The following is a 55,633-nucleotide window of genomic DNA, read 5'->3' as shown; positions in this document are numbered from 1 at the left end:
ATTCACCGGTAGCGGGCGCAATCTCGCCGTCGGCGGGCTGTTCTTCTCCGCCGAGGTGACCGGGTTCGCACTGCTGCTCGCGCAGGGTTTCAGCATCGTGGTGCCGGACACCGAGGGGCAGCAGGCCAACTTCGCCGCGGGCCCGGAGTACGGGATGAACACCCTGGACTCGCTGCGCGCGGTCGCCCGGGTACCCGAGACCGGCATCGCGCCGGGCACCCGCACCGCGCTGATGGGCTACTCCGGTGGCGCGATCGCCAGCAACTGGGCCGCGATCCTCGCCCCGGAGTACGCGCCGGAGATCGCGGCGCAGCTCATCGGGGTCGCCCAGGGCGGGCTGCTCGCCGTGCCCGCGCACACCCTGCGCTACGCCTCGGGCAGCGTGGCCTGGGCCGGCGTGGTCGGCATGGCGCTGGTCGGCATCTCGCGCTCGTACGCCATCGATGTCGAGCAGTACCTGAGCGACTACGGCAGGCAGGTCTTCGCGCGGCTGCGGGACGCATCGATCATCAACGTCTTCCTGCAGTACCCCGGGCTCACCTGGCAGCAGATGGTGCTTCCGCAGTACGCCGACCCGAACTCCATCCCGGAGTTCACCGCGGTCGCGAACGCGATCAACATGGGGCTCGCGCCGATCCCGACCATCCCGATGCTCGTCCACCAGGGCACCGGCGGCATCTTCGAGGGAACGGCGCCCGGCGGGCCCGGCCTCGGCGATGGTGACGGCATCATGATCGCCGGCGACGTGCGCGCCCTGCTGAACCGCTACTGCGCGACCGGGTTGCCGGTCCGGTACCGGGAGCTGCCGCTGCTCAGCCACGGAGCCGTGGTGCCGATCTGGGCCCTGGAGACGCTCGCCTGGGTGAACGCCCGCTTCGCCGGGGAGCCCGCGCCGACCAGCTGCGGGCAGATCGCGCCGGGCAACAGCCTGGCGGCGGAGGTCGACAGCGGGGGGTAGGGCGCTGCCGTGCCGTCCCGCACCGCGGCACAGCGGGTTCCGGGACGGTGGCTCGGCCTGCGGCTGCGGAAACCGGCGCGGACGGCCCGGCACGCGGAGGCGGGGAAGCACCCGCATCGCCGAACCCGCTACCCACACCCGGCCCACGCTAGGTCGGCGGGCCGTCCGCCGCCGGGCGGCGGTCCAGAGTTGGTACCACCGCACAAAGGCACCCATCCGCTTTGTGCGCGGGCTCCAGTCTCATCCGGTCGGCAGCAGTTCGTCGCCGTAGGCTGCCAGCACCTCGAGCGCCAACTCCAGGTGCAGCCTGCGCTGGTCGATCGGGCGCCCGAGCTTCTGTTCGGCCTGCTGCAATCGGTAGCGCACGGTGTTGGTGTGCACCCCGAGTACCTCCGCGGCGGTCGTGACATTGCCACCGCCCGCGAGGAACTCGCGCACCGTCTCCCGCAGCCGGGCGGCCGGTTCACCGGGGCCCGCGATCCCGCCGAGCTCGCGCTCGACCAGCAGCCGGGCCGACTCCACGCTGCCGTCACCGGTGAGCAGGCACACCAGATCCACGTCCCGGTAGGCGATCACCGGCCCGGCAGCCGCACCGTCGGCGGCGAGCCGCTGCGCCGCCAGCGCCTCGCGATGGCTGCGCCGGAACCCGTGCACCCCCGGCCACGGGGTGCCCACCGCCATCCGGGTGCCCGGCACCGGCGGCGCCGGGATCAGCGCGACGTCCGCGGGCTCCGGGGTCGCCACCCAGGCCCACAGCCCGTGCGTGCCGCTCGGCAGCGTGAGCGGGGGCGGGCCGCCGAGCGCGGCGGCGGTGTCGGCGGCCAGCCGGGCCAGCACCCGAGCCGCCACCGGCGACGCCATGCTGTGCTCGGCCCAGAGCGTGAGCGCGGTCTGCTGGTACTCCACGATGTGCCCGAGCCGCTCCGGCGTCAGCTCGGCCGCGGTGGCGTCGCCGCGCAGCAGCGCATGCACGGTCGCGGCGCGCTGCTCCTCCGCGCTGCGGCTGCGCTGCTCGCGCTCCTCCAGGTAGGCGGTGACCACCGCGTCCAGGCAGCCGTCCAGCCACTGGCTGCTGCGCTCCCAGAACGTCACCAGCACCGCCCCGCGCAGCTCCGGATCGCGGATCTGCAGGTCGAGCACGCCGGTGATGTAGCGCCACAGCCCGCGCTGCCCGACCCGATAGGTCTTGAGCAGCACGTTCAGGTCGTATCCCCGGCGCGCCACCGTGCGCGCACCGTCGATCACCTCGATCGGCGGCCGGATATGGAACTGCGGCCGCCCGATCCCGACCAGCAGCCCGAGCCAGTGCGCCTTTCCGCTGGTACGCACCTCGCCGCGCAGCTCCGGGTCGGCGGCGAAGCGCGGGAACTCCTCGAGCATCGCCCGGTCCACGAACCGCAGCACCTGCTCGGTCTCGGCCTCGGAGCGCACGCGCTCGGCGAAATCCGCGAGCCAGGCATGAACGATCGCGCGATCGACGGCCACCATGTTCCCTTCCGAGCCACCCGGCCCCCGGCGGCGAGTACGACGCGGTGTTCGCCTGTCGCCGAACCGGACTCGGTGCGGCACCGGATGCGGGACGCCCCATCGCGTGACGGATAACGTCGTTACCCGCCAGACAGTACTACATGTTACTGTCCGGTAATCGGGGCCGTGGGCCGCATCGCGGTCGCGCACCGGTAGCGCCCGCCCTACCCGGCGATGCGGCCGTCCGGCTCCGGCTCGGCGGCATCGGCGCGCAACTGGTCCCGCTCGGCGGCGAGCGCGGCGTTGTCGTCCTCGAGGTCGAGGATGCGCCCGATCCCCGCGAGGTTGACCCCCTGCTTGCTCAGCTCGGAGATCCGCTCGAGCCGGGCCAGATCGGCGCCGCTGTAGCGGCGGGTGCCGCCCGCGCTGCGCGCCGGGGTGATCAACCCGTGCTGTTCGTAGAGCCGCAGCGTCTGGACCGCGATGCCGGCCAGTTCGGCCGCGACCGAGATCGCGTACACCGCGCGATCCGGTCCGTGCACCGGTCCGTCACCGCTCATGGTCTCCGTTCACCGTCCTTCCGGTCTGTTCCAGATTATCTTCTCATCACGCTTGCACTCATCTCAATAGAGTGCTAAAACAAATCTATGCCAGCGAACACAGATTACCTGGCACCACACACAGTGAGACAAGGAGTAGTGGAGGTGGCGACCATGCTGATGCGTACCGATCCGTTCCGGGATCTGGACCGATTCACGCAGCAGGTGTTCGGCACGGCGGCTCGTCCGGCGGTGATGCCGATGGATGCCTGGCGTGAGGGCGAGGAGTTCGTGGCGGAGTTCGATCTGCCCGGCATCGACCCGGATTCGCTGGATCTGGATGTCGAGCGCAACGTGGTGACGGTGCGCGCCGAGCGCGCGCAGCTGGACCAGGGGCGGTCGATGATCGCCTCGGAGCGCCCGCGCGGGGTGTTCTCCCGGCAGCTGTTCCTCGGGGAGGGGCTCGACACCGAGCGGATCCGCGCCGACTACCGGCACGGTGTGCTGCGGCTGACGATCCCGGTCGCGGAGAAGGCGAAGCCGCGCAAGATCGAGATCATCCGCGGCGAGAACGACGCCAAGGCACTGGCCGGCTCCTGACCGGTGGTGACACCCGCCGCGCGGAATCCCCGCCCGGAGCCTTGCGGGGATTCCGCGCACGGACGATTCGAGTGGAAGGCAGGTGATGCCCGGTACGCGACGAACGTTCGAATCAATCGTTTTCCGCGACTCTTCCCTTCCGGGGCGGGCCCGGCGGTCACGGGCCCGCCCCGCCCCCGCCCCGGCGCCCCGCGCGCACCGATTCCCCTGTCCAGGAAGGAGTGAGCCATGCTCTCGACCCCGGCGGGCAGCGACCTCGATCGCGCCGACCAGCACTTCCTCGCCCACCCCGACGACCACGACACCGGTCTCGACCCGGCCGCGCTCTCGCCGCCGACCGATCGCCTGCGCGCGGCGTTCGACAGCGCCGACCTCGCCGATCGAATCGACCAGGCCTGGATTCTGCCCGCCCAGGACGACCTCGACCTGCTCGCCTACTGAATTCCGCCCCGCGTCGCTGATCCGCTCGCCCGAGGCCTGCGCCGAGGCGGGCGGATCGGCGTTCTCACCCCCGCGGACCGCGAGCCGCCGCGACGGTATCGGCGGTGCGGAAGAGCTGATCGACGCCGAGCAGCCGCAGCGTGCGCCCGATGTCGGCGGGTACCGCGACCAGGGTGAGGGTCGCCCCCGCCGCTCCGGCGCGGTGGTGCGCGGCGATGAGCACGGTGATGCCGCGGGAATCGCAGAAGGTCACCGCCCGCAGATCCAGCACGAGCACTTCGCCCGCGTTCAGCGACAGGCCGGACAGGAGCGCGAGCACCTGCGGCGCTCCGGCGAAGTCGAGTTCGCCGGCGAGTTCCACGACGGGACCCTCGTCGTCGGTGCGGGTGTGCACGGCGAGGTGCGCGCTCACGGCTGCTCCGCACCGGCGCCGGGAAGGTGCAGCGCCAGCAGCGCGGTGTCGTCGGTGACACCGGACCCGAGGGTGTGCAGCAGATCGGCCAGCCCGGCCACCACGTCGGTCGCGGAGACCGGCGCGAGGGTCTCGGCCAGGCTCAGCAGCGCCTGTTCCCCGAAGAGACCGCCGGTGCCGGTGCGGGCCTCGGTGAGCCCGTCGGTGTAGAGCAGCACGGTGTCGCCGGGGCACAGCGTCACGGTGGTCGTGACGATCCCGACACCGGCAAGCACCCCGATCAGCTGCCCGCCCTCGGTCGGCAGGTACGCAGCGGAACCGTTGCCGCGCAACAGGATCGGCGCCGGATGGCCGCCGGAGGCAATCGTGATCTCGACCCCGTCGCCGGACAGCACGAGCTGCCCGTAGAGCACGGTGCAGAACCGGGGATCGCCGGGATTGTGCGCCTCGAGCAGCACCCCGTTCAGGTGCTCGAGCACCGCGGCGGGGTCGGGGGCGTAGACCGCGGCCGAGCGCAGCGTGTACCGCACCCGCGAGGTGATGGTCGCGGCGAGCGCGCCCTTGCCGCAGACGTCGCCGAGGAAGAAGCCCCACCGGCCGGCGGCCAGCGGGAACAGGTCGTAGAAGTCGCCGCCGACCTCGTCCAGCGAGGCGATGTGGTAGTGCGCGGCGGCATCGAGCCCGGGCACCGTCTCCAGCGCCGGGGGCAGCAGCGTGCTCTGCAGCAGGTGGTTGAGCCGGTGCAGCCGGTCCCGCTCGACCTCGGAGGCGCGGTGCGCGCGCAGCAGCTCGGTCTCGTAGGCCCTGCGGTCCTCCGCCGCGAGCACGGTGGTGCGGATCAGCGGGGGTGCGCCGTCGTGGCCGGTGCGCACCACCGAGGTGACCAGCACCGGCAGGCGCCGCCCGTCGGCGGTGCGCAGCTCCAGCGCGATCGCGTTCACCTCGCCCCGCAGCTGCAGCAGCGGCGCGAAGTGGGTTTCGTGGTAGAGCCTCCCGCCGACGGTGAGCAGATCACCGAACCGGCGGACCCCGACCAGCTCCGCGCGGGTGCGGCCGAGCCACTCGAGCAGGGTGGTGTTGATCCGGGCGATCGTGCCGTCCATCAGGGTGGAGAGGTAACCGCACGGCGCGTGCTCGTAGAGGTCCTCGGCGTCGCCCTCGAGCACAGCCGCGGCGGCGGCACGATCCTCGGGCCCGCGGCCGGGCGCGGCGCTCATCGTCCGGCCGCGGCTCGGCCCGGGGCGATCCGTCCCTCGGCGTCCACCCGTTCATCCTGGCAGAACCGGGCCGCGTCGCAGCGATCTTGCACCGAACCGACGGCGCGTGGCGCGTCGAGACCGGGCTGTCCCGTTCGAGACCGCACCTCCGGGGACGGCTCCCGGAGGTGTCCGGTCACCGTGCCCGGTCGCGTTCCGCCGCGCTGTCGGAATCGAGCGGCATACTCAGGGTCACCGTGGTCCCCGAGTCGAGCACGGTGACGCGGCTCTCGGGCACCAGGGCCCTGATCATCTGCAGACCGCGGCCGCGCAGGGATTCGGTGCGGCCGCGGTCGTCGTCCGGCGCGGCCGGGCGGGTGACCCAGTGCCCGTGGTCGGAGATGCCGACCAGGACCGCCCCGCGAGCCACGATCGCCTCGAGCCGGATCGGCCTGCGGTCGCCGGCGTGGCCGTGCTCGATCGCGTTCGCGCAGGCCTCCCCGGCGGCCAGCAGCAGGTCGTAGGCGCGCTGGGAATCATCGATCATCCCGGCCAGCCACCGGCGCAGCCGCCTGCGCACCCCGGGGAGCTGGTCGGGGTTTGCGGGGAACTCGATCCGTAACGGCTCGACCTCGATGCTCATGTCGTCTCCTTCGGCCGGGCCGTCTCCGGCTCTCACGAGCAGGGCTACCCCGCGGTCGCGACCTCCACACACCGGCCGGGGCGGTCGTCGACCGCCCCGGGGGTACGAGAGAGGGCTCGGCTGGGGCAAGATTCGGGCCGGACCGTTCGGGTAGGACGCGCGAGCGGTTCCGATGTGGAGGCAGGTGCGCGGGTGTCGGGTTCGACGGTGGCGATGGAGATCGAGGCGCGGCCCGAGCAGCTGGGGATCCTGCGCTCGATGACTCGATCGCTGGGATTGGGGCTGGGGCTGGCGATCGACGCCGCCGCCGACCTGGAGCTGGTCGCGCACGAGATAGCGACGGCGCTGATCCCGGTGGCCGGGCCGGGTGCGAGCCTGCGCTTCGAGTACCGGGTGGAGGCGATCGAGATCGAGGTGCTGATCAGCTCGCACACCGCTGTGCCGCCGGTGCTGAACGGGCTGGGCTGGCACATCGTGCGCACTCTGGTCACCGACTTCGCGCTGGGGTGCGGCTCCTACGACCCGGCCGGGGCAGGGCACCCGGTGACGGTCGGGTTCTCCTGGCCGCACCCGCTCGGGTAGCGCGTCGGGCGGTTCAGGTATCCGGGTCCTCGTCCTGGTCGTCGCCGGGACCGGGGCCCGCCAGGTTGCCCGGTGCCTCGGATCCGCCATCGACGATGCGATCTTCCCTGGTCTCGGCGTCGCCTGCACCGTCGTCGGAATCATGGGGCTGAGTCATGGGTGAGTTCTCCTCCGGGATGTGGGCGCTGCGCCTTCGCGAATGCGCCTACCCGCGGGCCGAAACGACAAACCAGGCCCTCAGCAGGGGTACCGGCGGCGGACCGGCCCCGGCTCGGCGCGAAAGCGCGCCTTTCGCGCCCGGCTAGAGTTCCCCGGATGGGAGCTCCCGAAGGCGCCGAGTCGGAGCGCGTGGCCGCACTGCTGGAGGCCGAGGCGAAGGCCGTCGCGCTCTTCGACGAGGTACTCGCACGCGACATCGTCACACCGGGAGCCACCGAGTCGGCGGTGAGCGACGCGGTGCGCGACCTGGCCGCCGAGCTCTTCGGCACCCGCCGCTTCTGGCACAGGCGCATGGTGCGCGCCGGGATCAACACCCTGGAGCCGTTCTCCGCCGACCCGCCGGACCGCACCATCGCCGCCGACGACATCTGCTACCTCGACTTCGGCCCCGTCTTCGCCGAGTGGGAAGCCGACTTCGGCCGCACCTACGTCCTCGGCGCCGACCCGGCCAAGCTCGCGCTGCGCGACGCCCTCGAGCCGCTGTGGCACGAGGGCCGCGCGCACTTCGAGCGCACGCAGGACATCACCGGCGACCAGCTCTACACCTGGATCACCGCGCGCGCCGCCGAACTCGGCTGGGAGTTCTCCGCCCCGATCGCCGGACATCTGGTCGGCGAGTTCCCGCACAAGAAGATCTCCGGCACCGAGGTCACCTCCTACATCGCCCCCGGCTCGCACACCCCCCTGCGCCGGCTCGACCCCACCGGCAAGCAGTGCCACTGGATTCTCGAGGTGCACCTCGCCGACCGCGACCGGGGGATCGGCGGGTTCTTCGAGCAACTGCTCGACCTGCGCCCGAGTTGATCGACGAGCGCCTCGACCACCGCCGCGGCCGAGGCGGCTGCCTCGGCCGACAGCGGTGGACAGGTCAGCGGCGAGGATCCGCACAGCTGCGGCACGACCGGATTCGTCCTGCGCCGATATCGAGTTCAGCGCCGATTCGGGAGCTCGACTTCCCGCCGATACGCGGTCAGCAGCAGGGGGCGCCGGCCTTCGCATCGCTGCCGCAGCAGGAACCCGCGGCCTCCGCCCCGGTCCCACAGCACGCCGCCTGCACGTCGGTGCCGAAGTGCTCGGTGTCGGCGAGCACGGTGTAGACCTCCCAGCGTTCGGTATCCGGGCCGGTCACCCAGACCTTGTCCTGGGTGGCGAAGCAGCAGGTCGCCGCGCGCTGCTCTTCGGTGAAGAGCCCCGCCCCGGAGAGCCGGGCGATCTCGGCATGCACCTGCTCCGAGGTCTCGACCTCGACGCCGAGGTGGTTGAGCCGCCCGCCGGAGCCGCGGTTCTCCAGGAGCACCAGTTTCAACGGCGGGTTCTCGATGGCGAAGTTGGCGTAGCCGGGCTTGCGCTTGGCCGGCCCGGTGCCGAACAGGGTGGAGTAGAAGTCGATCGCGGTGTCGAGGTCGTCGACGTCGAGGGCGAGCTGGATGCGGGACATGACCGCCACCTCCCAGAGGTTGTGTGATGTATGTCGAAGAACTTGCGAGCCCGAGTCTGCGCCGATACTTCGACATATGTCAAGAAGGTGGGTAGGATTCCATGCATGCCCAAGACGCTGCCGGTCATCGACATGACCGCCCCGGTGTGCTGCGCCCCGGTGGCGGCCGCGCCGGTCGACGCGGACACCGCGCTCGCCATCGCGCTGCGGTTGAAGGCGATCGCCGATCCGGTGCGGGTGCGGTTGCTGTCGATCCTGCTCAGCGATCCGGACGGGGAACGAAACAGCGGCGAGCTCGCGGCCGCGGTCGGGCTCGGGGAATCGACGGTCTCGCATCACCTCACCCAGCTGCGCAAGGCCGGGCTCATCGCCTCCGAGCGGCGCGGGATGAACACCGTGCACGCCGCGCGCCGGGAGGCACTGTCGGCGCTGTGCGTGGTGCTCGACCCGAACTGCTGCCGCTGATCCAGTCCTTCCCTGGCGGCGCGCTGATGGCCTCCGCTCCCCTGCTCGCGGTACTGATGCTGCGCGAACTCGGCCTCGCACCGTGGCAGTACGGGCTGGCGCTCGGGCTGCCGACGCTGGCCGGGCCGGCCGGCTCGCTGTGCGCGTTGCCCCTGGTGACGCGCTGGGGTCCGGCGCGGGTGCTGTTCGGTTTCGGCACGCTGCGCTGCTGCTGGCTCGGGCTGGTGCTGCTCGCCGAGCCCGGAGTCGACGGGCTGATCGTGGTGCTGGTCGCGGAGTCGGCGCTGCTGTTCTGCGCCGGTGTGTTCAATCCGGTTCTCGCCACCGTCCGGATGAACCACACCGACGACGATCACCTGGCCCGGGTCGGCACCGCGTGGTCGATCAGCGCGAAGACGGTGCAGCCGGTCTTCATCGCCGCGGGCGCGGTGCTGGCCGCGGCGACCAGCACGCGCACCGCCATCGCCACCGCCGCGATCGTCCTGCTCGCCGGCGCCCTGCTCCTGCCGTGGCGGCACGCGGGCCGGGTGGCCTGAATCCCGCGGCAGCCGACGAGGAGGCTCGGATCCGGTCCGCCGTCGAGGAACAGGGTCCGCGACACCCCGGCCCAGCGGAGCACGGACCGTGCCAGGGCCGCGGCGGCGGGGGTGGTACCAGTGTGGACGGCGACGGTCGAGGTGTCCCCGACTCCCCATCGCTCGAGCTCCGCCCGGAGGGCGGCGGCATCCGGCAGCGGCCGGCTACCCGGCTGCGGGCGCCACCGGCATCTGGGCCGCCGTCTTCCCGCTCGGCCTCGGCCGCAGGGCCTCGGTGCGGCGGACCAGGGCGCTGCCGCGCTCCCCGGTCGGCCGAGCGCGCGTCAACAGGCTTCGCACTCGCCCGGGTCGAGCGCGAAACTGTCGGCGACGGCGTCGATTCGTGCGCTGGCGGCGCGGAATCGCTCGGTCGGCGCCGCATCGGCACCGGAGTACCCGCCGAGCGCGAGCGCGCAGGCTTTGAAGGCGCGGGCGGCGGCGCTGGGATGGCAGTGCGCGCCGGCGAACCAGCGGTCGAACCCCGCGGGCAGCTCCTGATCCCACACGACGATGTCGAGCAGGTCGCGCTCCAGGCACTCCTGCACTCCGCTGCGCACCCGATCATCGGCGGTGAGCAGCTCCGGCGCGACGATCAGCAGCTCCGGCCAGGTGTGGTGCACCGGCACCGAGAGCGGCCCCTCCAGCTCCAGCACCGTCGCGCCCAGCAGCTGCAGCGGCGCGATGTCGCCGACGTCGGCCAGCACCACCGCCACCTCCCAGCCCGCCTGCGCCCGGTCGAAGAGCCAGCCGCCGGCATGGGTGACGACGTCCCGCGCGTCCGGGGCGAGGACCGCGAGGCGGTGCCGCAGCCGGAGCCCCTGCGAGTAACTCCACCAGTCCCGGATCGGGCTCCGATGCTCCACCGTGCTCACCCGCGCTCCCCTTCCACCTCGAGCGATCCGCTCGCCCGTCGCCGCACCCAGCCGAACTGTACGACCGAAGTTTACGCGCGTAACCCGGCCGGTGACCGCTTCGCGTTCCGGCGGGGGCACGCTCGATCCGTCCGGCGGAGCAGCCCGTTGAGCAGGAGCATTCCGAGTTCGGCGAAGGCAACGGCCCCGGCAGGGAGTCCGGATTTCCCTGCCGCCCTTGGCTCTTCCCGCCACAGAATCCTCTTCGTCGAAGAGATACTAGCTGGTATCTTGATGGACGATTGGTTACCGAAGTGTCGAGGAAAGGGTGCGCGCGATGAGCGGACCGGAGGACAAGGGCAAGGCCACCGTCACCGAACCCGCGGCGAAGACCGCCGCGCTCGGCGGCGAGCAGCCTGCCGCGGTCAAACCCGTGCAGATCTGGGCGGTGGTCGGCGCCGCGATCCTGCTGCTGCAGCTGTACGTGTGGATCCGCTGGGTCAGCGGCCCCTACTTCGAGCGCGTCCCGGCCGGGCCGACCGAGCCGCCCACCGCCATGAAGACGATCCTGACCGTCTACACGGCGGGCATCGTGGTCCTCTTCCCGGTCAGCATCTGGTGGTTCATCGTCCGGCCGTGGCGCCGCGAACGCCGGATCACCCTGGACGGCATGCTCATCGGCGCCATGGGGCTGATGTTCTTCCAGGACCCGCTGCTCAACTACTTCAACACCTGGTGCACCTACAACACCTGGATGTGGAACCGCGGCTCGTGGTCCTCGCACATCCCGGGCTGGGTCTCACCGGAGGAGCCGGGCCGCCAGGTCGCCGAGCCACTGCTGATGAACGCGCCCGGCTACGCCTACGGCGTGCTGCTCTGCACCATCGCGGGCTGCTGGGTGATGCGCAAGGTCAAAGCGCGCTGGCCGGGGATGAGCAATCTGCGGCTGATCGGGGTGACCGCGGTGATCGCCTTCGTCTTCGACTTCGTCATGGAGGGCCTCGTCCTCATGCCGATGGGGCTCTACAGCTTCCCCGGCTCCATCCAGGCACTCTCGATCAACGCGGGCACCTACTACCAGTGGCCGGTCTACGAGGGGCTGATGTGGGGCGGGGTGCAGACGGGGCTCTGCTGCCTGTACTACTTCACCGACGACCGGGGCCGCACCATCGCCGAGCGCGGGCTGGACCGGGTCGGCGGCGGCTTCGCCAAGCAGCAGGCCACCCGCTTCCTGGCGATCTTCGCCGCGGTCAGCGTGATCTTCTTCGCCTTCTACAACCTGCCCGCGCAGTGGTTCGGCATGCACGCCGACCCCTGGCCCGAGGACGTGCTCGAGCGCTCCTACTTCAACGGCGGCATCTGCGGCGCGGGCTCGGACATGCCCTGCCCGGACCCGGCCCTGCCGATGCCGCGCAAGGGCTCCGGCTACATCAACAACGAGGGCGAGCTCATCATGCCCGAAGGGGTGACGGTGCCCGAGCCGGTGCCGTTCAAGGACCGCTGAGCCGGGCGGCACGAGAGGACTCCACCATGAACCCCCAGCCCGCGACGGCCGCACCCCGGCCCACCCCCGACTACCACTTCGACCGGCACACCCCGCAGTACCGCGGCGAGTTCGAGACGATCACCAGGGAAATGCACGCCCGCTGCCCCCTGGCCTGGACCGAGACCCACGGCGGCCACTGGGTCGCCGCCGGCCACAGGGAGGTCTTCGAGCTGGCCCGCTGCCCGCACGTCTCCAGCGACCGCGACTACAAGAACGAGCGCCGCGGTTACCAGGGCATCACCATCCCCTCCGGCAAGACCTACCTGCCGATGCGCAACGGCATCATCGAGATGGACGACCCCGAGCACCGGGTGTTCCGCGCGGTGCTGAACCCGTATCTCTCGCCCAGTGCCGTGCGGCGCTGGCAGCCCTTCGTCGACGACCTGGTCCGCGCCTGCCTGGACGAGCGGATCGAGACCGGCCACATCGACTTCGTCGACGACCTGGCCAATATCGTGCCCGCCGTGCTCACCCTCGCCATGCTCGGTGTGCCGCTGCACAAGTGGGCCGTCTACAGCGAGCCCGCGCACGCCTCGGTCTACACCCCGCCGGACTCCCCCGACATCGACCGCGTTCAGGAGCTGAACATGGCGATGGGCATGGACCTGCTGGCCAACCTGCACGAGATCCGGGAGAACCCGCGCCCCGGCATCATCGACGCGCTCGCCCGGATGCGGATCGACGGCGAACCGCCCGAGGAGCTCGACCTGCTCGGGATCCTCGGGCTGCTCATCGGCGGCGGCTTCGACACCACGACGGCGCTGACCGCCCACTCCCTCGAGTGGCTGTCGGACAACCCCGGCCAGCGAACCGTCCTCAGCAGGGACCGCGACACGCTGCTCGACCCCGCCACCGAGGAGTTCCTGCGCTACTTCACCCCGGCGCCGGGCGACGGCCGCACCGTCTCCGCCGATCACGACGTGGCGGGCCGGACCCTGCGCGAAGGCGAACGGCTCTGGCTCTCCTGGGCCATGGCCAACCGCGACGCCGCGGTCTTCCCCGACCCCGACACCGTCGTCCTCGACCGGAAGGCGAACCGGCACCTGAGTTTCGGGCTCGGCATCCACCGCTGCATCGGCTCCAACGTCGCCCGCCTGATCTTCAAGCGGATGCTGCTCGCGGTGCTCGACCGGATGCCGGACTACGCCTGCGATCCCGCCGGGGCCGTGCACTACGAGACCATCGGAATCATCCAGGGCATGCGCAAACTGCCCGCCACCTTCACCCCCGGCCCCCGGCTCGGGCCGGGCCTCGCGGACACCCTCGAGCAGCTGCAGCGCGCGGTGCGCGAGCAGAACCTCGCGGCGCCGATCACCGGGAGCGGCGCATGACCGTGCCCGACATCGAACGCGCGGGCAGGCACCTGCGGCTCGCCGAGGAGGGGTTCCGCGATCGCGGCGGCACCTTCGGCGTGTACTCGCGGCAGCGCTGGCGCGCGCACCTGCGCGAGTCCAGCCTGCGCTACCGCCTGCTGGTGGCCGCCGGAACCGCCGCGGAGGCGATCCGGTACTCCGGTGGCCTGCTCTTCGACGCCTGTGCGGCGGGGTGGGAGGTGATCGTCGCGACCCCGGATCCGCGCGGGCTCCGCGGCCTCGAACTCCTCGGCGCGATCGTCATGAACCCCGGCTCCGACCCGGCCCCGCTGCTGCACGAGGTCAACCCGCACGTGCTCGTCCTCGCCGACGTCTGGCCCGCGATGGCGCTCAACGCGCCGCCGACGGTCCTGTGGACGACGAACCACACGGGACTGCACCGCGCGCAGCACCCCCTCAGCCTCGCGGGCACCGCCTTCAAGCAGCACGCCCTGCGAGCGGCGGCGCTGGACGAGCCCGCCTCGACCGCCGAGACGTTCTGGTCGAACCGGCGCGGGCGCCACCGCGGCCTCCCCCGCTCCCTCGGCCTCACCTTCACCGGGCCCGCACCCGGGTGATTTCGCGGTTCCCGAACCGGCGCCTCCCGTCGAACGTCACCGTGCCGATGACCACATCCCCGGTTCGGTAGCGCCGGTGAGACGTTCGGCATCGCACCCCTGACCGGCCCGCTCAGCACCCGCACCCACCCCCGGGCGACAGCCGCATCGCCGCCGCTCCGGGCCGGAATCCGGGCGAAATCGAGCCCACGGAAACGGCCGAATCGCCCAAACGTCGCAGCGCCCGCGATTCTCCTCACGCCGGAATTCGGAAATGGCCCGCAGGCCGACGCCGATTTTCCCAGTATGGAAAGTTTCCGACCAGCACCGGAGCGCGGGGTGACCCCCACCGCTCGCATCGAGGCGGACGGCGAGCGCACCGCGGCGGGATCACTGCGCGCGGGACGCTTCTCCTACCGCCCGGGCTCCCGGATGGTGTGGTGGTCCGCGCAGGCGGCAGCGCCGCTCGGCCTCCCCGCGGAGATCGAGCAGATGGCGGCGAACGCCGCGCTCGCCCGCGTGCACCCGGACGACCGGGAGCCGCTCACCCTGGCCCTCGCCGCGCCGGAGCGCTTCTGCCTGCGGCTGCGCGTTCTCGGCGCGAAGCGGGGCACGCGCACGCTGATCGTGATCGGCGAGCAGGCCCCCGACGGAGTCGACGGCTGCTACGCCGACCTCACCGCCGCCCTCCGCGCCGACGGCATGGCGACGGTCGACGAGTCGGTGACCCGATTCCGGGCCGACCGCGCCGTCGTCGAGCAGGCCGTCGGCATGCTGCTGCTCGTCTACGCCATCCCCGCGGACCGGGCGCGCGAGATCCTCGCCTGGCGGGCGGCCGAGACCGGCGTGCCGGTCGAGCAGCTCGCGGCCCGGCTCTGCGCCGCGGTCAGCGGGCGGAGCCCCGCCCCGACCGCCCTGCGATCCCGCTTCGACGACCTGCTGCTGACCGCGCGCGACGCCGGCCCCGGTTGAGCCGGATCAGCGACTCGTCGGGCGGGCGCACTCGACCGGCCGCGGGTTCCGGGATCCGCACCTACGGGCAGCCACCGGATCCGCGGTCATCGTCGCCGAGGGCGTCGGCGACGGCTCCGACCAGGAGCGCGCGCATCGTGTCCCACCGCAGGCCGAGCTCGGCAGGCTCGCCGGCGGCCATGGCCTCGGCCGCTCGTTCGATGAGCATGACCAGCAGCACGTCGGCCTCCGGGGGCCGAACCGTGCCGGGGCTGACCTGTTCGCGCAGCCGGGCCAGGGTGGCGACCTGGCGGCGCTGGAGTTCGCGGTAGGCCAGGGTGGCGTTCTCGTCGATTGACCGGTAGCCGACCAGCGCCTCGCGCAGTCCGCGCCAGCGTGCGTGCAGATCGATGCTGATGTCGATGATTCGTTCTGCGCGCTCGCGAGCGCTGCCCGGCGCGAGAATCGCCGCGCCGAGCGCCTCCCACTCCGCGACCACCCAGGCTTCGTAGGCGGCGAGCAGTGCGGCGCCCTTGTGCGGGAAGTGGCGGTAGAACGTCCCGGTGGCGTACCCCGCAGCGGCCACGATTCGCCGCACATCGGTACCGGCGTAGCCGTAGGTATCGAACGTCTCGGCCGCGGCGCGCACCAGACGGTCGCGGGTGTCGTCGGGATGTCCCCGACGGGGCCTGTCCACCGACTGTCGCGTCATAGTGAACATTCTGTCACTATGGGTCCGGCAGGGCTACGACAGGAGCGATCATGCAGATCACACCGGGCGACACGGCACTGGTCACGGGGGCATCGCGGGGAATCGGCCGGCACATCGCCTCAGCACTGGCCGAGCGCGAGGTGAACGTCGTACTGGCCGCCCGCGGCGCCGAGCAGCTGAACGAGGTGGCCCGTGCGATCCGGGCCAGGTCCCGAGCCCGGGTGACCACGCTGCCGGTGGACCTGAGCGATCGCGAGCAGGCCCGCGCGTTGATCGCGCGGGCGGAGGGCGCGGCCGGGCCGATCGATCTGCTGATCAACAACGCGGGCGTGGAGGCGACCGATCGGTTCGACCAGCGCGGCTACGACGACATCGCGGCCTTCACCGACGTCAACCTGCTGGCTCCGATGCTGCTGACGCGCGCGGTCCTGCCCGGCATGATCGAGCGCGACCGCGGCCACATCGTCAACATGGCCTCGATAGCCGGACTACTGCCCTCGGCGTACGAAGAGCCCTACAACGCGACGAAGTTCGGCTTGATCGGCTTCACCCGGTCGCTGCGATTGACCGCGCAGGACCGGGGGTGGGCGGTGAGCGCGTCGGCCATCTGCCCCGGATTCACCGCGGGCGCGGGAATGTACGAGGACATGCGCGCCGAATTCGGCATCCGCGCTCCCGCGTCCATGGGCACACTGCCCGTGGAGCGGGTCACCGAGGCGGTCCTGCGGGCCGTCGAGCAGGATCGCGCGGAAACCGTGGTGATGCGCGGAGCACCACGGCTGGTCGCGACCGCCGCGGCCGCGTCACCGCGGGTATTCGAGCGCATCGCTCGCGGCCTCGACCTGGCCGCACCGTTCCGTCTCATGGCCGACACACGCGGCCACACGGAACCGCCCGCCGCCTGACGACCGAGCGGCTCCGCCCACCGAGCCGCCTCAGAAGGTGCCGATACCGGCCGCCTCGTTGCGCTCCCGCCACTTCGACCGCGACATCCGCGTGACATCCACATCGGCGCTCGCCGCGCGCAGCGCCCCGACCGTCGCCTGCGCACGCGGCGTGTGCTCGAACGGATCCCAGTCGAAGAACCGGCAGGCGTTCTGCCAGGTGATCTTGTGGATCTCCTCGGCGGAGGTCACCCCCGCCTCCTGGAATTCGTTCCAGGCGTACTCCGGCGACTCCGGCCAGGTGGTGTCGGTGTGCGGGTAGTCGCACTCCCAGGCGATGATGTCGATGCCGATGCGGTCGCGCAGCAGCAGCCCGGACGGGTCGGTGATGTAGCAGGCCAGGATGTGCTCGCGGAACACCTCGCTGGGCAGTTTCCCGCCGAAGTCGTTGCCGTCGTGCAGCCACGACTGGTTGGTGAAGTGCCGGTCGATGCGGTCCAGGTAGAACGGGATCCAGCCGATCCCGCCCTCGGAGAGCGCGACCCGCAGCGTCGGGAACTTGCGCAGCGTCGGGCCGAAGAGCAGGTCCTGCGCGGTGATCGCGGAGATCTGGCAGGCCAGCACCATCAGGTGGTCGATCGGCGCCTCGGCGGGCCGCTTGATGACGTCGAAGCCGGCGCCGATGTGCAGCGAGAGCACCATGTTCTCCTCGCACAGCGCCTCCAGCATCGGGTCCCAGTGCCCGGAGAGGAAGCTCGGGAAGCCCTGCACGTGCGGGGTCTCCGGGAAGCTGATCGACCGGCAGCCCTTGCGCGCGAGGCGCCGCACCTCGGCCACCGCGAGCTGGACGTCCCACATGGGCACGATGCCGAGCGGGATGAACCGGCCCGGATAGGTGCCGCACCACTCGTCGACGGCCCAGTCGTTGTAGGCCTGCAGCATCACCAGCGCGAGTTCCTTGTCCCGCGCCTCGTGGAAGGTGCGGGCATTGAAGCCGGCCATGGTGGGGAAGCACATGGAGGCGAGCACGCCGTTGGCGTTCATGTCGCGCACCCGTTCGTGCACGTCGAAGCAGCCGGGCCGCAGCTCGCTGTAGGCGCCGGGGTTGAAGCCCCACTCCTCGCGCGGCCAGCCGACGGTCGCCGCCATCCCGAACGGGGTCGAGGTCGCCTCGTCCTGGAACACCCATTCGTCCACGCCGTTCGCGTTGCGGACGACCTTCGGCGCCTCGTCCTTCCACTTGGCCGGAACGTGGCCGGTGTACATGGTGGGGGGCTCGATCATGTGGTCGTCGATGCTGACCAGGATCATGTCGTTCAGATTCATCGCGGTACTCCTCGTTCGGTGGGGGCGATCATCGGTCGGTGCGGGTGCCGCGCGGTACCTCCCGGAAGGGGATGCCGTGGTCCGCGGAGGGTTCGCGGGGCATGCCGAGGACGCGTTCGCTGATGACGTTGCGTGCCATCTCGGTGGTGCCGCCGCCGATGCACGCCACCTGCCGCATCAGGAACGATTCGCTCGCCGCGGCCACGCTGCGCTCGTCGTCCGACCAGGCGGCGGTGCTCGATCCGGCGATCTCGAACTTGATCGCCTCGGTGCGGACCTGGCTCACTCCGCCGAACAGCCTGCCGACGGCGGCGGACTCGTCCGGCATGCGGCCGGAGCGGATTCCGGTGCCGAGCCGCTGCTGCAGGACCCGGCCGACCACCGCGAGGACGTGCGCCTCGCCGATCAGGTCGAGCACCCGCTGATCGTCGAGCACCCCCGCGTCGGCGGCGATCCGCAGCGGCGAGGTCTCGGCGGGGGTGTGCGAGGCGCCGGGCGCGTGGGTGACGTACGGCGAGTTGAACAGCATCCGCTCGTGGAACATCCAGCGGGTGCCGACGGTCCAGCCGTCGTCGACCGCGCCGACCCGATCGGTGTCCGGCACCCGGACATCGGTGAGGAACTCCTGGCAGAAATCCCCCGCCCCGTTGAGCAGCTCGATCCGGTGCACCTCGATACCCGGCTGGTGGATGGGCAGGACGAACACCGTCAGGCCGCGATGCTTCGGCACGTCCCAGTTGGTGCGGGCCAGGCACAGCGCCCAGTCCGACCACCACGCCCCGGTCGTCCAGATCTTGGTGCCGTTGAGCACCCACTCGTCGCCGTCGCGGACCGCGGTGGTCAGCGCCCCCGCGACGTCGGAGCCGCCGGACGGCTCGGAGAGGAACTGCATCCAGATCTCCTCGCCGCGCAGCATGGCCGGAATGTGGCGCCGCTTCTGCTCCTCGGTGCCGAAGTCGAGCAGGACCGCGGCGCAGGGCGACATGGTCGGCGCCTGGAACCGGGTCGGGTACTCGTACCCGGCCAGCTCCTGGTTGAACGCCTGCTGATGGGCGCCGGTCAGCCCCTGCCCGCCGTACTCGCGCGGAATCGCGATCCCGGCGAATCCGGCGTCGTGGAACCTCCGCTGGAGGCGGCGGTCGTGTGCGACGGCGGCCAGCTCCTGCTCGCGGGGCACCCGGTGCAGCCCGACCGCCACGTCCGGATCGAAGGGGCCGAGTTCGGCGCGGATCCAGCGGCGCGCCCTGGCCCGGAAGGCGGCGAGGTCTTCGATCTCGGTGCTCACAGCGCCGCCTCTCGGTCGATCAGCCGCGCCGCGATCCGCTGCCGGTGCTCGGCGGGGGTCCCGTAGCGGGCCCGGCCGACGGCGGCGCGGCGCAGGAACAGGTGCAGATCGTGCTCGAACGTCAGCCCGATGCCGCCGTGCAGCTGCACGCACTCCTGGAGCAGCTCGACGCTGTGCTGCCCGATATAGGCCTTCGCGACCTCGACCAGTTCGGCCGCGTCGGGGGCGTTCGCGTCGACCGCCGACGCCGCGGCCTCCGCGATGGCGTGCGCGGCCTCCAGCCACGACTTCATGTCCGCGAAGCGGTGTTTCAGGGCCTGGTAGGAGGCGAGCGGGCGGCCGAACGAGTAGCGGTCGGCGGCCCACCGCACGGTGATGTCGAATCCGGCCTGCATCGCGCCGACTGCCTCGGCGCACTGCGCGACCAGCGCCACCTCGAGCTGCGCGGTCACCTGCGGCGCGGCCGCACCGCAGCCGCCGACCAGTGCGGCCCGCGGAACCCGGACATCGGCGAAGGTGACGGCCCCGAACCGGCGCGTGAGGTCCACCGAGCTCAGCGGCTCGATCGTGACGCCGGGGGTGGCGGCGGGCAGCAGCACCTGGGTGAGCGCGCCGTCGGTGTATCCGGTGACCAGCAGGTGGTCGGCCGCCCCCGCGTACTCGACCGGCCTGCTGCTGCCCGCGAGCACCAGGTCGGCGCCTGCTTCCCGGATCTCGACATCGACGGCGTCGAAGGCCGGCCCCCGCCCCGCCGCGGCGTGGCACCAGGTCGCGATCGCGGTGCCGGATATCAGCTCCGCGAGCACCTCCGGGTGCGAGCCGGTGTCGCTCAACGCCGCCGCGACGATGTTCGCCGGGATCAGCGGACCCGGAGCCGCGTGGCGGCCGAACTCGAAGGCAACGAGCGCGAAATCGGCGAGCGGGTTGCCGCTGAGCGTGCCGCCACCGGCCGCCTCGGCCACCAGCAGCGACGTCCAGCCCAGGTCGGCGCCTGCCCGCCAGTAGCCGGGGTCGAATCCGGTCGGATCGTCGCGCAGGCGCCGGATCTCGTCGGCGGGAACGCGCCCGCGCAGGAACTTCTCGGTGGTCGCCCGGAAGAACTCCTGGTCGGCGGTCACCGGCCCACCGCCGCGGGCAGCTCGAGGCCGTACAGCCCGGCGGCATTGCGCCAGCAGACCTTGTCGCGCTGCTCCGCGCTCCACGCCCGCGGCAGCAGCGCGGGATCGCCCAGCTGCCAGTGCGGGTAGCTGGAGCCGAACATGACCATGTCCTCCTTGCCGGTGAAGGCCAGCCACTCCCCGGCGAAATCGACATCGCCGGGGCCGTCCGTCCGGCCCTGCACGAAGTGCACGTGCCCGGGCAGATAGTCGCTCGGCATCCGCGGCGCCCACGGCGTCTGCTCCAGGTGCGGCCTGCCGAAGGTGTCCATCCGCCAGCTGAACGGGGTGAGCATGTCGCCCCCGCCGTCCGCCCAGACGAACTTCAGCGCGGGGAACCGCTCGAAGACCCCCTCGGCGATCATGTTCATCAGGTGGTAGACGTAGTTGAGCGGCATGAAGGCGGCGTACTGCTCGTAGCTGCGCGGATGCCCCGACGGCGTCGGCGGGTTCTCCACCCCGCTGCCGGTCTCGATGTGCACGGCCACCGGCCAGCCCGCCTCCTGCGCGGCCTCCCACAGCGGCCAGTACTGGGGTTTGCCGTACAGCTCCCGCGACTGCAGCGGAATCCCGATCTGCACGATCTGCGCGTTCCCGCGCCAGCGCCGGATCTCGCGGACCGCGCCGGCGATGTCGTCCGGGCAGACCCGCAGCGTGCCGCGGAACCGCTCCGCGTACTGGCCGCTCTCCAGCCACCGCGACACCATCATCTCGTTGTGCGCGGCCAGCACCGCGGAGGTGAGGTGCCGGTCGGGCAGGATGCCGCGGCTCATCGGGTGCAGGATCGCGAGGTCGACGCCGCGCTGCTCGAACAGGCAGTGTCCGAACAGATTCGGGTCCGAGCCGGGGTACTGGCCGGTGGGGCCGGTCGTGCCCGGCGCGTACTCCCCGCCCGGCGCGCCGTACCAGTCCATCTCCACGTCCGGGATGCCGCGGCTCCGGTACGGCTCGCGCAGGAAGCCGCGGAAATCGGCATCGGAGCGGAAGAAGATGTGGACGCTGGCGTCGATCAGCGGAATGCGCCGCCCGTCGGGCGTTGACAGCATGGGTGTGCTCCCGTGGTCGAGGGTTCAGCCGGCCGGTGGGCGTTCGGCGGTGACGGGTGCGGCGAGCCGCTCGTCGTCGCAGAGCCGCTGCAGCCGCGCCAGGGTCTCGTCGAGACCGGGGCCGAGCCGGGGCCCGGGGGTGAAGGTCGCGGGGAGCTTGCGCATGCCCTGGATGACCCCGATGGTGTCGTAGTGCACGGCTCCGGCCGGATCGCAGACGTAGTCCGGCATCCGGTCGAGCACCGCGGTGAGCATGTGCTTGAACACCGTGCGGGCCACGTTCGAGCCGATGCAGCGGTGGATGCCGAGCCCGAAGCTGTAGTGCCGGTTCGCCTTCCGGTCCAGTACCACCGTGTTCGGGTCGGTGAAGACCTGCGGGTCGCGGTTGGCCATCGCCCACGACAGCCAGACCCGCTCGCCCTCCCGGAAGCTCTGGCCGGCGATCTCGCAGTCCTCCGCGACCGTTCGCCCGTCGCCGGGGGCGGGGGTGAAGAACCGCAGGAACTCCTCGGTCGCCGGATTGAGCAGCAGGTCCCGCTCCCGGCTGAGCGTCTCCCGCTCCCCCGGATGCTGGGACAGCCACTCCAGCGCGTGCGCGGTCAGCGCGGTGGTGGTGTCGAAGCCGCCGCCGATGAGCAGCCCCAGTTGCCCGAGCAGGTCCAGGTCCGGCGGCTGCTCACCGTCGATCGTCATCCGGGCCAGGGCGTCGATGATGCCCGGTCGCGGGTTCTCGCGGATCTCGATCAGATTCGACAGCAGATCGAGCCCCATCGCCAGGCTCGCCTCCTGGACGCGGGGCATGTCGGGGGAATTCGGCGGCGTGTACACCGAGGCGTGCGACGGTTCGTTGTAGATCGCCCACTTCGCCAGCGGAATCCCGAGCAGGGCCAGGGTCAGCACCGCGGGGACGATATTGGCGAGATCCTCGACGAAATCGATGCGTCCCGTCTCGATGTGCTCGTCCAGCGAGGCCCGCACGACCTCGTCGATGAACGGCCCCCAGCGATTCACCGCGGCCGGGGAGAGGTACGGATTGAGCACGGCACGATAGATCCGGTGCTCCGGCTCGTCCATCTCCAGGATGCCGCTGCGGTACTGCATCGTCGCCGGGGACGGGATCGTGATTCCCTCGTAGCCGCGGCGTTCATTGTTGATATCGCGGTCGTTGGAGAGGTGCGGGCAGCGGGCGAGCTCGAACACCGCCCGATTGCCTGCGGCCACCCAGTGCCCGCCGTAGGTCTCGGTCCAGGCGACCGGGCACCGCTCCTGCATTTCCTCGGTGATGGTCTCGAACTGTTCCCGGTATTCGGGGGTATGCCGATCGAAATGGTAGGTGTTGCGGCGGCGATCGACATCCGACAGGATATTCTCGGTCGTCATTCCGTGTCCTCGTCTTCCAGATGTGGTAGTCGTCCCGCTCGCGATATCCGCCCGCGTCCACCCGCGTCCGCATGCCGGGCCGTTCCGGCGATGCCGGCCTGCGCGCTCGGCGGAATACGGCGGCCGGTCTTCTCGACGAGCGCGGCGGCCCCGGCTCCCGTCACCACGCCCTGGCCTGCCCCGGCAGCGCCGGGACCGACTCGGGCAGGTGATAGGTCTGAATTCCGTTGCGGAACATGATCGCTTCGCGGGCATGCGCGGGCAGGTGCTTCACCAGCCAGCGCGGATCGTCGAAGGTCCAGTGCGGGTAGTCCGAGGAGAACAGCAGGATCTTCTCGCACTCCATCCACTCGAATGCCCGGACCAGCTCGGTCTTGTCCTCCGGGTAGTCCAGCGGCTGGGTGGTGAAGCGGATGTGCTCCTTGACGTACTCCGACGGCTTGCGGGTGATCTCCATCCACGGCCTGCGCGCCTCGTACATCGCGTCCATCCGCCACATCAGCGGCAGGATCCAGGTGAAGGCGTGCTCGACCAGGACGATGCGCAGCTCCGGGAACCGGTCGAAGACGCCGTCGAAGATCAGGCTCATGATCTGGTTCGCCGCGAGCAGCGAGTAGCTGACCATGAAGTCGTGGTTGTAGGAGGGCAGCCCGACCGGCGGGGTGGGCAGGGTCTCGGCGTAGCCGCGCGACAGGTGGCAGCTGACCGGGAGCCCGTGCTTCACCGCGGCGGCCCAGATCGGGTCGTAGCGCGGATCGCCCCAGGCCGGGCGCGGCTCGGCCTTGATCAGGATCTGTGCCATGTACGGGTGCCCGGCCCAGTTCTCGATCTCCCTGAGCGCGCCGTCGGGGTCCTCCACCGCGACGCAGATCGAGCCGCGCCACCGCTGGTGCCAGTTGTTCCGGCTGTCCAGCCAGTGATTCGCCAGCCACCTGTTGTGCGCGATGCACTGCGCCTGCGACCATTCCGGCAGCCGCTCGGCCTTGGCCGATGGCTCGAGGATGCCGATATCCGACCCGGCTCCCATGATCAGTTGCCGGAAGGCGAGTTCCGGGTCGCTGCCGGGGAATCCGCCGTCCTCGGGAAACGCGTCGACCCGCATGGCGAAGGCGTGCGCGTAATCGGGGGCGTCGTAGAAGATCGTGTTTCCCACCTTGTGCGAGACGATCTTGCTCCGGTACGGCTCCGGGAGGTATTCCAGGATCTGCCCGGCTCGCGGCACCGGGTGCACATCGGAATCCACCACGCGAACCGGTACCTGCTCGGTACTCGGCACCCGCGGCGTTGTCGTCGCCTGTGTCATGGTCCTGCCTGTCTCTACGTGACCGCACCGGCGGTTTTGAGCGCGATGATGCGGTCCCAGTCCAAGCCGAGTTCGCCGAGGATCTCGTCGGTCTGCGCGGCGAATTCGGGGCCGGGGGTCAATGCCGGTGCGCCGACATCGAATTGGACCGGGCTCGCCACCAGCCGCAGCTCGCCCGCGGTTCGGATGTACTCGTTCGCGACCACCTGCGGGTCGGCGAGGACCTGGTGCGAGTCCTGCACCGGCGCCCACGGCCCGGCCAGCGTCGCCAGCTTCTCGGTCCACTCGGCCAGTGTCCGCGCACCGATCGCCGCGCGCAGGATCGCGACCGCGTCGGCGGTGTGCTCGGCGATCGACTCGGCGGTGGCGAAGCGCGGGTCGTCCGCGAGCTCCGGCCGGTCGATGTGCGCGCAGACGTCGGCCCAGAACTTGGCCGGCTGCATCATCACGAACGACAGGTGCCTGCCGTCGGCGGTGGCGTACAGCCCGACCAGCGGGTTGGCGGGGGCGCCGTGCGCGCCGCTCGGCCCGGCCACCATGGGCTCACCCGCGTACGCCGACAGCGCGATCGCATGCCCCATCGACCACAGCGCGCTGGACAGCAGCGACACGTCCACAACGGAGGGCTCCCCGGTCAGTCCGCGCCGGACCAGCGCGGCGGCGATACCGCCCGCGAGGTTGGTGCCGGAGATCGTGTCGCCGAGCGCCGGCGGCGGGGTGACCATTCCCGGCACGTCGGAGGGGGTGATGGTGGCGGCGACGCCGCCGCGGCACCAGAAGGCGGTCATGTCGTACCCGCCCTTGCCCGACTCGGCGCCGCGCGGGCCGAGCCCGCTGCCCCTGGCGTAGATGATCGACGGATTGACCGCGCGGATGTCGTCGACGTCGATGCCGAAGCGGGCGCGGTGCGCGGGCAGGAAACTGGTCAGGAACACGTCGGCGGACTCGGCCAGCGCGTGCACGATGTCGCGCCCCTCCGGCTGCGCCATGTCGATGCCGATGCTGCGTTTACCGCGATTGGCATGCTCGATATTCGGATTCGGGTCGCCCTCGACGACGAACGTGCCGATCTGCCGCAGCCCGCGCTGCGGATCGCCGGTCACGGCGTGCTCGACCTTGATCACGTCCGCGCCCCAGTCGGCGAGCACCGCGCCCGCCGAGGGGACGAACCCGTACATCGCCACTTCCAGGACGCGAATCCCGGTGAGTGGCCCGGTCGGTGTGGTGCCTGCTGCCATGCTGTCCCGCTCTGCTGTCCGATGCGGCGCTGTGACTGCCACCACTGCATCGGTCTCAATAGTAAGGGGTATCCGTAAGGTCTTTCGATACGCGCTCCGAGTCTCGCTCGAGGTGGGCGCAGTGTCAATGATCGATATCGGAAATATGCCCGCACCAGCATCTTCCACAGATTCCACCGCTTACCGTAAGGTGTTACTATATGCTGACGACGCAGGCAGGTCCGCCGTTTCGACACCCGGGGTGCACCCCGGTGGACGAGGCCGATTCATGCCCGGCATGGCCCTAGTGCGACTCGGATCACACTCCAGAGGGAGGCTGTGCTCGGCCGCCGGGAAGGGATTTCCGACGTCGGCAATACCGGCAATTCGCGATAATGCCCGCATTCGCGGGCCTGCTAGACTCCGCCGATTGTAACGATCACCGGAAGGGACGGCTGTGGCGCGAAACGAAACCGCGACTCGGACACCGCGGCGCCAACGCCGCGAGCGCGGTTCGATCACGGCCGAGGAAATCGTGGAGGGCGCTTATTCCCTGGCGGCCGAGATTTCCGTGGAGAAACTCAGCATGCCCGCCCTGGCCCGGCGGCTCGATTCCGGCGTCACCAGCCTCTACTGGTATTTCCGCAGTAAAGAGCAGTTGCTGGAGGCCATGCGGGACCGCGCGCTCGAACAATACGAGATAGCGCTCCCCTTCACCGGCGACGGCGCCTGGCACGAACGCCTGCGCCATCATTTCCTGCAGATGCGTGCGCTTTTCCGGGACAACCCGGTGCTCTGCGATCTGCTGATCATGCCCACCGCGCACGGCGTCTACGATGGCAACGGCAATGTCGGCCGCGTCACCTATCAGCGGCTCGAGACAATTGTCGAAACTCTGGTGCAGGACGGATTCGACCGGAAAGACGCGCTCGACACCTATTATTCGATGTCGATGCACAGCTGCGGATTCGCCATGCTGGAGCGCAGGGAGGGGCTCGCCGCGGCGCGCGACCCGTCGGCCGGCCCGCCCGTCGACCGGGAGTCCATGCCGAACCTGGCCGGACTGGTCGAGGAGGGCTACCGCCTGACCCTCATCCAGGACCACATCTTCGAGATCGGCCTGGACGCCCTGCTCGACAAGGCGAAGAAGACGCTGGCGCGCAGCGGGTAGGCGCGTGCGCGGACACCCACCGGGAGTTGTTGTAGGGTCTCCGATCATGATCACCGAGCACGCATGGCAGTGGCGCCGCTAGGCGCCACTGTCAGCGTGCGAATTCTCCGCTCAGAGGCTGCCTTTCCCGATCGGGACGCGCCTCGCCGAGCAGGGGTCACGTTCGGGCAGGCGTAACGAAAGGTTCCCCGGTGTCCGAGCTGTTGATCGAGGTCCTCGAAGGACAACACGACTGTTTCGCCCTGCTCTGTCGCGACGGCAGCACGCTCGACGTGCTGACCGGCCGGGCGCAGCAGGTCAGCACCATCGCCGACATTCCGCTGCCCGACGACGCGGACGGCCCCGCCGTCCTCGCCGCCATCCCCTACCGGCAGATCACCGAGCGCGGCTTCACCTGCCACGACGACGCCGCGGCGCTGACCTGCCTGCTGATCGAGCAGCGCGGCACCGCCGCCGTCACCGCCGCCGTGCACCTGCTTCCCGCGGGCAGCCCGGGGCTGCGCGGCGGCGAATTCACCTCGAGCGACAGCGATTACGCGCAGATCGTCAAGCAGATCGTGACCGACGAGATCGCGCACGGCGCCGGCGCCAACTTCGTCATCCGGCGCGACTTCCGCGGCCGGATCGGCGGCGACCACGTCCGCAGCGCGCTGGTGCTGCTGCGGCGGCTGCTGCGCCACGAGGTCGGCGCCTACTGGACCTTCGCCTTCGTCACCCCGGAGTTCGCGCTGGTCGGCGCCACCCCAGAGCGACACGTCTCCGCCGCGGCGGGCACCGTGCTGATGAACCCGATCAGCGGCACCTTCCGCCACCCGGGCACCGCCCCCGACCCCGCCGCCATCCTCGACTTCCTCGGCGACCGCAAGGAAACCGACGAACTGTTCATGGTCGTCGACGAGGAACTGAAGATGATGGCCGCCATCTGCGACCGCGGCGGCCAGGTCATCGGCCCCTCCCTCAAACAGATGGGCAACCTCACCCACACCGAATACCTGCTGCGCGGCGAGAGCACCCGCGACGTCCGAGACATCCTGCGCGCCACCATGTTCGCCCCGACCGTCACCGGCTCCCCCATCGAGAACGCCGCCCGCGTCATCCACCGCTACGAGGACAGCGGCCGCGGCTACTACTCCGGCGTGCTCGCCCTGCTCGGCCGCGACGACCACGGCCAGACCCTGGACGCCCCGATCCTCATCCGCAGCTGCGAGCTGCACGCCGACGGCACCGTGAAGGCCTCCGTCGGCGCGACCCTCGTGCGCGCCTCCGACCCGGTCACCGAGGTCGCCGAGACCCACGCCAAGCTCGCCGGCGTGCTGCAGGCGCTCGGCGCGCTCCCCGGGCACCGGCCCGCGATCGGACGCACCTCGCTGCTCGAGCACCCCGAGATCCGCAGGGCGCTGACCGCGCGCAACGAGTCGCTGGCCCAGTTCTGGCTCGACCGGCAGCCGGCCGTCGCCCCGCAGGCCGGCGTCGAGGCGGTGACCGCCACCATCGTCGACTGCGAGGACGAATGGTCGGCCATGCTCGGACACCAACTGCGCCACCTCGGACTCACCGTCCGGGTCCGGCGCTGGAGCGAGCAACCCGACTCCGACCCGGCCGACCTGCTCGTCATGGGCCCCGGCCCCGGCGACCCCACCGAGACGACGGAGCCGCGCATCGCGCGCATCGACGCGCTCGTCCGGCACCGGCTGCGCGAGAGCCGCCCGCTGCTCGCCATCTGCCTGAGCCATCAGCTGCTGGCCGCGCGGCTCGGGCTCCGGCTGATCCGGCTGACCGTGCCGAACCAGGGCAGCCAGCACGCCATCGACCTGTTCGGGCGGCGCACCACCGCCGGGTTCTACAACAGCTTCACCGCCGTCGCCACGACTCCGCCGCCGTGGGTGGAGTGCAGTGCCGCGGCGAGCGGAGCGGTGCACGCCCTGCGCGGGCCGGGGTTCGCCTCGGTGCAGTTCCATCCGGAATCGGTGCTGACCACCGACGGGATCGAGATCCTCGGCGAGCTGGTGACGCACGCGCTCGCCGGGCGGTAGCCCATCGGCAGCCCGGTGCCCGCCCCGGCGCCGGGCACCGGGCCGGTTCGGACGCCGCGCGCCCCGTCGTCGGCGGGTTCAGAGGTTCTCGGCGCAGAGCACGAAACGGCCGGCGACAGGCCACGCATCCCCGGCCGCCGGCCGCGCCCCGGCGGCCCGAACCGCTGGCGCCGGAACCGCGAGGAGAATATGATTCTCCACTGACAAAAGTCCCGATCTCGCCGAGGCGACGACAGGAGCCCCACCCATGGCGCAACGCCGCTACCTGCACCTGAACCTGGTGGCCAACGACCTCAACCTGCACCAGGGCGCACAGAAGGCGGAGCAGGCCCGTGGCATCCCCGACCGCGGCGCCTTCGAGCGGCTGCTCGAGTACGGCCGCTTCGGCGACGAGGGGCTGTTCACCGCGCTGTTCGTCGGCGACATCCCCGGAATGCAGGGCTCCCCCGCCTTCGACGGCGGCCCCGCCGAGCCCATCACCGCGCTCACCGCGATCTCCCAGCACACCAGGCACGTCGGGCTGATCGCGACCGCGTCGACGACGTTCTACGACCCGTACAACCTGGCCCGGCTGCTGGCCTCGCTCGACCAGGCCTCCGACGGCCGCGCCGGCTACAACGCCGTCACCTCGGTGGTCGACCGCTTCGCCCTGAACTACAGCCTCGACCGCCACCTCGACCGCGAGGCCCGCTACCACCGCGCCGACGAATTCCTCCAGGTCCTGCGCGGCCTCTGGGACAACCGCTCGCTGCGCCCCGACGGCGACGGCCGCCTCCGCTTCCACGCCGAGCCGATCAACCATCGCGGCGAGCACTTCCAGGTCACCGGTCCGCTCAACATCGCGCCGAGCCGCCAGCAGCGCCCGCTCATCGCGCAGGCGGGCGGGTCGGGCGCGGGCATCGCGGTCGCGGCCACGCACGCCGACATGGTCTTCACCAACTCCTCCACCCGCGCCAGCGCCGCCGCCTACCGGGAAACCCTCGACAAGGCGCTCGTCGAAGCGGGCCGCACTCCCGGCACGGTCCCGCCCGTGCCCGGCCTCATCCCCTACCTCGGCCGCACCGCCGCCGAAGCCGAAGAGAAGCTGCGCGAGCTCGACAGCCACGTCGACTGGGCCGCCATGGCCCCCTTCGCGCTCGGGCAGTTCGGGCTCGACATCCCCCTCGGCGAGGTGAGCGATCCGTTCCCCGCCCACCTGCTCCCGCGCCCGGAGGACGTCGAGGCGACGATCAAGAGCACCTTCGGCAACTACGTCGCGATCTACACCTTCGTCCAGGAGCGTCCCGGGGTCACCGTCGGCGAGGTCGTCGCCCAGGCGGTCGGGCGCGGCGGAGCCACACACCGCAAGTTCGTCGGCTCCTACGACGAGCTCGCCGACGACTTCGCGGCCTGGCACGAGGACGGCTCGGTCGGCGGATTCAACCTCATGTTCGCGGCGGGCGCTGCGGCCATCCGGGAGTTCATCGACGAGGTCGTGCCGCGCCTCATCGACCGCGGCATCTACCGCAGCACCCCCTTCGACATCCCGCTGCGCGAGCGCTTCTGATCCCCACCCCCTCCCGCGCGCCGGAAAATCGGTATCGCCGCGGCCCCTCTCCCGGATACCGTCGAGAGACCGAGAAAGGGGGACGACATGTGGAACTGGAGCACTGCGGTCGCCGAATACGGCGCCGTGGCCACCTTCTGGAGCGGGCAGCCCGGCGGCAGCTCGCCCACCGTGCGCGACCCTGAGCCGGGCGCGCCGGAGCCGGTGGCCACCGGTGGGGAGCGGGGTGCGGGCGGTGCGCCCGAGCCCGCTCCCGGGGCGCCGGCGACGCTCGTGCGCGACCGCTTCGATCTCGCGGCCTGAAGGTCCGAGTCGCTACGATCCGGCGTCCGCTCCCAGCGGGCGCCGGATCTCGTTCGACCGTTGATCCTGTCGCTGTCCGCGGTCGAGGTACGCGAGGCCACGGAGCGTAGCGCCGTGGTCCCGCCCTGATCGTGATGGACGGAGTGAGTTCTTCTCGCTCGGCCGAGCCCCCGCTGTTCACTCGCCTGCGCGACGCCTCGCGTGCGGGCACTGGCGCGGACCATCGACTACCACCCCCTGCTCGAGCCGACCGAGCACGCCCATCAGGTGGTGCGGGTGATCGAGGCCCATCTCTCATCGCGGCCCGAGCCGCGCCCGCCCAGGTCCATCCCGCACCGAGCCGGCGGTCGGCGCGGAATCAGCGTCACGTCGCCGAAGGCGCCGGGCCGCCTGCCGACGCCGAATACGTTCTCCCGCAGTCGTGTTAGGCTCTCTCGTTCCGATCGCGCGGTAGTCCGCGCACGAGCGAGGGGGCCGCGGGTGACACCGTTCGTCGTTCTCATGGTGATCAGCGGTGTGGTGCTGATCGCGCTCACCGTCTCCATCCGGGAACTGTCCCCGGCGCGGCGGGTGCGCGACGGTGTGGTCGGGTTCTTGTTCCTCGCCTCCGCCGCGGGCACCGCCTTCGCCGGATTCCACCTCACCGGCTTCTCCTGGCTGGTGCTGGCGCTGCCGATCTACCTCATCGTCGACTCGGTCCGGCACATCGATCTCGAGGACGTCTCCGCGGAGTCGACCCCCGCACACCTGCGCCGCCGCCCGCCGCGCGAATCCGCCACCCCCGCACCCCGGCGGTCCGCGGGCAGTCGGGAGCGGCGCGCCGCCCGTTCCGCCGAGCGCCTCGAAACGCTCCGCGCAAAGCACGGCACACCATAGCGGCCGAGCTGGACAAGCGGTAGGCATACGTCGAGGCCGGGCGGCGAGGAGAATCCCTCGCCGCCCGGCCTGCCGAAGGGGTGGATCAGTCGCGGAGCGCGTCCTTGACCTTCTCGCCCGCACCCTTGAGGTCGGACTTGGTCTGGTCGGTCTTGCCCTCGGCCTCGGTGCTCCGATCGCCGGTGGCCTTGCCCACCGCCTCCTTGGCCTTGCCTGCGAGATCCTCGACCTTGTTCTTCGCCTTGTCGGTGGCGCTCATCCGGTATCCCTTTCGACGTGGTGTACGCGGTCCGTGATGTCCGCGGGCCGACAACGAGGCGATAGCCCCTCGGCGGTGCGGTAAACCCGGCAGCCAGGTTCTCCTCGGGAACGGGTGGCCGCGTGACGACGATCTCGCCGGGTGTGCGCCCTCGTCGAGGCGACGGTGTGCCGCGGCCACCTCGTCGATGCCAGGCCGCAGCGCGCCGTCGTGGATGCCCGCGTTCAGGGCGGCGGCGATGCGGAGGATTCACGGGTTCGTCCCGCCGATCCGGACGGTGGTGAAGCGGCGGCGCCGGATCTGCCAGCCGGCACCGGTGCGCTCCAGCTCGTCGTCGTAGAAGCCGACGGCGTTGACGCCGGACGTGCCGTCGGGCGACATGATCACCGCGTCGACGTAGCTCCTGGCCTGCGCGCTGTCACCGTCCACGGTGGCCGCGACATTGGTGATGCGGTGCAGGGTGTGCCCGGCCATGTCGTGGGACTGCCGCATGAACGCCAGCACCTCCTCGATGCCGTGCCACGTCCCGATCGGGCCGTAGTCGAGGACGCAGTCGGGGGTGAAGACGGTGCGGAAGAGCTCCCAGTCGCGGCGGTCGATGCCGGTGGCGTAGCGGATCAGCACCGCGCCGATCTCGTGGTGGTCGTTCATCGCGGGTCTCCGTTCGGGTGGACGATGACGCGGGCGGGCCCCCGCGAGTGCCTGACCTGCTCGAGCGCGTCGGGCACCCCGTCCAGGCCGATGACGGCGCCGACGCTGGGCAGCGGGTCGAGTGCGCCGGTGCTGATGGCGTCGAGGGTTCCGTACCAGTCCTCGGGCATGGGGCCGCCGCCGAACTGGACGTTCACGCCGGTACGGGTGGCGGCGGTGACGTCGAGGGTGTCGCCGGTGTACCAGCCGCCCGCGCAGGCGATCCTGGTGCCCATGTCGGCCTCCGCGATCAGCCGCTGGATCAGCCCGGGCGCGCCGGCGCACTCGAAGACCACCGCCGAACCCCACAGCTCGCGCTGCGCGCGGACCGTGCGCCACACCTCGAACGGGGACTCCTCGGCCGGGTCGACCGGAATGTGCGCACCGAACGCGTCCCGCGCCAGCGCCCTGCGGCCGGGGTCGAAATCGGAGACGATGATCGGCTGCACGCCGCGGCGGGCCAGCGCGGCCACGGCCGAGAGCCCGATGGCACCGGCGCCGATCACGATCGGGATCTCCCCCGCGGTGATGCGCGCGTTGCGGACGTAGAACTCGCCGACCGCGAACGCGTCGGTCAGCGCCGCGGCGTCGGGATCGACCTCGCGCGGCACCTCGCGCGCGATCACCTCGGCGATCACCAGCTTCTCGGCGAAACTGCCGGGCGAATCCGGATGCTGGCCGATGATCCGAGCCCCGCCCGCCCCGCCGTCGACCAGCCGGACCGGGATCGAGGTGACCCGCGTCCCCACCGGGAACCGCCCGGTGCAGCCCGGCCCGTGCGCGAGCACCTCCCCGACGAACTCGTGCCCGAGCACCACATCGCGGTCGGGGTCGTAGCGGGAGCGGCCGGTGGGGTCGTTCGTCCCGGCCTCGGGGTGATCCATGTAGTGGACGTCGGAGGCGCAGATCGCCGTGCTCACCACCGACACCAGCATCTCCCCCGCTCCCGGCTCCGGATCGGGCGTCTCCCGGACCGACAGGCGGTTCGACCGCAGGACAACGGCGCGCATGGACTCTCCCGGGCTGCACTTCTCGAATATGCGAGAATAATTCTCGATTTGACGAGATGAGAATACGATTCTGGACGAGGAGGAGTCAACGGTGCGCGGATCAGCCCCGACCTCGCGAGTGCTCGACATCGTGGAACTGCTGGCGCGGGCCGGGGCGGAGCCACTGCGCTTCTCCGACGTGGTGCGCACGCTGGAGCTCACCCAGGCAACCGCGCACGCCATCCTCACCACGCTGTGCGAGCGCGGCTGGGCGGTCCGGGATCCGCGGGACAAGACCTATGTCCCCGGCCCGGCGCTCACCGCGCTCGCCGCCGGAGTCCAGGCGAGCCGCCCGCTGGCGGCCGCCGCTCGCGCGGCCGCCGCCGAACTCGTCGCCGAACTCGGCTACGCCGCCTCTGTCGTCGAGCGGGTCGGCGACCACCTCGTGATCACCGCCTTCCTCGCCGGCGACGACGACCAGCGCCCGGCCCGCCCCGGCGAGCGCATCCCCTACGCACCGCCCTTCGGAGCCGCCTTCGCGGCGTGGGCGCCCGCGGCCCAGAAGCGCGAATGGATCGGGCGCGCGGGCGGCGACGGCACCGTGACCGCGCGGCTCGAACAGGTCCTGGCCCGGACCCGCGACCGCGGCTTCGACGTCGACTGGACGACCCCGGCGCTGATGCAGGCCGCTCAGCTCGTGGAGCGCCTCGACGAGGAGGGGCTGCCGCCGCACGTGCGCCGGATCATGGACACCCTGGTCGCCGAGTTCACCTCCATCGGGTATCTCTCCGACGACGATCCGGGGCGCGAGTCCCGGCCGGTCTTCAGCATCACCGCACCGGTGCTCGACGAGCGCGGGAACGTCGCCATGATCCTCGGCGCTCACCCGATGCGCGTTCTGGACGCCGCGCGGATCGCCGAGGTGGGGCAGCACGTGATGCGCGGAGCCGACATCTGACGTTCTCGGGTCACGGGGGGCCGGAGTGACCGCGGCGGCGGCGCTCGGCACGCGGTTCGGGATCCAGGTCCGGCATGAACCGGTCGGCGCCGGGACCCGCGAGAAAGGCCGCGTCCACCTCGGCCCCGGGGGCGTCCGCCGCGGACCCGCACCGAGTACGTCCGCGTGCGCCGGCACCACTTCGTGCCGGCGCACGCGCGCTGATCAAGGTTTGCGGGCCACCGCGCCGTAGGCCGAGATCGTCTGTGGGTGACCCACTTCGGTGGGCTGGGGCCGCCAGTGGGTGATCGGGACGAAGCCGGGCTCGACCAGGTCGAGCCCGTCGAAGACGGCTTCGATCTGCCCCTTGGGCCGGGGCACGTAGGGGGCGCCGCCGGTGCCGGTGTACTCCTCGCACAGCTGCACGTAGGCGGCACTGTCGTCGGTGCCGTCCCACAGCACCAGGTAGCTGCCCGACGGGACGGCGGCCAGCACGGTGTTCACGATGCGGCGCAGCTCGTCGTAGGAGCTGGCGTGGCCGAGCACGCCCATGAACATCACCGCGATCGGGTGGTTGAAGTTCAGGACGTTGCGGGCGTCGGCCACGATCTGCTCGGGCTCGTGATAATCGCACTGCACGTAGGTGGTGACGCCCTCGTCGGTGGTGCTGGTGAGCAGCGCCCTGGCGTGCGTGAGCACGAGCGGGTCGTTGTCGACGTAGACGACCTTCGCCTCCGGCCGGACGGACTGGGCGACCTCGTGGGTGTTCTGCATGGTGGGCAACCCGGTGCCGATGTCGAGGAACTGCCCGATCCCGGCCTCACCGGCGAGGAACCGCACCGCCCGAATGAGGAATTGGCGCGATTGGATCGCCATGGTCGTGATGTCGGGGTCCACCGCGATCCCGGCGTCGCCGGCGATCTTGTCGATCTCGTAGTGGTCTTTTCCACCCATCCAGTAGTTCCAGATCCGGGCCGAATGCGGAATATCGGTCCGGAGGGCCGAGCCGGGGGCATCGGACATGAGCAGCACGCTCCTGATCGGGCCCGAGCCACAGCGAGCACGGGCTGTTGAGACGAGTTCTTCGTCTGCGACAGTACAAGATTCAGCCGCCTCGACACGCCGATCCGGCCCTGCTCACCCGGCATCGACGAACTACCCGTCCAGCGCGGTGCGCAGCGCGGCGGCGAAAGCGTCGGGCTCACCGTGCATGCCGAACTCGCCGCCGAGGAAACCGTCGTGGTCACCGGGGAAACGCACCGCCCGAGCGCCGAGCGCGACCGCGAGCGCCGCACCACCGCGATGGGCGAGCTCGCCCTCGGACTTCTCCCCCACCGCGAGCACGATCCGGGTGCGCGCCGCGCGCAGCGCCTCGATGTCGTGCCGGTACGAGGTGCAGGTGCGGATGTTCAGCCCGACCAGCGCATCGCCGCGGTCGCCGTCGTCCTCGGCGGGGAGCCCGAAGGTCGCGGGGTCGGGCGCGGGGCGATCCAGGTAGTCGGCGGGCAGCTCGCCGCGCAGCGACACCAGGGCGATGAACTTCGCCATGGCCCGGCCCATGCCGCTGGCGTAGTAGGTGGCGCGCAGGTCGTCGCAGACAGCGTCGATGATGTCGCGATCCGGCAGGAACTGGCTGCTCGGCGGCTCGTGCGCGACCAGCGTGCGCACCAGCCCCTGATCCCCGGCTACCAGCGCGAGCGCGTTCACCGCGCCACCACTGCTGCCGAACACGTCCACCGGTCCGACGCCGAGCGCCTCGATGAGGCGGCGCAGGTCGTCGGCGTGCTGCTGCGGGGTGCACTCGGCGGCGGCGTCGGTGCGCTCGGTGCGGCCGGTGCCGCGCGGATCGTAGGTCACCACCGCGCGGTCGGTGAAGTGCCCGGCCAGGGTGGGGAAGCCGCCGGCGTCCATCGGCGAGCCCGCCAGCAGCAGGGCGGGGTACGGGCCGGAGCCGAGCTCGCCGCGGATGTCGTAGCGCAGGACGGCGCCGGGCACCTCGAGGATGCGGGTGTCCATGGTGTCCGTGGTGGTCATGCGGGTGTCCTTCCGGTCGGGTTCACCGGATTCGACGGGACGGGGTCGGGGAATTCATCGGTGTCCCCCTCCGGCCGCCCCCGTCCGGCGCGCCCGCACTCGACCGCACAGCCTTGACCGACCGGTCGGTCACTGCCTAACGTCGAGCACGGCGCCTGGTTCGGGCGGGAGCGACGGGAGTGGACGCATGATCCTTCGGGTTGGCACCGACCACGGGGAGGTCGCCGTGCACCTGGCCGGCCGCGACCCGGCGCAGGCACCGGGAATACTGCTCTTGCACGCGAACCCGGGCGACCATCGCGATTTCGACGAGATAGCGACGGCGCTCGGCCGCCGGTGGGCGATCGCCGCGGTGGATTGGCCCGGGTACGGGCAATCCGGGGTGTGCGACCCCGCCGCCGTCACCGTGCCCGCTCTGGTCGCCGTCGCGGAGACGGTCTGCGCGGCGCTGTCGTCGCACGGCTTCCGCGAGCTGATCGTCATCGGCAGCAGCGTCGGCGGCTACGTGGCGCTGCGGCTCGCCCACCGCGCCGATGTGGCCGGCGTGGTGGCCGTGTCACCGGCCGGTTTCGCGCCGCTCAACGTCGCCACTCGCCTGCTGTTCCGGATCATGAGCGGGCCGAGAACGGGGCCGGCGCTGGTGGCCCCGAGTGCGCGGGCGTACCTGGGGCCTGCGCGGGGCGGGGTGCGGGCGATCTACGAGCGGGCGGTCGCGCTGGTCGATGATCCGGCCCGGCTCACCGTCTACCGCAGTATCTGGGCGGCGCTCGCCGACCCCGGCCTGGATCTACGCGGAGACCGGCCGCGGGCCGAGGTACCGGTGCAGGTGGTGTGGGGCCGGAACGATCCGATCAACCCGTGGGCGGTGAGCAGGAAGGGCGTGGCCGCGGTTCTCCCGCACGCCGAGGTCGCGATTCTGCCCGCGCGCCACGAACCCTACGCCGAATGCCCGCAGCGGTTCCTCGACGCGGTCACCCCGTTCCTCACCCGCCATGCCGCGAGCAGCGCGTGAGAGCGGCCGCTCCGGGGCGCGCTGCTGCGCCCCGGTCGGGAACCGCCGAACTCGATCATGAGGGCGCGAGCCCGAGGTGGCGGCGGGTCTCCGCGAGGACCTCCCGCTGGAAATCCGGATCGCGGGAGAGCGCGGAGGAGTCGCCGCGCCCGCCCGCACCGGCCCGGACATAGCTGCCGGTGGGGTGGCCGGGCAGCGCGGTGGCCGCGGCGAGAATCGTGCGTGCCGGCCGCTCGGGACCGGCCATGAACGGCTTGCCGAGCAAGCCGATCAGCCGCAGCGGGCCGCCCGCCCGGCGCTGGAATCCGGTACGCACCGACCCCGGGTCCACGGCGAGCACATCGACCCGCCCCGCCCACTCCCGCGCCAGGGCGTAGGTGAAGGCCAGGTCGACGAGTTTGCTCGTCCGGTACGCCCCCATCTGGGTCCAGCCGGACGACAGCGTCCACTCCGCGGCCGGGCGCGCCCCGCGCTCCAGGAACGAGGTCACCATGATCACCCGCGGCAGCGAACCCCGCCCGGTCAGCGCCGGCTCGAGCGCGAAGGTGAGGCCGGCGACCGCCAGGTGGTTGACCGCCATCGTGCGCTCCACCCCGTCGACCGTGAGCCGGTGCCGGTCGAAGGCCGCACCGGCATTGTTGACCAGCACATCCACCCCGTCCGGTGCCGCCGCGCGCACCTGCCCGGCGAGCTCACCGACACCCGCGAGGGTCTCGAGATCCGCGACCACGGGGAGCAGCCGTCCGGGCAGCTCCCCCGCCGATTCGATCGTCGCGCGCACCCGCTCCGCGGCGCGGCCGTGCACCAGCACGGTCCACCCCGCCCCCGCCAGCTGGTGCGCCACCGAGCGCCCGATCCCACTGGTCGCCCCGGTCACCACGGCGACCGAATGTGGTTGTACTCCAATTCGTTCCATTTCTCTCATTCTGCGAGTGCAGAATGGAATCGCAATACCAGAACTCGGGAAGGACAGCCGGTGACGGTGACGGCGGAGAGCTTGACGGCCAAGGGGCGGCGCAGCCGGTCCCGGATCATCGAGGCCGCCTCGGAGCTGATCCTCGCGCACGGCACCACCGCGACCACCATGGAGGCGATCCGGCTCGCGGCCGAGGTCAGCACCTCGCAGCTGTACCACTACTTCGCCGACAAACGAGACCTGCTCGCCGCGGTCATCCAGGCCAGGACCGAGGTCGTCGTCGCCAACGAATGGGTGACCGGGCTGCGTTCGCTGCGCGATCTGCGTGCCTGGCGCGACGCCGTCGTCGAGGGGGCGCGGGCAACGGGGTGGCGCACCGGTTGCCCGCTGGCCTCCTTCGCCGAGCAGATCGGCGACACCGATCCCGAACTGCTCGAACTCGTCGCCCGCGGCCTGCGCCGGCTCACCGATACCGTGGCCGCGGGCCTGATTCGCATGCGCGACTCCGGCGAGCTGCTGCCCGACGCCGATATCGCCCGGCTGGCGTTGCTGATCGTGACCGCCTACGAAGGGGGGATGCTCGTCGCCCGCGCGCAGCGGGACTGCCTGCCCCTCGAGGTCGCCCTGGACGCCGCGATCGACAGGGTCGCGGCCGAGGCGATTCCGGCAGCGGCGGGATCCGTCCGAGGCCGTGCCGACCAGCCCGCTCGCAAGGTCGACAGCGCTGTGCTGCAACGACATTGAGCATCGACCGGCCGTCGGCTCGCTGTCGGCGGGTCGGTCGCCGCACCACCCGGATTCTTCGGTCGCATCGCGCGTGGCCCGATCGTCGATCCTGTATTCTGGTCGTTCGCTGTGAAGCATGCGCTCCGCCCCGTTGTCGCCGTGAATCGGGTCCGGCGCACAGCCGACGAGGGTCGGTGCAGGGTCGGGGTGTCGAGCGGCAGCGTGATGGAGGCTTTCGACAACGTGGTTCGTGACGACCACCCGGAACTGACGCGATCGTGGCGAGCTGCACTGCTGGCCGCGGGCCAGGAGCTGTCGCCGGAGCCACCGCTGGCCGAATTCCTCGAACGCGCGGAACGGGATCTCTCCGCGATTCCCTTCGATCCCGCGGCGGGTACCGGCCTCGGGTCGAAGCTGGCCGAGGCCGGGCTTCGACACTCCGCGGTCCCGGTCGTGTCGGCACCGGTGGTGTGCGCACTGGCCGAGCAGCTCGGGGCGATCGGCCACGCCCAGGTGGCGGCCTACACCTCGGCCCTCGGCCAGGGGCATCAGCGCGCAGTCGCCGACGCGGGTGGCATCCGCGCGGCACGGCTGCAGCTGCTGTTCGACAAGTCCGCCGCCGCGATCGCGCTCGGCGACACCGAGGGCCGCATCCTCGAGGCCAACCAGAGCCTCGCCGACATGATCGGCGTCCCGGTCGAGACCCTGACCGGCATCTCGGTCTACGACTTCGCGCACCCCGACAATCACGCCCAGCTCCGACGGCTGCTCTACGAGGAGCTGATCCCGGCCGGGAAGGGCACCGTCTCACTGCGGCAGCGGCTGCTGCGCGCCGACGGCACCATCGGCTGGATGAACGTCGGCATCACCTACGCCGAGGGCAGCACCGCCGACGACCCCGACTACCTCATCGCCATCGGGGCCGACGTCACCGACCAGTACCAGCATCAGCTCGAACTCCACCGCCAGGGACGCCACGACCCGCTCACCGGCCTGCCGAATCGCAGGCACCTGATCGAGACGATCGAACGCTCCAGCGGCACCGCCGCCGACGGTGACCTCGCCGGGCTGTGCTTCCTCGACCTGGACCGTTTCAAGCAGATCAACGATCGCTGGGGACACCACATCGGCGACCGGGTCCTCAGCGCCGTCGCCGACCGGCTGCGCGCCGATCGCCACGAACACGGCGACTCCATGATCGCGCGTATCGGCGGCGACGAGTTCGTCGCCCTGATCCCCCCACCCACCACCCCGGAGACGGTGACCGCCATCTCGCGGCGCCTCGCCGAGGTGTTCGCCGAGCCGGTGACCGTGGACGGGCTCACCCTGCGGATCACCGCGAGCATCGGCGCCGTCGCCACCCCGATCGCCCGCTCGGACGCCGAGACGCTGCTGGCCACGGCGGACGCGGGGCTCTACTCCGCCAAGAGCAACCGGCCCATCGCCGAGACCACCGTGCACACCCGCGGCGCGACCGAGCCGCGCCCCGCTTCGCCACCCGACGGGAAAGCCCTCCGGAACACCACCGCGGAGCAGCCGCCGTTCGGAACATCGCTGTCGATCGACGGGCAGAAGCCGGATCCGGAACGGAGCTCCTTCGTCGCGGGAACATCGCATTCGGTCGCCCGGGAATTCACCCCCGACATCGACGCCTCGACCAACGGGATCGCCAGGCCGACACCGTGATCACGAGCCGGAAGCCGACGTCGTGCTTTCTGCCGTCGAATCGCGTGCCGATCAGCTCGGGCACGATCCCCGGAAGCCGTTGGGCAGCGCGGGGTCCTCACCGTTGGCCAGCGCGGCGGGCGGGGTCGCGACCGCGGCGGCGGCATCGATGGCGCGCAGCGCGGCGCGGGCGAGCAGCAGCTCGGCGCTCGGCAGGCCGAGTGTGGCGCGCTCGGTGGCGGACAGCGGGTGCTCGCCCGCCTGGATGAGCCGCTCGCCGGCGACCCCGTACGCCTGGACCGATTTCTCCAGTGAGTACAGCCCGACCGGCCCGTCGACGGCGGAGATCGCGGCCCGCACGTCGGTGACCATCGCGGCGAGGTCGCGGTAGGGGCCGACGCCCGCCTCACCGAGGGTGATGCCGCCCTCGCCCCCGTACTCCCGGCGAATGTCGTCACCGTAGTGGAGCTGCAGGCCCGGCCCCGGGTCGATGCCGAAGGCCTGCTGGTAGACGGTGCGCATCGTCATGAACAGGATGCCGTCGTACTCGTCGTCGCCGATGAGCGGCATGTCCGAGAAGTCCGAGAACGCCGCCGTGCCGTCCAGCGCGTCGTCGATCGTGAACGGGTAGGCCGATGCGGTGACGGCGTAGCCGCGGTCACGCAGGCCCCGCACGATCTGCCGGTACTCGTCGGCGGCGCGGCACTGGCGGCGCGGGCCGGCATTGCGCGCGAGCGCGCCCAGCGTGCCGGCGGGATCCGTTCCGACCCGGAAGATCGCGTCGGTGTCCTGGATCGACGACTCGAGGTCGAGGGCGACGGCGGTGAAGTGCAGCTCGTTGCCGCGCGCCCAGCGGTCGAACTCGTCGACGGCCGCGGCGACGAGCGCGCTGTTGTCCTCGTTGGACCAGTAGCCGTCGCTGTAGGGAAGCTGGATCAGTGCGGTGACCGGGACACCGCGGCGGGCGGCCTCGCCCAGGAACGGCAGCACCTCGTCGCGCTGCGGGCGACCGGCGGGGAGCGGGCCGAAGTCGCGGCGGTAGCGCAGGTTGAAACCGAGCGGTGTGCGGTTGCGCTCGAGCACGTCCCAGAGCTCGGGGGTGTAGGCGCCGAGGTCGCGCGGCAGGTCCCAGTAGTCGTCGGGCTCGGGCAAGCCGTAGCCGGCCAGGCCGGACGAGCCCTGCATCTCCTCGCCGACCCAGAACATCAGGCGCGCGGGCGCGGCGGCGGCATCGGCGTCGGCGGGGGCGGCGAGCAGCGCCGCGGCGAGCGCGGCGACGAGAAAGGTCTTCATGGTGCCTTCGAGACGGGGTACGAGGACGCGCTGCGCTACCGGACGCGCTTTTCGGTCGCATCGGCCGGCGCGGCGCTTTCGGCCATGGGGGTCAGCACGGCTCTGGCGAAGGCGCGCAGTTCGGTTTCGTTCCGCACATCCGGGTCGTGCGGGGGCAGGGCCAGGTAGGTGAGGAACAGGCGGGCGAAGACGTCGGCGACCCAGCGGGCCTGGCGTGACGGCTTGCCGGGGCGCCCGCCGTGCAGATGCCGGGCGATGAACGCCGTTCCGGTGTCGAGGAATTCGATGCCGGGGGTCGTGGCGAGGTCGAGCACCGAGCCGGGTGCGCTCTCGCCCATGCGGCGCAGCATGGGGTGCGCGCGGGCGAAGGAGACCGCGGCCAGGAAGGCCTCGACCACGCGGTCGCTGGGGCGGCCGACACTGTCCATGCCCGCCGTCACCGCGGCGAGGAAGCGTTCGGTCTCGCGGGCGACCAGGGCGCGCACCAGGTCTTCCCGGCTCGGGAAGCGGCGGTAGACGGTGGTGCGGCCGAGAGCGCTGCGGCGCACGACGTCTTCCATCCGGACCCGGTCGAGGCCGACGGCGCCCGCCTCGGCGACCGCGGCGTCGAGGATGCGGTGCGCGCTCGCGTCGGTGTCGGCGACGCGGTGGGTGGCGGCGCGGTCGAGGAACTCCGACAGCGTGACCGGCTCTGGGCTCATCGGCTGATTATCGCCAACGGCTGCTCGGCCGCCGGCGTCGCACCCGCGCGGAGCCTGGCCTGTCTGGCGTAGGGCGGTTCGCCAACGACCCAGCGGGTCAGGGGCGCGCTCGTGCGCAGGTAGGGCGCGAAGACCAGGGTGTCGGTGAGCGGTGCGTGGTGGTAGCCGGTCAGCCGTCGCGCCCACTCGGGGGCCAGGCTCATGCCCGCGTGCGCGACGTACGCGTGCAGCACACGATCGAGCGGGCCGGGCGCGCGGATCGGCAGCAGCGGTGCGGTCATGAGGAACTCGAAGAACTCCAGGGTCTGCTCGGTCACCGCCAGCCGGGGGCGCATCGCCTCGACGTAGTCCGCGAGCTCGGCCATCGTCTCCGGGATGTCGCTGCCGCCGCCCAGTCGTCCGATGACGGCCTGTTCGGCGAGGTACCGGTCCCGCTCGCCGGGGGTGAGCGGGGAGTTGTTGCGCTCGTAGCTGCGCAGGATCATCCAGGGGATGGCGGTGTGCACCCAGGTGAGCAGCTCCGGATCGAGCGCGTCGAAGGGCACGCCGTCGGGCCTGGTGCCGTTGATGTGCCCGTGGATCGTCTTGACCTGCCCGATCAGCCCGGCCGCCGCATCGGTGTTGCCGAAGGTGGTGGTCAGGACGTAACCGAGGGTGGTGCGGGCCCGCCGGAACGGGTCCTCCCGGTAGTTCGACAGCTGGCCGACCCCGGCCATGACCGAGGGATGCAGCAGCTCCATGACGATCGCGGCGGTCGCGGCGCTGATCACCGAGCCGAGGTCGGCGGTGATCTTCCAGGACACGCTGCCCGGGCCGCAGAGCCCCGGGTCGCCTGCGGGCCCGCCGTAGACGGCCGGGTCGTCGTGCCTGCCGCCGATGCGTTCCATGGCGGCGAGGATGTTGTGTTTGATCGCGTTCACGACGCCCCTCGGCATAGATGGTACTGATTGAGCACTGAACGTACCACACCTCATATGCCTCGTCGAGGTACATATGGAACGATTAGCACTTCATCAGTACCTGGGATACTGTTCCCCGGGCTGTCGAAGAAGGCTCCTGAAGAACGCGAGAAACAGTGCTACGCACACCGATAGACCTGCCGGCCCCGACTCCGGCCGCGCGCCGGCCGGGGCCGGGCCACAGCCATCCCACCGGCCATCGGCACCGCCGCGATCCCGCCCGGTCGCAGCACTCCCCCGCGCACGGCGGCGAGCCCGCCCCGACCGCCGAGCGCAAGCAGCTCCGCGGCGCCGCGTTGCGGGACAGGCTGGTCGAGACCGCGGCCGAGCTGTTCTACGAGCACGGCGTCCACGCGATCAGCGTCGACGAGCTCGTCCGGCGGACGGGGACGGCCAAAGCGAGCGTGTACCGGCGCTTTCCCACCAAGAACGACCTGGTCCTCGCGGTACTGCACCGCCACGACACGAATTTCTGGGCCCGCTGGGACCGGACCGCCGCCCAGCACAGCGATCCGCGCGAAGAACTCGGCGCCCACCTCGCCGGGTTCCAGGAGCTGACGGCGCGCACGGGCTACCGCGGGTCCGCCTTCGTCAATATCGCCGCCGAGTTCGGCCACGCCGAAGTGCGGCAACGGTGCCTCGACCACGACCGTGAGCTCGCCCGGCGGCTGGGCGCGCTGACCGCACGCCTCGGTGTCGCCGACGGCGACCGGCTCGCCGCCCACCTCCACCTCGCCATCGTCGGCGCCTTCGCGATCGGCGGGCTACACCCCGCCGGGCCCCCGGCCGGACACCTCGGCGCCCTGGCCGACTCCCTCCTGGCGACTCCGGGAGCAGCAGTACCCGCGTGACCGGAGGTGAGCCACCATCGACACCGCCCCGGACCCAGCGGACCCCGGTCCGCGACACTCGGGTCCGCGGCCTGTACCGAATCGCGGAGTTGCTGCTCTAGGCTCCCGATCAGCGTCTCGCGCGGTCGCTGTTCGGGCCTGCCTGCTCGCTGCCGTGTCCATCGATGGAGGGAGAGACACCATGTGGGATTCGTTCTGGGACTTCCTGTGGGCGGGCGTGGTGATCTTCGCGTTCGTCGCCTACCTCATGATCCTGTTCAACATCCTGGTGGACCTGTTCTGGCGCGACCACAGGACCTCGGGCGCGCTCAAGGCGGTCTGGCTCATCGGGCTGATCGTGCTCCCCTACCTCACCGCGCTGGTGTACCTGATCGCCCGCGGCCGGGGCATGGCCGAACGGGCCCGCGAATACGCCGCGACGACCAAGCGGGAAACCGATGCCTACATCCGCGAGGCCGCCGGACGCTCCCCCGCCCAGGAGATCGCGCACGCCAAGGAGCTGCTCGACGCGGGCACCATCACCACCCAGGAGTTCGACGCCCTCAAGACCAAGGCCCTGAGCCGCGCCTGAACCACCGCGCGGCCGAGAGTCCGGTCGAATCGTGGACATGGTGCCGACACCCTCGATCCCGCAACTCATCCTCGCCGGCACCCCGGGCTCCTTCGCCCGCGCCGTCTTCCACGAACGCCACCCGAAACCCCTGACGGGCATCGACGCCTCCGCCCCGCTCGAGACCGCCGAGCTGCACGGCACCACAGTCACCGGCCAGCTCGACACCCTCGACCGGCTCGATGCCCTCGACTCCCGTGAACGCCGCGACCAGCCGCTGCTCGCCCGCCTCTGGGGCAATCGCGCCGACCTCGGATTCCAGCCCACCGCCGCCGAGAGCGTGGGTGCCGCTGGTGCGCAACAACGTCGAGCACCAGCAGCCGGCGATGTGGCGGTCCGCAACGGCCGCTCCCGGCTCACCCTCGAGGGTGGCGAGGGGAGGTCGAGGCCACCGCCATCCGCCTGCGGTCCTCGAGGGCGCACAATGATCGAGAGGGCGCCGACTTCACCGATGTCGAGCTCGCACCCGCTCGAAGAGACAGCGATCGAGTTCATCGCCTATCCCCCGGGATGCGCACGGCTCATGAGGAAGGCAAGCATGGACCACGACATCGTCGACCCGATTCCGCGCCGCGCTGCGTGCAAGCATCTCCATGCGGCCAACCGCCGCATGTACCGCAGTGCGCGGCCCGGTACGGCAGCGCGGGTGCTGAACCGCTTCGCGGAGTTCATCTTCACCGCAGGCGTCCTGTCACCCGGCCACGCCATGACCCTCGAGGTCGCCGGGCGACGTACCGGACGCCCGGTGACGCTCCCGATCGCGGTCGCCGACCATGACGGGCAACGGTATCTGGTTTCCATGCTGGGCCAGAACGCCGGCTGGGTGCGCAATGTCGCAGCGGCCCACGGCCACGCCGCGCTGTACCGGCGCGGCCGCGAGGCGGTACAGCTCACCGAGGTCCCGGCTGCGGACCGGGCACCCATCCTGCGCCGGTATCTCGCTGTCGCTCCCGGCGCCCGGCCGCACTTTCCGGTCGACCGCCGGGCCCCGCTCAGCGAGTTCGAGCGGATCGCATCCCGATACCCTGTCTTCCGCATCGACCCCCTTCCTCGGTAGGCCGTCGCGCAACCGTTCGGCGTGTGCCTCGCCGCAGGCGCCGGAATGTTGCCGATATTCGTTTCCGACAGATAAATGCCAGTCTATGCCGAGTAACATATAGACCCGGCGGAAGCATCTTTCGATACTGTCTCACCACCTCAGGCCGCAGATGAAGGTCACCTGGGAAAGTGAACGAATCAGTCTTCAGAAACACGAAGCACCAAGAATGACCATTCACTTCCAGTTCGATGAAACATGTTCTACAGTTCGGCTCACCAGAAATTCACCCGAGGAACAAACGGAAAAGCCGAGCCTTGAACCTGACCCGACGCGCGCGCCGCCGAGCTATGACCGCTGTACAGCACCACACCGCCCGACTTCAGCCCTTCTCCCTGTCCGAGTTCGGTCGCATCCTGTCCGAGCACAGCGGGATTCCGGTGCGGATAGGCGCCAGCACGACCCTGCCCCGCTCCATCGCGGGCCAGTGGTTGCGCACCGAGGCGGAAGATGTCATCGAGTACGCCGCCGACCTACCGGAGATCGCTCGGATCAATACCGTGCTCCACGAAGCGGGTCACATCCTGCACGGACACGAGGGCGACGGACACCTCCTCGAAACCGGGCTGGCACTGTGCTCGATCCTGAGCCCGACCGCCATCGCGAATTTCGCGCATGTGCGTTACCGCTCGGCCTACGACAGCAGCAGCGAGCGCCAGGCCGAGACCTTCGCCCGCCGGACGCTGCGCACCATTCTGTGGAGCGACGCCGACACCACCGAATCCGCCGAGATCATCTCCGCGCTCGGACTCCGGCACACTCGGCTCTGCGCCACCCTCGACCTGCTGCGCCGACGGAAGGAGCAGGGGTGATGACGATTGTGAACACGGTGGTCGGGGTGCTGATCCTGATCGGCGTGGTCACCCTGCTCTGGCAGCTGGGCCCGCAGGGGCCGAGGGGCAAGCTGACGCCGGTCCTCGCGCTGCTGCTGCTCGCGACCAGCTACGTGCTGGTGATTCCGTTCTCGGTGCGGCTGTTCGACCAGATCCGGACGAATCTCGCCTTTCCGCTGAGTCATCTGTGTTCGCTGGGTGCGATGGTCCCCGCTCTGCTGTACACCCGCTGCCACCTGTCGACGACCCCGCTCCGGCATCGCGAGCTGGTCGCGACCGCGGCGGCTTACACAGGCGTCGGCGTGCTGCTGGTGTACCTGTTCCTCAGCGCGCCGGAGCAGTCCGAAGGCACCGGCTTCGGCCTCGATTCGGCGAGCACTCCGCGCATGCAGATCTACTGGTTGGCACAGGCTCTGGTGCTGAGTCACGCCACAGCCACGATGGCGCGGGTGATCATCCGCGCGCGGGCGCGGGAGCGGAGCCGGCGCCGGGCTCTCCTGAGCGTCCTCGCAGCGGTGGCGCTCGTGTTCGCCGGATACGAGGTGTGGCTGATCGTCATCATCACGGTGTGGCCTGCGGGTCCGCCGCTGTGGGCGCAGTCTTTCGGCTACACCCTGCAGATCGTGGCCGGCACGCTGTTGGTCACGAGCATCATCGGCCCGGCGGTACTCGGCACCTACCGAAGTGCCCGGTTGGCGCGGTTCTATCTGGAACGGCTGACACCGCTGCACTCCTGGCTGACCGAGCGCTATCCGCAGGTGCGATTCCGTGCACACGTGGCCAAGCGTCAGGAGACCAGGGTCACCGACATGCTGATCGAGATCAGCGACGCCCTGCGCCTGCTGCAATCCGACGCCCCGACGCTCGCTGCGGCCCACGGACTCGAAGACGGCACCATCCGCGCCGCGGCACGGAACAGTCCACACCACGCGGCCTACGAGTTGACCGCGGCGGAGCTTTTCGACTCCCGGGATCACGCGCCCGGTGCGGGCGATCGCACGGGCGAACCGAGATCGGCGGACAGCCTGCGGTAACCGTACAGGGTGACCAGCCCGCGGCGCTCGGGCGGTGCGGCGAGCCGGAGTGCGGGAAACCGTTCGAACAGTCCGCGCAGCGCGGCCGCGCCCTCGATCCTGGCAAGCGCGGCACCGAGACACACGTGCGCACCCGCACCGAACCCGAGATGCTCGCGCGCGTTGGGGCGGGTGATGTCGAATCGGCACGGGTCGGCGAAGATCTCCGGATCACGGTTGGCCCCGGCGAGCAGCAGGATGATCATCTCGCCTGCGGCCACCCGCTCCCCGGCGAGCTCCACGTCGCGATGGGCAGTCCGCACGGTCATCTGGACCGGACTCTCCAGGCGCAGGATCTCCTCGACAGCCGCGGGCCACAGCGCCGGTTCCGCGCGCAATCGAGCGAGTGCACCGGGGTTCTCGAGCAGCAGCACGATGCCGTTGCCGATCAGATTCACCGTGGTCTCGAAGCCCGCGTCGATCAGAAGCGCCGCATTGGCCGCGATCTCACGGTGGCTCAGCGTGGGGTCGGTGATCATCGGATCGAGCACGGTCTCGCCGAGTTCACCCCGGCGGATCCGCGGAATATGTTCGTGCAGATAGCGATCGAGATGACGCAGGCTCGCGACCGCACGGCGGAACGCCGCCCAGGAAACGCCGATGTCGAGCAGCACCGCGGCCGAATCTCCCCATTCGAGCAGATGCGGATGCATGTGGTCCGGAAGGCCGAGCAGATCGGCCATGACCGCCACCGGCAGCCGGGCCGCGTAGCCGGTCAGCAGGTCGGCGTCCCCGGTGAGCTCCGCCAGCAGATCGGCGGTGATCGTCTCCACCCGATCACCGAGCCGCTCGATGGCACGCGGGGTGAAGCTGTGCGCGACCGCTCTGCGATATCGGGCGTGGTCCGGCTCGTCGACCATGAGCATCGACGGCGGCTCGACCGGGTTCGGGATTCCGGGATCGGCCCAGTTCATCAGTGCGGGCATGGGCTGCGGGAGTCCGGTTCCGACCGGATTGGTGACGCCGAACCGACTGTCCCGCAGCACGCTTCGGCAGACTTCGTAATCGGCGCTCACCCGCACGAATGGCGTCCGGACCAGGCCGCCCCGCGCGCGCAATCGGTCGAAGAGCAGGTTTCGCTCCATCGGCTCGGCGCGACCGAGCAGCAGGCGCGCCAGCGGATCACCGCGCAACGCCCGCACCGAGAGAAAGGCGCGGGGAACGCCCTGCATCGCCATCCATCGAACCCATAGGGACGCGCTCACCAGCACCCTCTTCCTCGGTTCCGAAGATAAAGCAAATTTCATCCTAGATCGCGCCGGCAAGGACTGTCGATGCACGAGCAAATTATGCATTTCGAGTGCGGACCACTTCCGCCGTGACCGGTGCACAGCGATGATGGGGTCGCACAAGCCGGGCTTCGAGAAGGGTGGAAAGAATACATGGATGTACGGACGATCAAATCATTCGACCTGGCCTATCGTGGAATCGACGAACGTTTCCGGGTGGCCGACGATTGCGAGCTCTACTACGAACTGGAGGGCACGGGCCCCTGCGTGACGTTCGTTTCCACGATCTACGTCGTCAGTACCTCGTGGCGCAACTTCACACGAAACCTGGTGCGGAACAACCGTCTGCTCACCTACGACCTGCGCAATCAGGGTGCCTCGTCGGGCGCCCCGACCGGATTCGACCAGCACACCTCGGACCTGCTGCAACTGCTCGATCACCTCGGAATCGAGCGCACATACCTCGTGGGATCCTCCCTGTCGACGGTGATCTGCCGGGACTTCGCCGTCCGCCATCCCGATCGCGTCGCCGGGCTCGTGCTCGTCGGCCCGACCTTCAGCCCCTGGGGATCCCGGCGGCGCACCCGGATCATGCGGTCCTGGCTGACCGCGCTCGAATCGGGCGGCCCACGGCAACTCTTCGACGTGATGTATCCGCTGGTGTTCGGCGATCGCGCGCAGGGCATCGGCGGCGGCGCCGCATACCTGGCGCTGCGCGAACGGTTTCTGGCCATCAACTCCGCCGCTCAGTTGAGAGCGAATCTGACCGACGCGCTGGAGACCACCGTCGATGCGGAGATGCTGCCGCGGGTGACGGCGCCTGCCCTGCTGCTCGCGGGCGACGACGACTTCTGCATCAGCCCGTCCGGCCTGCGCAAGCTGGCCGATATGATGCCGAACGCGCACGCTGAAGTGTTCGACGATTGCGGGCATCTGCCGTTCTTCGAATCCACCGAGCGATTCGAGCGGTCGCTGTGCGCGTTCGTCGAAAAAGTCGAAGCGCAGCGGCAAGCTGCCTGAATCCGGATTGTCGGCGCCCCTTGCACAGTGGTTGACCGATCGGGAATTCGCTTCCTAATTTCATTTCCATGTGGGACGCCGTCGTCAAATTCTCCGGTCGATACGCTTTTCTGATCATCGGGCTGTGGGTTCTCGTTGCCGCCGCCGGAAATCTCTGCGTTCCGCAGGTGGAACATACCGCGCGCACCCATGCGCGGGGATTCCTGCCCCACGAAGCGCAGGTCAACGCCGTCGGCGCGATCATGGCCCGAGAATTCGGCGACGGCGGCGGCGCCAACCTCAATTACCTGGTCTTGGAGGGCGATCACGAACTCGGCCCGGCCGAGCGCGCCTACCACGACGACCTGCTGGGGCGGTTGCGCGCGGACACCGCGCACGTGGAGTCGGTCATGGACCTGTGGTCCGATCCGATCACCGCCGGGGGCGCCGAGAGCGTCGACGGCAGAGCCGCGTACACCATGCTGCGGCTGCGCGGCGAGCTCGGCGCCGCGCAGGCCAACGAGTCGGTGGCGGCGGTCAGGGCGATGGTGGCCGACCACCCCGCTCCGCCCGGCCTGCGCACCTACGTCTCCGGGCCGGGCGCCGTCATCTCCGACCAGATCACCGCGATCGACGAACAGATGCTGCTCATCACCGGCGCCACGGTGGTGCTGATCGCGCTGCTGCTCCTGCTCGTCTACCGGAACCTGGTCACCGCGCACGTGCCGCTGCTGGCCGTCGGCCTGGCCCTGGCGGTGACCAGGCCGGTCATCGCCTTCCTCGGCGAACGCGACCTCATCGAGGTATCGATCTTCTCGGTGTCGCTGCTCGGTGCCCTGGTACTCGGCGCCGCCACCGACTACGCGATCTTCGTCCTCGGGCGCTACCACGAGATCCGGCGGACAGGGGTGCCGCACGACGAGGCGCTGATACTCGCCTATCGCAGCGTCGCACCGGTCATCCTCGGCTCCGGGCTCACCGTCGCCGCCGCGCTGGCCTTCCTCGTCCTGGCCGACATCGGCATGCTCAGCAGTGCCGGATTGCCCTGTGCCATCGGGGTCCTCACCGGCATGCTGGCCGCGCTGACCTTGCTGCCCGCGATCATCTCCGTCGCAGGCAGGCGAGGATTCCTGCAGCCGCGGCCGCGGCCGCGAACCGGCCGGCCGGATGGCCGCTGGCGGCCGATCGGCACGCTCGTGGCCAGGTGGCCGGGCCCCGCGCTGGTCGGGTCGATGCTGGTGCTCATCCTCTGCGCACTCCCGGCGGCGCAGACCCGCCTCGGCTTCGACGAGCTGGCGGCGATCCCGGAATCGACCGAAGCGACCGCCGGTTTCCAGGCCATGGACCGGCACTTCCCGGCGAACAGCCTGCTGCCCGAGATCGTATTCCTCCGATCCGAGCACGATCTGCGGAATCCGGCGGGTGTGATCGCGGTCGAGCGGGTGACCCGCGGCATCATGGAGATCCCCGGCATCCGCATGGTGCAGTCGGCCTCGCGGCCGTCCGGGTCGATTCCGGAACAGGCCGCGCTCACCACCCAGGCGGGGCTGGTCGCCGATCAGATCGACAGCGGCACCGCGCAGATGGCCGAGCGGCTCGGTGCCATCGACGAGGTGTCGGCCGCGCTGCGCCGACTCGACGCGGCCATCGGCCGGCTCCAGCTCGGATTGTCCGGCGCCGCGGACGGTCTCGGTGAACTCGACCAGGGCGTCGGTGTCATGCAGTCCGGCATGCGGACATTGCACGACAACGTGGCCAGGGTGTCGGAGTACATGGCCCCGCTGCGCGACTTCACCGCCGCCAACCCCGACTGCGCGCGCGACGGGCTCTGCGCCATGGTGCTCGACGCTGTCGAGCCGGTGGACGCCGTGGTAGCCGCCACGGAGTCGATGACCAGCGGCGCCGTGACGCTCGGCGGCGGCGCGCGCGACCTGGCGCAGGTCTTCGCCGTGACCGACGCGTCGGTGGAGACCATCCGCGCGACCGTGTCCCGGCTGGGCGCTGTCACCGCGCAGCTCACCACCGCCGTTGCCGAGACCAGGACGATGTTCTCCGGGCTCGTCGAGTACCTGCGGGCCATGCGCACCGATTTCCAGGGCAGCGGGGAGGGCGGGTTCTACCTGCCGCAACAGGCCTGGGGGGACTCCCGCTTCCAGCGTGCCGCACAGCTGTACTTCTCCCCGGACGGTCGTTCGGCCCGGCTGATGGTGTTCGGCGAGGGCGAGATGTTCGGCGCCGACGGCGCCGAGCGGGCCGCCGAGATCCTGCTCGCGGTGCACGAAGCCACCAAGGAGGGAACGCTCGCCGGAAGTACCGCGAACACGACGGGGTTCGGTACCGGTACCGCGGAGCTGCGCGAGTTCGTCATCGACGACTTCCTGCTGCTCGCCGTGGCGGCGATGGCCATGGTGTTCCTCATCGTGCTCGTCATGCTGCGCAGCCCGATCGCGGCCGCGGTCGTCATCGGCACGGTGGTGCTCTCCTACGCCTCTGCGATCGGGATCAGCACGGTGATCTGGCAGGATGTGATCGGCAAGGACCTGCACTGGCCGGTCCCGACGATCGCGCTCATCGCGCTGGTGGCCGTCGGCGCGGACTACAACCTGATGCTGACCATGCGGATCCGCGAAGAGGTGTTCGAGCGCGGCGCCGGGCTGCGCACGGGCATGATCCGCGCCTTCGCCGGCACCGGGGCGGTGGTCACGGTAGCGGGCCTGGTCTTCGGCCTCACCATGTTCGCGCTGCTCACCGGCTCGGTGCTGAGCATCATGCAGGTGGGTACCGCGGTCGGCATCGGGCTCTTGATCGATACGCTGATCGTCCGCACCTTCGTGGTGCCCGGCATGGCCGGGTTGCTCGGGCGGTGGTTCTGGTGGACGCCGACGCCCCTGGTGCGCGGGTTGCTCCGGCACCGGCCCGAGCGCTCGGCGCCGCGGGCGAGCACCGGGCAGGTGCCGGTCGCCGCAGCACCGGAGCGCGTACCGGTGCGGTCCGAGCTCCGCTGACCCGACGACGAAGGGCGGCGCCCGCTGCGGGGCTCCGCCCTTCCGGTACGCGTGGTCTCCGGCTACCCGGAGGCGCCCCGCCGCGCGGCGGCGTAGGCCGACTCCACCTCGCGCCGGAGATTCGACTCGACGTGCCGGATCGCTCGCGCGGCGACCACATCGTTCATCCGGCGCATCGCCGCCGCGGCGAGCCCGCCGGGGAGCCGGTACTCGACCAGGATGCGGATCTCGGTGCGCTCCGCGGCGCGCGGGCGGAACTCGACGCGCGCCCGCACCTGCGGCGGATCCGCGGACTCCAGCACGATCAGCGCGCCGTCCACCCACTCCGTCGCCACCAGCTCGAAGCTGAACGACAGCACGCCCGAGAATGATGCGGCGAACCGCGCGCCGACACCTGCGGCGCGATCGCCGCGGGGCTCGAAGCGGGAGATCCCGAACATCCACGTGGGCACGGTGCGGGGGTCGGTGACGAAGGCGAAGGCGAAATCATCGGAGGCAGCCACGTCGGCACGACGATCCACAGAGGCGAGCATGTTTCCCGCTTACCGGCGCGCGACCGCGCGACCTGATCGATTATTCGGACGATGTCGGAGAGGTTCGCGGTCCGGCCGGGTTTCGGGCGAACGGACTCCACCAGTTGGCCGCGCCCATCAACCGGACGAGCGCGGGGACCAGCAGCATGCGGACGACGGTGGCGTCGATCAGGATGGCCAGCGCCATCCCGAGCGCGGCCACCTTGATCAGGGTGACCTCGGAGAGCGCGGCCGCGCCGGTCACGATCACGAACAGCGCGGCAGCCGTCGTGATGATCCGGCCGGTCTTCGCGACGCCCTCGCGCACGGCCGCTTCGGTGTCCGCGCCACGCTCGTGCGCCTCGATCATGCGGGACATGAGGAAGACCTCGTAATCGGTGGAGAGCCCGAAGACGGCGACCACCACCACGATCAGCGCGGGCGTCGGCAGCGGTCCGGGTTCGGCGCCGAGCAGGCTCGCGCCGTTGCCGTCGACGAAGATCCAGGTGAGTACCCCGAAAGTGGCGCTCAGGCTGACCGCCGCCATGAGAACCGCTTTGAGCGGCAACAGGATCGAGCGGAAGGCGATGGTCATGACGAGCAGCGTCGCGGCGATCACGATCGCCAGGGCCAGCGGCACCGCCGCGACGATCGACTCGTTGCTGTCGGCCCGGAGGGCGTTCATGCCACCCACCTGCACGGTCATGCCCTCCGGTACCGGAATCGCGCGCACCGCGGCCACCATGTCCTCGGCGCCGGTGGAGAAGTCCGGACTCGTCGAGAGCGCGCGCAGCAGCACAGCGTCACCCTGCTCGGCCAGCCGCACCACCACCCGGACGCCTTCGGTCCGCTGGACCTCCCCGGCCAGCCACGACACCGCGGCGGCGGGGGGCGCGCCGCCGTCCACACCGCGGATCAGTACGGTCGCGCCCTCGCTCGCGTTCGGGAAACCCGCCGAGAGCTCGGCCTGCGCGACGCGTACGGCGTCGTCGGCCGGCAGCACGTCCGGGTTGATCCCGCCCATCCGTACTCCGAGGAACGGCGTGCTCAGCGCGAGCAGGAGCCCGGCGACGGCCACCGCGACGACGACCGGCCTGCGCATGACCGCCGTCGCCAACGCGGCCCAGCGCCGCTCGGCCCGCTCTTCACCGCGCCGCGCGGCCCCGCGCCGCCACGGCAGGGCGTTGATCCGCTCCCCCATCATCGACAGGGCGGCAGGCAGCGCGGTGACCGAGACGAAGGCGGCGATCGCGATCGCCGCGATCGCACCGAAGCCGAGGGAACGCAGCATCGATGGCGGGAAGACCAGGGTGCCCGCGAAGGCGCACACCAGCAGCAGCGCCGAGAAGGCTATGGTCCGTCCCGCGGTGTGCGTGGCGCGCTGGGCCGCCACCACCGGGGTCCGGCCGTCGCGGAGCTCCTCGCGGAACCGGCTCACCATGAACAGGCCGTAGTCGATGGCCAGACCGAGTCCGAGAATGGAGGCGATGTTCAGCGCGAAGGCGCTCACCCCGGTGACCATGCTCAGGGCGCGCAGGGCGCCGAGCGCGCCGATCATGGCCAGCCCCCCGACGACCACCGGCACCGACGCCGCGACCAGACCGCCGAAGACCACGACGAGCAGGAGCAGCATGAGCGGGATGGCGACCGATTCGGCGATCACCACGCTCGTCAGCGACCGCTGGTTGAAGGCATCGATGACCGGGATGAATCCGGCGAACTCGGTGTCGACGCCCGGCACGACCAACGCCGCGCGCAACTCGGCGTAGTGGGCGAGCTGATCGCTCATCGAGCCGTTCGAGCTGATGCCCGCGATCGCCCGGCGCCGGTCGGCGGAGACCATGGCCGCCTGTCGCAGCCCGCCCGCCGTCCAGTAGGACTCGATCGGCTTCGCCAGGCGGTCACCGGGGACGGCGGCCAGCCGCTGGAGTACCTGCGGCCGGATGTCGTCGAGGGTCTTGCCCTCCGGCGCGGTGTAGACGACCACGACATCCGGGGTCTGTTTGCCGAACGCCTGAACCGTCAGCCGGTCGGTGACAGCCGACTCGCTGGCCGGATCCTCGTACCCCGCCAGATCGAGCTCGTCCAACACTCCGGCCCCCCAGGCACCGCTGAGCAGGATCAGCACGACAGTGACGGCCACGACCCATCGAGGACGTGTGGTCGCGAACCGTGCCCACCGCTGCATATTCCAACCCCTCGGTCGTCGAGCG

At 70.9% G+C, this 55,633-nt stretch carries 56 protein-coding genes (1 of these 56 cut by a window edge); 28 read left to right on the top strand and 28 right to left on the bottom strand.

The window, feature by feature from the left end:
* Positions 1-958, top strand: partial view of a lipase family protein gene (locus ACFO0B_RS25530; RefSeq protein WP_378615113.1) — the 3' portion only. The gene continues 398 nt to the left of window position 1, outside the view; 958 of the gene's 1,356 nt are visible here — the last part of the coding sequence; its start codon lies beyond the left edge, outside the window; the stop codon is at positions 956-958.
* 240 nt (positions 959-1,198) lie between these two features.
* On the opposite strand, the gene ACFO0B_RS25525 is transcribed toward ACFO0B_RS25530, so the two are convergent.
* Positions 1,199-2,446: a PucR family transcriptional regulator gene (locus ACFO0B_RS25525; protein WP_378615112.1), complete on the bottom strand. Its 1,248-nt coding sequence runs from the start codon at positions 2,444-2,446 to the stop codon at positions 1,199-1,201.
* A gap of 203 nt (positions 2,447-2,649) precedes the next feature.
* On the bottom strand, positions 2,650-2,985 hold the full coding sequence (locus ACFO0B_RS25520) for a MerR family transcriptional regulator (RefSeq protein WP_378615111.1): 336 nt from the start codon (positions 2,983-2,985) through the stop codon (positions 2,650-2,652).
* A 138-nt stretch (positions 2,986-3,123) separates the two neighbouring features.
* On the opposite strand from ACFO0B_RS25520, the gene ACFO0B_RS25515 reads away from it, so the two are divergent.
* The gene (locus ACFO0B_RS25515) at positions 3,124-3,564 is read left to right on the top strand and encodes an Hsp20/alpha crystallin family protein (RefSeq protein WP_378615110.1); all 441 of its coding nucleotides are present in this window, start codon (positions 3,124-3,126) and stop codon (positions 3,562-3,564) included.
* Between the two features lie 228 nt (positions 3,565-3,792).
* Positions 3,793-4,005, top strand: a complete 213-nt coding sequence (locus ACFO0B_RS25510; protein WP_378615109.1) for a hypothetical protein — start codon at positions 3,793-3,795, stop codon at positions 4,003-4,005.
* Positions 4,006-4,069: 64 nt separating this feature from the next.
* Here the strand turns inward: ACFO0B_RS25510 and ACFO0B_RS25505 are convergent, their stop codons facing one another.
* From ACFO0B_RS25505 to ACFO0B_RS25495, 3 genes are all read right to left on the bottom strand, one after another.
* Positions 4,070-4,417 carry an STAS domain-containing protein gene (locus ACFO0B_RS25505; RefSeq protein WP_378615108.1) on the bottom strand — a complete coding sequence of 116 codons (348 nt, stop codon included), beginning with the start codon at positions 4,415-4,417 and terminating at the stop codon, positions 4,070-4,072.
* Entirely contained in the window at positions 4,414-5,634 is a 1,221-nt protein-coding gene (locus ACFO0B_RS25500; RefSeq protein WP_378615107.1) for a PP2C family protein-serine/threonine phosphatase, read from the bottom strand. Before ACFO0B_RS25500 ends, ACFO0B_RS25505 begins: the two co-directional genes overlap by 4 nt.
* A gap of 175 nt (positions 5,635-5,809) precedes the next feature.
* On the bottom strand, positions 5,810-6,256 hold the full coding sequence (locus ACFO0B_RS25495; protein ID WP_378615106.1) for an ATP-binding protein: 447 nt from the start codon (positions 6,254-6,256) through the stop codon (positions 5,810-5,812).
* 192 nt (positions 6,257-6,448) lie between these two features.
* Here ACFO0B_RS25495 and ACFO0B_RS25490 point away from each other — a divergent pair, with 192 nt between their 5' ends.
* Complete coding sequence (locus ACFO0B_RS25490) at positions 6,449-6,838, top strand: ATP-binding protein (RefSeq protein ID WP_378615105.1); 390 nt, start codon at positions 6,449-6,451, stop codon at positions 6,836-6,838.
* A 13-nt stretch (positions 6,839-6,851) separates the two neighbouring features.
* Here the strand turns inward: ACFO0B_RS25490 and ACFO0B_RS25485 are convergent, their stop codons facing one another.
* A complete protein-coding gene (locus tag ACFO0B_RS25485) occupies positions 6,852-6,995 on the bottom strand; it encodes a hypothetical protein (RefSeq protein WP_378615104.1) in 144 nt (47 codons plus the stop codon).
* 158 nt (positions 6,996-7,153) lie between these two features.
* On the opposite strand from ACFO0B_RS25485, the gene ACFO0B_RS25480 reads away from it, so the two are divergent.
* Positions 7,154-7,861, top strand: a complete 708-nt coding sequence (locus tag ACFO0B_RS25480) for a M24 family metallopeptidase (RefSeq protein ID WP_378615103.1) — start codon at positions 7,154-7,156, stop codon at positions 7,859-7,861.
* Positions 7,862-8,027: 166 nt separating this feature from the next.
* On the opposite strand, the gene ACFO0B_RS25475 is transcribed toward ACFO0B_RS25480, so the two are convergent.
* Positions 8,028-8,495, bottom strand: a complete 468-nt coding sequence (locus ACFO0B_RS25475) for an ArsI/CadI family heavy metal resistance metalloenzyme (RefSeq protein ID WP_378615102.1) — start codon at positions 8,493-8,495, stop codon at positions 8,028-8,030.
* 105 nt (positions 8,496-8,600) lie between these two features.
* On the opposite strand from ACFO0B_RS25475, the gene ACFO0B_RS25470 reads away from it, so the two are divergent.
* Positions 8,601-8,960, top strand: a complete 360-nt coding sequence (locus ACFO0B_RS25470) for an Rv2640c family ArsR-like transcriptional regulator (RefSeq protein ID WP_378615101.1) — start codon at positions 8,601-8,603, stop codon at positions 8,958-8,960.
* Positions 8,927-9,496, top strand: coding sequence for an MFS transporter (locus tag ACFO0B_RS25465; RefSeq protein WP_378615100.1), 570 nt, complete (start codon positions 8,927-8,929; stop codon positions 9,494-9,496). The genes ACFO0B_RS25470 and ACFO0B_RS25465 overlap by 34 nt, the downstream gene beginning before the upstream one ends.
* A gap of 323 nt (positions 9,497-9,819) precedes the next feature.
* Here the strand turns inward: ACFO0B_RS25465 and ACFO0B_RS25460 are convergent, their stop codons facing one another.
* On the bottom strand, positions 9,820-10,407 hold the full coding sequence (locus ACFO0B_RS25460; protein WP_378615099.1) for a hypothetical protein: 588 nt from the start codon (positions 10,405-10,407) through the stop codon (positions 9,820-9,822).
* A 316-nt stretch (positions 10,408-10,723) separates the two neighbouring features.
* On the opposite strand from ACFO0B_RS25460, the gene ACFO0B_RS25455 reads away from it, so the two are divergent.
* The 4 genes from ACFO0B_RS25455 to ACFO0B_RS25440 all read left to right on the top strand — a co-directional run bounded on the left by ACFO0B_RS25455 (position 10,724) and on the right by ACFO0B_RS25440 (position 14,813).
* Entirely contained in the window at positions 10,724-11,890 is a 1,167-nt protein-coding gene (locus ACFO0B_RS25455) for a spirocyclase AveC family protein (protein WP_378615098.1), read from the top strand.
* Between the two features lie 26 nt (positions 11,891-11,916).
* Entirely contained in the window at positions 11,917-13,263 is a 1,347-nt protein-coding gene (locus tag ACFO0B_RS25450; RefSeq protein ID WP_378615097.1) for a cytochrome P450, read from the top strand.
* Positions 13,260-13,862, top strand: a complete 603-nt coding sequence (locus tag ACFO0B_RS25445; protein ID WP_378615096.1) for a hypothetical protein — start codon at positions 13,260-13,262, stop codon at positions 13,860-13,862. Before ACFO0B_RS25450 ends, ACFO0B_RS25445 begins: the two co-directional genes overlap by 4 nt.
* A 318-nt stretch (positions 13,863-14,180) precedes the next feature.
* Positions 14,181-14,813, top strand: a complete 633-nt coding sequence (locus ACFO0B_RS25440; protein ID WP_378615095.1) for an ANTAR domain-containing protein — start codon at positions 14,181-14,183, stop codon at positions 14,811-14,813.
* Between the two features lie 61 nt (positions 14,814-14,874).
* Here ACFO0B_RS25440 and ACFO0B_RS25435 read toward each other — a convergent pair whose 3' ends face one another.
* Positions 14,875-15,504 carry a TetR/AcrR family transcriptional regulator gene (locus ACFO0B_RS25435; RefSeq protein WP_378615094.1) on the bottom strand — a complete coding sequence of 210 codons (630 nt, stop codon included), beginning with the start codon at positions 15,502-15,504 and terminating at the stop codon, positions 14,875-14,877.
* A gap of 50 nt (positions 15,505-15,554) precedes the next feature.
* Here ACFO0B_RS25435 and ACFO0B_RS25430 point away from each other — a divergent pair, with 50 nt between their 5' ends.
* Positions 15,555-16,409: an SDR family NAD(P)-dependent oxidoreductase gene (locus ACFO0B_RS25430; RefSeq protein WP_378615093.1), complete on the top strand. Its 855-nt coding sequence runs from the start codon at positions 15,555-15,557 to the stop codon at positions 16,407-16,409.
* A 30-nt stretch (positions 16,410-16,439) separates the two neighbouring features.
* Here ACFO0B_RS25430 and ACFO0B_RS25425 read toward each other — a convergent pair whose 3' ends face one another.
* From ACFO0B_RS25425 to ACFO0B_RS25395, 7 genes are all read right to left on the bottom strand, one after another.
* Positions 16,440-17,714, bottom strand: a complete 1,275-nt coding sequence (locus ACFO0B_RS25425) for an amidohydrolase family protein (RefSeq protein WP_378615092.1) — start codon at positions 17,712-17,714, stop codon at positions 16,440-16,442.
* Positions 17,715-17,742: 28 nt separating this feature from the next.
* Entirely contained in the window at positions 17,743-18,999 is a 1,257-nt protein-coding gene (locus tag ACFO0B_RS25420; protein ID WP_378615090.1) for an acyl-CoA dehydrogenase family protein, read from the bottom strand.
* Positions 18,996-20,117 (bottom strand): acyl-CoA dehydrogenase family protein, encoded by a 1,122-nt coding sequence (locus ACFO0B_RS25415; RefSeq protein WP_378615088.1) that lies wholly within the window; start codon positions 20,115-20,117, stop codon positions 18,996-18,998. Before ACFO0B_RS25415 ends, ACFO0B_RS25420 begins: the two co-directional genes overlap by 4 nt.
* Complete coding sequence (locus tag ACFO0B_RS25410; RefSeq protein ID WP_378615087.1) at positions 20,114-21,202, bottom strand: amidohydrolase family protein; 1,089 nt, start codon at positions 21,200-21,202, stop codon at positions 20,114-20,116. The genes ACFO0B_RS25415 and ACFO0B_RS25410 overlap by 4 nt, the downstream gene beginning before the upstream one ends.
* A gap of 24 nt (positions 21,203-21,226) precedes the next feature.
* A complete protein-coding gene (locus ACFO0B_RS25405; RefSeq protein WP_378615086.1) occupies positions 21,227-22,582 on the bottom strand; it encodes a cytochrome P450 in 1,356 nt (451 codons plus the stop codon).
* 160 nt (positions 22,583-22,742) lie between these two features.
* Complete coding sequence (locus ACFO0B_RS25400) at positions 22,743-23,885, bottom strand: amidohydrolase family protein (RefSeq protein ID WP_378615085.1); 1,143 nt, start codon at positions 23,883-23,885, stop codon at positions 22,743-22,745.
* Positions 23,886-23,899: 14 nt separating this feature from the next.
* Positions 23,900-25,123, bottom strand: a complete 1,224-nt coding sequence (locus tag ACFO0B_RS25395; RefSeq protein ID WP_378615084.1) for a CaiB/BaiF CoA transferase family protein — start codon at positions 25,121-25,123, stop codon at positions 23,900-23,902.
* A gap of 436 nt (positions 25,124-25,559) precedes the next feature.
* Here ACFO0B_RS25395 and ACFO0B_RS25390 point away from each other — a divergent pair, with 436 nt between their 5' ends.
* From ACFO0B_RS25390 to ACFO0B_RS25370, 5 genes are all read left to right on the top strand, one after another.
* Positions 25,560-26,273 carry a TetR/AcrR family transcriptional regulator gene (locus tag ACFO0B_RS25390; RefSeq protein WP_378615083.1) on the top strand — a complete coding sequence of 238 codons (714 nt, stop codon included), beginning with the start codon at positions 25,560-25,562 and terminating at the stop codon, positions 26,271-26,273.
* Positions 26,274-26,464: 191 nt separating this feature from the next.
* A complete protein-coding gene (locus ACFO0B_RS25385; RefSeq protein ID WP_378615082.1) occupies positions 26,465-28,306 on the top strand; it encodes an anthranilate synthase family protein in 1,842 nt (613 codons plus the stop codon).
* 247 nt (positions 28,307-28,553) lie between these two features.
* Positions 28,554-29,852 carry an NtaA/DmoA family FMN-dependent monooxygenase gene (locus ACFO0B_RS25380; protein ID WP_378615081.1) on the top strand — a complete coding sequence of 433 codons (1,299 nt, stop codon included), beginning with the start codon at positions 28,554-28,556 and terminating at the stop codon, positions 29,850-29,852.
* An 87-nt stretch (positions 29,853-29,939) separates the two neighbouring features.
* Positions 29,940-30,155 (top strand): hypothetical protein, encoded by a 216-nt coding sequence (locus tag ACFO0B_RS25375; protein ID WP_378615080.1) that lies wholly within the window; start codon positions 29,940-29,942, stop codon positions 30,153-30,155.
* A gap of 480 nt (positions 30,156-30,635) precedes the next feature.
* Positions 30,636-31,031 (top strand): hypothetical protein, encoded by a 396-nt coding sequence (locus ACFO0B_RS25370; RefSeq protein ID WP_378615079.1) that lies wholly within the window; start codon positions 30,636-30,638, stop codon positions 31,029-31,031.
* Between the two features lie 85 nt (positions 31,032-31,116).
* Here the strand turns inward: ACFO0B_RS25370 and ACFO0B_RS25365 are convergent, their stop codons facing one another.
* The 3 genes from ACFO0B_RS25365 to ACFO0B_RS25355 all read right to left on the bottom strand — a co-directional run bounded on the left by ACFO0B_RS25365 (position 31,117) and on the right by ACFO0B_RS25355 (position 32,990).
* A complete protein-coding gene (locus ACFO0B_RS25365) occupies positions 31,117-31,290 on the bottom strand; it encodes a CsbD family protein (RefSeq protein WP_378615078.1) in 174 nt (57 codons plus the stop codon).
* Between the two features lie 249 nt (positions 31,291-31,539).
* The gene (locus ACFO0B_RS25360) at positions 31,540-31,941 is read right to left on the bottom strand and encodes a nuclear transport factor 2 family protein (RefSeq protein WP_378615077.1); all 402 of its coding nucleotides are present in this window, start codon (positions 31,939-31,941) and stop codon (positions 31,540-31,542) included.
* Positions 31,938-32,990 carry an alcohol dehydrogenase catalytic domain-containing protein gene (locus ACFO0B_RS25355; protein WP_378615076.1) on the bottom strand — a complete coding sequence of 351 codons (1,053 nt, stop codon included), beginning with the start codon at positions 32,988-32,990 and terminating at the stop codon, positions 31,938-31,940. The genes ACFO0B_RS25360 and ACFO0B_RS25355 overlap by 4 nt, the downstream gene beginning before the upstream one ends.
* 91 nt (positions 32,991-33,081) lie before the next feature.
* On the opposite strand from ACFO0B_RS25355, the gene ACFO0B_RS25350 reads away from it, so the two are divergent.
* Positions 33,082-33,927, top strand: coding sequence for a helix-turn-helix domain-containing protein (locus ACFO0B_RS25350; RefSeq protein ID WP_378615075.1), 846 nt, complete (start codon positions 33,082-33,084; stop codon positions 33,925-33,927).
* 204 nt (positions 33,928-34,131) lie between these two features.
* On the opposite strand, the gene ACFO0B_RS25345 is transcribed toward ACFO0B_RS25350, so the two are convergent.
* Both ACFO0B_RS25345 and ACFO0B_RS25340 read right to left on the bottom strand, forming a co-directional pair.
* Positions 34,132-34,929 carry an SAM-dependent methyltransferase gene (locus ACFO0B_RS25345; protein WP_378615074.1) on the bottom strand — a complete coding sequence of 266 codons (798 nt, stop codon included), beginning with the start codon at positions 34,927-34,929 and terminating at the stop codon, positions 34,132-34,134.
* Between the two features lie 132 nt (positions 34,930-35,061).
* Entirely contained in the window at positions 35,062-35,940 is an 879-nt protein-coding gene (locus tag ACFO0B_RS25340) for an alpha/beta fold hydrolase (protein ID WP_378615073.1), read from the bottom strand.
* A 187-nt stretch (positions 35,941-36,127) separates the two neighbouring features.
* Between ACFO0B_RS25340 and ACFO0B_RS25335 the strand changes: the two genes are divergently transcribed.
* A complete protein-coding gene (locus tag ACFO0B_RS25335; protein ID WP_378615072.1) occupies positions 36,128-36,952 on the top strand; it encodes an alpha/beta fold hydrolase in 825 nt (274 codons plus the stop codon).
* Positions 36,953-37,007: 55 nt separating this feature from the next.
* Here ACFO0B_RS25335 and ACFO0B_RS25330 read toward each other — a convergent pair whose 3' ends face one another.
* Positions 37,008-37,829: an SDR family NAD(P)-dependent oxidoreductase gene (locus tag ACFO0B_RS25330; protein ID WP_378615071.1), complete on the bottom strand. Its 822-nt coding sequence runs from the start codon at positions 37,827-37,829 to the stop codon at positions 37,008-37,010.
* Between the two features lie 99 nt (positions 37,830-37,928).
* Between ACFO0B_RS25330 and ACFO0B_RS25325 the strand changes: the two genes are divergently transcribed.
* Together ACFO0B_RS25325 and ACFO0B_RS25320 are read left to right on the top strand one after the other, a co-directional pair.
* Positions 37,929-38,612, top strand: a complete 684-nt coding sequence (locus tag ACFO0B_RS25325; protein ID WP_378615070.1) for a TetR/AcrR family transcriptional regulator — start codon at positions 37,929-37,931, stop codon at positions 38,610-38,612.
* 207 nt (positions 38,613-38,819) lie between these two features.
* Complete coding sequence (locus tag ACFO0B_RS25320; RefSeq protein WP_378615069.1) at positions 38,820-40,280, top strand: diguanylate cyclase domain-containing protein; 1,461 nt, start codon at positions 38,820-38,822, stop codon at positions 40,278-40,280.
* Positions 40,281-40,331: 51 nt separating this feature from the next.
* Here the strand turns inward: ACFO0B_RS25320 and ACFO0B_RS25315 are convergent, their stop codons facing one another.
* Genes ACFO0B_RS25315 through ACFO0B_RS25305 form a run of 3 tightly spaced genes read right to left on the bottom strand, consistent with a single transcriptional unit; the run spans position 40,332 to position 43,173 of the window.
* The gene (locus ACFO0B_RS25315; protein ID WP_378615068.1) at positions 40,332-41,552 is read right to left on the bottom strand and encodes a hypothetical protein; all 1,221 of its coding nucleotides are present in this window, start codon (positions 41,550-41,552) and stop codon (positions 40,332-40,334) included.
* A 35-nt stretch (positions 41,553-41,587) separates the two neighbouring features.
* The gene (locus tag ACFO0B_RS25310; RefSeq protein ID WP_378615067.1) at positions 41,588-42,253 is read right to left on the bottom strand and encodes a TetR family transcriptional regulator; all 666 of its coding nucleotides are present in this window, start codon (positions 42,251-42,253) and stop codon (positions 41,588-41,590) included.
* Positions 42,250-43,173, bottom strand: a complete 924-nt coding sequence (locus ACFO0B_RS25305; protein ID WP_378615066.1) for an oxygenase MpaB family protein — start codon at positions 43,171-43,173, stop codon at positions 42,250-42,252. The genes ACFO0B_RS25310 and ACFO0B_RS25305 overlap by 4 nt, the downstream gene beginning before the upstream one ends.
* Positions 43,174-43,328: 155 nt before the next feature.
* Here ACFO0B_RS25305 and ACFO0B_RS25300 point away from each other — a divergent pair, with 155 nt between their 5' ends.
* The 5 genes from ACFO0B_RS25300 to ACFO0B_RS25280 all read left to right on the top strand — a co-directional run bounded on the left by ACFO0B_RS25300 (position 43,329) and on the right by ACFO0B_RS25280 (position 47,636).
* A complete protein-coding gene (locus ACFO0B_RS25300) occupies positions 43,329-44,063 on the top strand; it encodes a TetR/AcrR family transcriptional regulator (RefSeq protein ID WP_378615065.1) in 735 nt (244 codons plus the stop codon).
* A gap of 181 nt (positions 44,064-44,244) precedes the next feature.
* On the top strand, positions 44,245-44,634 hold the full coding sequence (locus ACFO0B_RS25295) for a PLDc N-terminal domain-containing protein (RefSeq protein WP_378615064.1): 390 nt from the start codon (positions 44,245-44,247) through the stop codon (positions 44,632-44,634).
* A gap of 37 nt (positions 44,635-44,671) precedes the next feature.
* Positions 44,672-45,730 (top strand): nitroreductase/quinone reductase family protein, encoded by a 1,059-nt coding sequence (locus ACFO0B_RS25290; protein WP_378615063.1) that lies wholly within the window; start codon positions 44,672-44,674, stop codon positions 45,728-45,730.
* Between the two features lie 230 nt (positions 45,731-45,960).
* Entirely contained in the window at positions 45,961-46,581 is a 621-nt protein-coding gene (locus ACFO0B_RS25285; RefSeq protein WP_378615062.1) for a hypothetical protein, read from the top strand.
* Positions 46,581-47,636, top strand: a complete 1,056-nt coding sequence (locus tag ACFO0B_RS25280; protein ID WP_378615061.1) for a hypothetical protein — start codon at positions 46,581-46,583, stop codon at positions 47,634-47,636. The genes ACFO0B_RS25285 and ACFO0B_RS25280 overlap by 1 nt, the downstream gene beginning before the upstream one ends.
* On the opposite strand, the gene ACFO0B_RS25275 is transcribed toward ACFO0B_RS25280, so the two are convergent.
* Positions 47,576-48,880: a cytochrome P450 gene (locus ACFO0B_RS25275; RefSeq protein WP_378615312.1), complete on the bottom strand. Its 1,305-nt coding sequence runs from the start codon at positions 48,878-48,880 to the stop codon at positions 47,576-47,578. The genes ACFO0B_RS25280 and ACFO0B_RS25275 overlap by 61 nt on opposite strands.
* Positions 48,881-49,057: 177 nt before the next feature.
* Here ACFO0B_RS25275 and ACFO0B_RS25270 point away from each other — a divergent pair, with 177 nt between their 5' ends.
* Both ACFO0B_RS25270 and ACFO0B_RS25265 read left to right on the top strand, forming a co-directional pair.
* Complete coding sequence (locus ACFO0B_RS25270; protein WP_378615060.1) at positions 49,058-49,924, top strand: alpha/beta fold hydrolase; 867 nt, start codon at positions 49,058-49,060, stop codon at positions 49,922-49,924.
* 68 nt (positions 49,925-49,992) lie between these two features.
* On the top strand, positions 49,993-52,908 hold the full coding sequence (locus tag ACFO0B_RS25265; RefSeq protein ID WP_378615059.1) for an MMPL/RND family transporter: 2,916 nt from the start codon (positions 49,993-49,995) through the stop codon (positions 52,906-52,908).
* 62 nt (positions 52,909-52,970) lie between these two features.
* Here ACFO0B_RS25265 and ACFO0B_RS25260 read toward each other — a convergent pair whose 3' ends face one another.
* Both ACFO0B_RS25260 and ACFO0B_RS25255 read right to left on the bottom strand, forming a co-directional pair.
* Positions 52,971-53,429, bottom strand: a complete 459-nt coding sequence (locus ACFO0B_RS25260) for an SRPBCC family protein (protein WP_378615058.1) — start codon at positions 53,427-53,429, stop codon at positions 52,971-52,973.
* A gap of 52 nt (positions 53,430-53,481) precedes the next feature.
* Complete coding sequence (locus tag ACFO0B_RS25255) at positions 53,482-55,608, bottom strand: MMPL family transporter (RefSeq protein WP_449289804.1); 2,127 nt, start codon at positions 55,606-55,608, stop codon at positions 53,482-53,484.
* Positions 55,609-55,633 lie beyond the last annotated feature (25 nt).

This window comes from Nocardia jiangsuensis (genome assembly GCF_042650385.1).
Classification (GTDB): Bacteria; Actinomycetota; Actinomycetes; order Mycobacteriales; family Mycobacteriaceae; genus Nocardia; species Nocardia jiangsuensis.
Note: the sequence above shows the minus strand (reverse complement) of the source record. Positions and strands in the feature narration are given on the sequence as shown.

Bases quoted from the DNA above. Each gene is read 5' to 3' on its own strand.
- ACFO0B_RS25480 (WP_378615103.1), top strand. From the start codon at position 7,154: ATGGGAGCTCCCGAAGGCGCCGAGTCGGAGCGCGTGGCCGCACTGCTG.
- ACFO0B_RS25500 (WP_378615107.1), bottom strand. From the start codon at position 5,634: ATGAGCGCCGCGCCCGGCCGCGGGCCCGAGGATCGTGCCGCCGCCGCG.
- ACFO0B_RS25360 (WP_378615077.1), bottom strand. From the start codon at position 31,941: ATGAACGACCACCACGAGATCGGCGCGGTGCTGATCCGCTACGCCACC.
- ACFO0B_RS25485 (WP_378615104.1), bottom strand. From the start codon at position 6,995: ATGACTCAGCCCCATGATTCCGACGACGGTGCAGGCGACGCCGAGACC.
- ACFO0B_RS25470 (WP_378615101.1), top strand. From the start codon at position 8,601: ATGCCCAAGACGCTGCCGGTCATCGACATGACCGCCCCGGTGTGCTGC.
- ACFO0B_RS25400 (WP_378615085.1), bottom strand. From the start codon at position 23,885: ATGACACAGGCGACGACAACGCCGCGGGTGCCGAGTACCGAGCAGGTA.
- ACFO0B_RS25265 (WP_378615059.1), top strand. From the start codon at position 49,993: ATGTGGGACGCCGTCGTCAAATTCTCCGGTCGATACGCTTTTCTGATC.
- ACFO0B_RS25405 (WP_378615086.1), bottom strand. From the start codon at position 22,582: ATGACGACCGAGAATATCCTGTCGGATGTCGATCGCCGCCGCAACACC.
- ACFO0B_RS25520 (WP_378615111.1), bottom strand. From the start codon at position 2,985: ATGAGCGGTGACGGACCGGTGCACGGACCGGATCGCGCGGTGTACGCG.
- ACFO0B_RS25430 (WP_378615093.1), top strand. From the start codon at position 15,555: ATGCAGATCACACCGGGCGACACGGCACTGGTCACGGGGGCATCGCGG.
- ACFO0B_RS25255 (WP_449289804.1), bottom strand. From the start codon at position 55,608: ATGCAGCGGTGGGCACGGTTCGCGACCACACGTCCTCGATGGGTCGTG.
- ACFO0B_RS25295 (WP_378615064.1), top strand. From the start codon at position 44,245: ATGTGGGATTCGTTCTGGGACTTCCTGTGGGCGGGCGTGGTGATCTTC.
- ACFO0B_RS25445 (WP_378615096.1), top strand. From the start codon at position 13,260: ATGACCGTGCCCGACATCGAACGCGCGGGCAGGCACCTGCGGCTCGCC.
- ACFO0B_RS25455 (WP_378615098.1), top strand. From the start codon at position 10,724: ATGAGCGGACCGGAGGACAAGGGCAAGGCCACCGTCACCGAACCCGCG.
- ACFO0B_RS25335 (WP_378615072.1), top strand. From the start codon at position 36,128: ATGATCCTTCGGGTTGGCACCGACCACGGGGAGGTCGCCGTGCACCTG.
- ACFO0B_RS25475 (WP_378615102.1), bottom strand. From the start codon at position 8,495: ATGTCCCGCATCCAGCTCGCCCTCGACGTCGACGACCTCGACACCGCG.
- ACFO0B_RS25345 (WP_378615074.1), bottom strand. From the start codon at position 34,929: ATGTCCGATGCCCCCGGCTCGGCCCTCCGGACCGATATTCCGCATTCG.
- ACFO0B_RS25395 (WP_378615084.1), bottom strand. From the start codon at position 25,123: ATGGCAGCAGGCACCACACCGACCGGGCCACTCACCGGGATTCGCGTC.
- ACFO0B_RS25285 (WP_378615062.1), top strand. From the start codon at position 45,961: ATGAAACATGTTCTACAGTTCGGCTCACCAGAAATTCACCCGAGGAAC.
- ACFO0B_RS25365 (WP_378615078.1), bottom strand. From the start codon at position 31,290: ATGAGCGCCACCGACAAGGCGAAGAACAAGGTCGAGGATCTCGCAGGC.
- ACFO0B_RS25290 (WP_378615063.1), top strand. From the start codon at position 44,672: ATGGTGCCGACACCCTCGATCCCGCAACTCATCCTCGCCGGCACCCCG.
- ACFO0B_RS25355 (WP_378615076.1), bottom strand. From the start codon at position 32,990: ATGCGCGCCGTTGTCCTGCGGTCGAACCGCCTGTCGGTCCGGGAGACG.
- ACFO0B_RS25320 (WP_378615069.1), top strand. From the start codon at position 38,820: ATGGAGGCTTTCGACAACGTGGTTCGTGACGACCACCCGGAACTGACG.
- ACFO0B_RS25525 (WP_378615112.1), bottom strand. From the start codon at position 2,446: ATGGTGGCCGTCGATCGCGCGATCGTTCATGCCTGGCTCGCGGATTTC.
- ACFO0B_RS25450 (WP_378615097.1), top strand. From the start codon at position 11,917: ATGAACCCCCAGCCCGCGACGGCCGCACCCCGGCCCACCCCCGACTAC.
- ACFO0B_RS25340 (WP_378615073.1), bottom strand. From the start codon at position 35,940: ATGACCACCACGGACACCATGGACACCCGCATCCTCGAGGTGCCCGGC.
- ACFO0B_RS25410 (WP_378615087.1), bottom strand. From the start codon at position 21,202: ATGCTGTCAACGCCCGACGGGCGGCGCATTCCGCTGATCGACGCCAGC.
- ACFO0B_RS25435 (WP_378615094.1), bottom strand. From the start codon at position 15,504: ATGACGCGACAGTCGGTGGACAGGCCCCGTCGGGGACATCCCGACGAC.
- ACFO0B_RS25510 (WP_378615109.1), top strand. From the start codon at position 3,793: ATGCTCTCGACCCCGGCGGGCAGCGACCTCGATCGCGCCGACCAGCAC.
- ACFO0B_RS25380 (WP_378615081.1), top strand. From the start codon at position 28,554: ATGGCGCAACGCCGCTACCTGCACCTGAACCTGGTGGCCAACGACCTC.
- ACFO0B_RS25495 (WP_378615106.1), bottom strand. From the start codon at position 6,256: ATGAGCATCGAGGTCGAGCCGTTACGGATCGAGTTCCCCGCAAACCCC.
- ACFO0B_RS25310 (WP_378615067.1), bottom strand. From the start codon at position 42,253: ATGAGCCCAGAGCCGGTCACGCTGTCGGAGTTCCTCGACCGCGCCGCC.
- ACFO0B_RS25280 (WP_378615061.1), top strand. From the start codon at position 46,581: ATGACGATTGTGAACACGGTGGTCGGGGTGCTGATCCTGATCGGCGTG.
- ACFO0B_RS25270 (WP_378615060.1), top strand. From the start codon at position 49,058: ATGGATGTACGGACGATCAAATCATTCGACCTGGCCTATCGTGGAATC.
- ACFO0B_RS25315 (WP_378615068.1), bottom strand. From the start codon at position 41,552: ATGAAGACCTTTCTCGTCGCCGCGCTCGCCGCGGCGCTGCTCGCCGCC.
- ACFO0B_RS25375 (WP_378615080.1), top strand. From the start codon at position 29,940: ATGTGGAACTGGAGCACTGCGGTCGCCGAATACGGCGCCGTGGCCACC.
- ACFO0B_RS25425 (WP_378615092.1), bottom strand. From the start codon at position 17,714: ATGAATCTGAACGACATGATCCTGGTCAGCATCGACGACCACATGATC.